We start from the raw sequence: 54096 nt of genomic DNA, 5'->3' as shown, positions 1-54096 counted from the left end.
TCGGGCAGCGCGGCAATCACCGCCTCGCCGTCTGCCATCTGCGGCACGCGGGCCGGGTTGACGAAGCTCGCCACCTCCAGCCGCCGGACGCCGGCCGCCATCAGCCGGTTCAGCATCTCCACCTTGTCGGCCGTGCCGATCACTTCCTTTTCGTTCTGCAGGCCGTCGCGCGCGCCGACCTCCACCACCTGCACGGCGCGAATTCCTGCGGTTTCGACTGTCTGGCCCATCCTTCGTCCTTCCCCGACACGTTCTGACATACCCTCACAGGCTGCCGGATTTCCAATATTGTATACAATTGCGTTCAGCGCCTATATGGCCTCAACCGGTTTCAAGGCAAGCACGCCTTAAGGCAAAACGAGGACAGAATCACCCATGGCACAAGGCGCGCTGGACGGATTGCGGCTGATAGAAATGGGCCAACTGATCGCCGGCCCCTTCTGCGGGCAGCTGATGGCCGATCATGGCTGCGAGGTGATCAAGATCGAGGCCCCCGCGCGCCCCGGTGACAGCACTGTCGGCGATCCGATGCGCGCATGGGGGCAGGGCCAGCCGCTGTGGTTCCCTGTTGTCGGCCGCAACAAGAAGACGATCACGCTGAACCTGCGCGATCCGCGCGGCGCCGAGCTGTTGAAGAAGCTGGTGAAGAAGTCGGATTTCCTGCTGGAGAATTTCCGCCCCGGCACGATGGAGAAGTGGGGGCTCGGCTATGAGCTGCTCTCGGCCGACAATCCCGGCCTCATCATGATCCGCGTTTCCGGCTATGGCCAGACCGGCCCCTATGCGCCGCGCGCCGGTTATGGCTCCATCGGCGAGGCGATGGGCGGCATCCGCAACCTCGCCGGAGATCCCTCCACGCCGCCCAGCCGCGTCGGCCTCTCCATCGGCGACTCGCTCGCCGCCACCTATGCCTGCCTTGGCGCGATGATGGCGCTGCAGCACCGCAATCGTACCGGCGAGGGCCAGGTGGTGGACAGCGCCATCTATGAAGCGGTTCTGGCGATGATGGAATCGACGGTGCCCGAATATAGCGTCGGCGGCATCACGCGGGAGCGTACCGGGTCCATCCTGCCCGGAGTCGCGCCCTCCAACGTCTATCCCTGCTCCGACGGGGATATCCTGATCGGCGCCAACCAGAACAGCGTCTTTGCGCGCCTTGCCGAAGCGATGGGGCGGCCCGAGCTGGCGGCCGACGTGCGCTATGCCACACACGGCGCCCGCGGCACGCACCAGCAGGAGCTGGACGATCTGATCGGCGACTGGACCCGGACGCAGACCTCGGAAAAGGTGCTGGCGACGATGGAAGCGCATGGCGTTCCCGCCGGCAAGATCTACAAGGCGCCCGACATGCTGGCCGATCCGCACTTCCAGGCGCGCGAGGCGCTGGTGCATGTTCCGCATCCGGATTTCGACAATCTGGTAATGCAGAACGTGGCGCCCAAGCTGTCGGCCACGCCGGGGAAGGTGAACTGGCCGGGGAAGCCGATGGGCGCCTTCAACCACGCCATCTATCACGATCTGCTGGGGCTTTCCGACGACGACATCGCCGGCCTGAAGAGCGAGGGCGTCATCTGACGCCCCGAAGCAGAAGTTGATCTGACCCGAACCGCCGCCCCGCCAAACGGGGCGGCATCGGGACGGACGCCTTCAGATCGCGGCGGCCACCTGCCGGCGCATCTGTTCCACATGGGCTTCGCGGCCCTGCGCATCCAGCATCAGCTGGATTTCGTCGCGATCAAATTCCTGCGCGCGCAGCTGCATCCAGCTGCGGGCGCCGATCGCCAGCCAGCCCAGCGCCAGCAGATAGAGATCGATTCCGCCGACGTCGGCGCGTGCAAACGGCAGCAGGCTGACAACCAGCCACCCACCTGCCAGCACCGAGCTATTCGGCCGCTCGGTCTGCAGCACAAGGCGGAACAGGCCCAACACCATGCCGCCGACCAGCATCAGCATCACCTGGTTTTCCAGCGTGACGCCCAGCACAGCCATGGCGACCGCGGCCCCGACAACGGCGAGCGCGCCGGCCGCAGAAATGATGTTGCCCTGCTTCACCAGGATGCTGCGATCCTGCGAGATTTTGGCGCGCCGACGGGCGAAGGCCGGGCTTGCGGCTGCCTCGGCGGCAATCACCTGCTTCATCCGGGCCCTGTCGAAGCCACGGCGCTGATCGAGAATATGATCCAGAGCATCCCGCTCAAACCGGGAGCGACGTTCAATGGTTAGGCTGTTCACGCGACCTGTCCCTCTTTGTACACTGGTTCTTGCCGACCTTGGACCGTTGGTTAACGCGGATTGACCACCCAGCGCCAGCCCCCTGAATGTAAAGCAGGATTACATCGTTTCCGCCCTGCTTGCTGCCGCAAACACGTGCAGCGCGCGCTGGATATGCCCCATCATCATCGCCTTCGCCCACTGCGGGTCGCGCGCACGGAAGGCGTCGAGGATCGCGGCATGTTCGGCATGGCTGCGCAGGAACTCTTCCGCGCCATAGCGGCGCGCGGTGCGGCGGATGACCGGCTGCTCCACCAACGCTCCCAGCATGGCGGCCAGCCGCGGCGATTGTGCCGCTTCGACCACCACCGCATGAAAGCCGCGATTGCCTGCAAGGAAGCGTTCGGTATCCACCGTTTCCACCGACAGCCGCACTTCCTCGTTCATGGCCTCCAGCGCCGTCAGCTGCTCCGCCGTGATGCGGCTGGCGGCCCGCTCGGCCGCATGCCCCTCCAGAATCGCCCGGAGCGTGAACAGCTCGGCCACATCGTCTGCGGACCAGTCCGCCACGAAGCTGCGCGCACCCTCGGTGCGGCGAACCAGATACTCGGCTTCCAGCCGGCGCAAGGCCTCGCGCACCGGCGTGCGTGAAACACCGCACAGCGTGGCCAGCTCTTCCTCGCGGAGGGGCGTGCCCGGCCCCCATTCGCCGCCGGTGATCCCCGCCCGGATACGGGAATAGGCACGTTCCGAAGCCTTCGACATGCGCGCTGCGCCTGACCTTTCCATCCATCCACTGGTGCCGACCTACTGTTGCCGACATGCCACGCTGTCGCAGCCCTCGAATCCGGCGCGATAGCCATTGGCCCTGAAACATTGTATACAATAACCATAACAAAACAACTTTTCAGGGAGTTACAACATGGTCCGTCCAGTCCTCCTGTTGCTTGCCACCACCATGCTGTCGCAACCGCTTCTGGCGCAGGAGGCAACACAGGAGGAAGACATCCTCGTCACGGCGCTGCGCTCCTCGCAGCGTGCGGTCGATGTCCCGGCCTCGGTTACCGTGCTCACTGCCGACACCATCGCCCAGGCCCGGCTCGCCACGGCCGAGGATTTCGCCCAGCTCGCCCCAGGTGTCACCATCGTCACCGGCACTGCTGAGGCCGGCGATACCCAGATCAACATCCGCGGCATCAACGGCGCCCGCGATGCTATATAGCCTCTGCGCTGGGTACGCCGGCAAACCCCACCAACCTCGCCGTCTCCAACACATGTTTCGAGACCACAGCCGCCCTCACCGGCTTCCCCACCAATTCGCCGACCTTCATCGGCAATAATCCGATCCCCTTCATCTACGATCCGGTGAATGGCTCCACCTTCGGCGCCTATAGCCCCACCATCTGCGACGGCACCCAGCTGCAGACCCGCGACCAGGAGGACTTCTCTGCCGAGGCGCGCTTCACCGGCACCTTCGGCAACGTCGACTGGCAGGCCGGCATCAAGGGCAGCCTCTTCGACAACCGCGTGCAGTTCGACCTTGCCGGCTTCTACACCAAGGTCAGCGACATGCAGTTCTTCGAGTTCTTCGTCGGCTCGTTCGGCCTGCTGCGGGTTGTCTCCAACATCGACAAGGTCGATCTGTGGGGTGGCGAGCTGAACGTCACTGCCTCGATCCTGGATGGCTGGACGGTGTTCGGCTCGGCCAACATCACCGACAGCAAGATCAAGAAGAACAGCTCGCGCCCCAGCACGGTCGGCAACAAGAGCCCCTATACCGCGGACTATACGATCAACCTCGGCACCCAGCTGGCGCTGCCGGTAACCGAGAACCTGACCGTGCTCGCCCGCGCGGACTGGCGCCGCACCGGCCCCACCTGGTTCCATACCGTGCAGGACCAGACCGCGCCGACGCTGTTTTCCGGCCTGCTGCCCGGCTCGGCGCTGGCGCTTCCGGCCTTTGTTGGCGACGCCCGCTATGATGTCGCCCAACGCCGTGCCTTCGACGTGGTGAACCTGCGGCTGGGGCTGAATTTCGAGACGTTCGAAGTCGCCGCCTTCGTCGACAATGTGTTCGACGAAAAATATATCAACGAAGCCATTCCCGCGATCGAGTTCGGCGGCAGCTTCATCAGCCCCGGCGCCCGGCGCATGATCGGCGTGGAGGCGAGCGTGAAGTTCTGACGACTGCAAGGCGGTGCTCTCGGATCAGGCGAAGGCCGAGCTTTGCGCCGCCGCCGCACAGGCCGAAGGCACCAGCAACGCCCTTCTTCTGGTGGTCGGCTACACAGATTCCACCGGCGACGAAGATTTCAACCAGACGCTCAGCGAAAAGCGCGCCACGCGTGTAGTGAACTTCCTGCAGCAGCGTTGCGGCTGGAAGCCCTATCGCATGCTGACGCCGACCGGCATGGCCGAGGCAGACCCGACGGCCAGCAACGACACCGAAGAGGGCAAGGCGCAGAACCGCCGTGTTGCGGTGAACGTGCTCGTCAGCAAGGGGCTGGACGGCATCTGAGGAGCGGGCCGGGGTGGGTTTCCCCTCCCCGGCCGTCACGCAGCCGCGATGCGGGCGTCGATCTGCTGCTCCGGCACCGTCATCGGCACCGCGCCCGTCTTCACCACGGCATCGCTGTAGCGCCGCCGGAGGTCATGGCGGGCGCCCAGCGCTCCTTGCGTCGTTTTCCGAAGGCGGTTGATCTCGTTGTGCACGGCCTTGCAGCCGCAGGCCTGCCCCTGTCAGGCGCAGTACCGGTCAGAGCGCCCCTTCACTGGCGTAGAAGCTGGTAAACTCATTGTCCCAGACGAAGTTGGTGAAGCTCATGCCGATGGTCATCGTCAGCCCGGTCACATGGTGCCACCAGCCCACCGGCAGGAAGAGGATGTCACCGGGGCCGATTTCCACCGTCAGCACCCGCGGTCGCACCGCCGCCGGCACGCCTTGCAACTCCGCATCGGCGCCAAAGCAACTGAAGCAATGCCGGTGGTTGCGCATCCGGTGGGTCTCCGCAGGCGAGACCAGCGCCACACGCTTGCGCCCCACCATGTTCACCAGCAGATTCTGCGTCAGATCATGGTGCCAGGGTGTCACCGTGCCACGCGGGCCCATCCAGAAGAAGCCGTCGCCCAGATGGCTCTTGCCCAGATAGCCTGGCAGGTCGCCGACATCCGCCCACAGCGCTGCAAGTGCCTTGCGGTTCACGCCGCTGTTGTTGGCGGTCACATAAAAATCATTGGTTTCCGGGTCGCCGCGCAGCAGTTCCAACACCTCGTGCCAGCGCATCTTCCGCTTGTGGGCGATGCTGTTCAGCTCGAAGTCGACGTCCGCCTCGCGCCCGCCCTGCACCTCGACTTCGGGATTGCCGAGCCCGGCGAGGCTGTCCAAAGACCATTGGCGCCCGGCCCAATCTTCGGTCATCCCGGTCAGCACCACCGGGGTCAGCGTCGTATAGTGTTCGGCAAAGAAGGTTTCCGGCGCCAGCCGCTCGCGCCGGGGCACCTCGGCCACCTGCATCCGCTCCAGCTTGGCGCGGGCTTCCAGCAGCCAGTCACGCTTCGCCAGCCGCGCCTGCAGCTGCGTCGCCGCCTTCAGATAGGGATGCCCGGCGGCGGCGGCGATTTCCGCCTTTGCCTCCGCTGCCGCAACGCCGCGCCGCATCAGCACGGCCAGCACCGCCTCCGCCGTCTCGCCGGCAAGCAGCTGCTCGGCCACCAACTGGCGCAAGCTGTCGTCCAGCGGCGTCCCGCCCGGGCCGCTCGGCACGGCACGGATTCCCAGAGCGCGCAGCGGGTCGTCGGGGCGGAAACTCTTGCGGGCATCAAGCATGGTCGTCGCTTTACGACAGCTTTGTGACACCCCCAAGTCTGCCGGCCTAAAGCCCGCCCGCCGCAGATGGCAACCGGTCGCGATAGCGCCGGCTTGCCATCACCGCCGTACCGTCGCTGAGGTCCAACAGCACGTCGCCGGATGCTTGCGGCTTTTCCGCCCGGATCATGTCGCGGTTCACAAGCCGGGAGCGGTGAACCTGCACGAAGCCCGGCCCCAGTTCCGATGCAGCGGCCGCCAGCGTCATGCGCACCAGATGCCGCCGCTCGCCCGCCTCGATCTCCACATAATTGCCCGCCGCCTCCACCAGCCGGATTTCCGACGGGCGCAAATGCACCGTCCCGCCGCCAGTGCGGAAGCTGAGCAGAGCTTCCTGCGAAACTGCCGGCACGGCAGGCTGCCGCCAGCGCTGCTCGATCCAGAACAGCATCAGGATCAGGCAATAGCTCAGCACATCGTTGCGCCATTCGAACAGGAATTCGAAGCCGAACCCGTCACCGCCCCAGGCGTAGTTGCCGCCCATCAGTCCATAAGCCAGCGATCGCAGCGACCAGAGAAGCGCTACATGGCCGATGGCAAACACCACGGTCGTGCCGAGATGCGCCGCCGCCTTCCGCCAGCTGGGCGGAACCGGCGGCCAGCGGCGATAGGCCCAGTAGATCAGCGGCACCAGCGTCAGCACGGCAATGCCGCTGCTGGTCTCCCATACCAGCGGCTCCCAAGCCTCGAAATCCCGCTTTCCTTCGGGCGCCTGCATCAGGATGGATGTCGTGTTCACAATCGTCACCACGGTCACGATCAGCGCAAGCGTCAACCATGCCCCACGCGACGGCCAGATTCGCCGCTCACCGCTCGTCCCAGCCCGCTCACCGCTCGTCACAGGCACCTCACCGCTCGTCACAGGCACCTCACCGCTCGTCCCAGCCTTCCGGCCTGTCGCGTCTTTCCGCGAGATTTCCGCCGACCGGCTGTCATGTCAAGGGCAAGACCAAAGCCTCCTCTCGCCGCCTCGACCATGACTGGCTGCGCATCGCCGCCTTCGGCCTGCTGATCCTATACCATAGCGGCATGTTCTATGTGTCGTGGGACTGGCATGTGAAATCGCCGCACGCCAGGCCGTTACCACTCGAAGCGACGCTGCTGATCGCCGTCACTGCCACCAGCTGCATGATCGCGGCGCTTGCCGCCATGCGCTGGCGGCCACTCGGTATCGTCCTCGGCGCGACGCCGGAAACACCGCTCAGACCAGCTCCGGCATGATCCGCCGCATGAACTCGTCGAACATCGGCACGGTGAAGGCGGTATCGCCATGCGCTGGCGAATACAGCATCCCCTTCTTGATCAGGCTGTTGCGGATGGGCGCCAGCTGCGTCACCTGCTTCCCCAGCAGCTCGGCGATATCGCCCGAACGATGCGGCCCCGCCCCCAGCTCCGCCATCGCCCGCACATAGCGCTTTTCCGTCGGCGTCAGCCGATCGAAGCGCACGCGGAAAAAGCTCGCATCCAGCTCGGCGACCGCCGTTACCGTCGCGTTCTCGACATCCTGCAAGGTGATCGGCGAACCGAACGCCAGGTCCCAGGCATGTTTTCCCCATTCCTGCAGGAAATAGGGATAGCCCTGCGTCGCCTTTAGGATGGCCTCGACTGCGTCGCGTTCGATCTCCTCATCCTCGCGTTCGATCGGCAGCACGATGGCATTGCGCGCAGCGCCGGCATCCAGCCGCGCCACCTCCACATATTCGAACAGCCGCTCGGCATAGCTTTTCGCCCGCCCCATCTGCCCCAGCAGCTGCGGCAGCCCGGCCGCCACCATCGTAACCGGCAGCTGCGCCTGCGCCACGGCATGCAGCGCCGCGATCAGCGCCGCCATCTCGCTTTCCTTCACATACTGGATCTCGTCGATGGCCAGGATCGCCGCCGTGTCGCGTTCCTTCGCAGCCTCGCCCACCGCCAGCAGCAGTTCGGTGAGGTCGACTTCCAGATCGCCGGAATCCGCCACGCCCTTCTCTGGCTCGACATCCAGCGTAACCTCGATGTCGGAGTAGCTCACCTTCAGCTTGGCAAAACTTGCGAGCGCCCTGAGCGCCCTCTGCGCCCCCTTCTTGGTCGCCTCCAGCCGGTCCAGTTTCAGCAGTAGCGCCCTGAGCGGCGCAGCCAGCATAGCCGGCAGCGAGCGTCCTTCCGGCGCCTCGATCCTGACCGCGTGCAACCCGCGTGCCTCGGCATCCTGCCGAATCTTCCCCAGCAGAACGGTCTTCCCGGTGCCGCGCAAGCCATAGAGAATGAAGCTGCGCGCCTGCCGCCCGCGGGCGATGCGATCTAGCGCAATCTCCGCCCGCTCGATCAGGTCGTCGCGTCCGGCAAGCTCGGGCGGGCGCGTACCCGCGCCGGGCGCAAAGGGGTTTCTGACAGGATCCATACGGAGATTACCTCAAATTATCTCCTACAAGTAAACCCTGTAAATGCCCTATGCCTCGGCATAGCCCTCCGGCACGGTCAACGGCAGTGCCATCCGCCGCGCCCCATCCCCGGCTGCCGGCGGCAACCGTCCACCCTCCACATTCACCTGCAGCGAAGGCAGCAACAGCTTCGGCACCGCCAGCGCGGCATCGCGCGCGGTGCGCATGGCCACAAACTCCTCGGCGCTCACCCCGTCATGCACATGCACATTGGTCGCGCGCTGCGCCGCCACCGTCGTCTCCCAGCGATACGCCTCGCGCCCGGGGGCCTTGTAATCGTGGCACATGAACAACCGCGTCTCGGGCGGCAGCGCCAGCAACCGCTGAATCGAGGCATAGAGCGTCGCTGCATCGCCGCCGGGAAAATCCGCCCGCGCTGTCCCATAGTCGGGCATGAACAGCGTATCCCCCACGAACACCGCGTCGCCGATGCGATAACTGACACAGGCCGGCGTATGCCCCGGCGTCGCCAGCACCTCCACCTCCAGCGCACCCAGATGAAAGCGCTCGCCATCGGCAAACAGATGGTCAAACCCGTCGGTCCCGCCTTCGATGCCAAAGCGCGGTCGAAAGATCGCCTGCACCTCGCCGATGCGCGCACCAATGCCCAGCTTCGCGCCAGACTTCGCCTTCAGATAACCCGCCGCAGACAGATGGTCGGCATGTGCATGCGTCTCCAATATCCACTCCAGCCGCAGTCCACCCTCAGCCACCGCCGCCAACAGCGCATCGGCGGACCGCGTCGAAATCCGCCCCGAAGGCTGATCGAAATCCAGCACGGGGTCGATGATCGCGGCCGCCTGCATCGAGGGGTCGGAAACAAGATAGGAAACGGTGTTGGTGGGCTCGTCGAAGAAGGCCCGGATGATGGCGGTCATGGCAGATCCTTGACATTATATTCAATAATACTAATTTAGTTTTATCTAATATAAAGGTCAAGCCGTGCCAAATGCCCCCCTCGATCCAGTCCAGTTCGCAGCCCAGGCAGGGCGGCTTGCGGAAACGCTCGCGCTGCTCGCCAGCGCCCCGCGCCTGATGATCCTTTGCCGCCTGTCAGAGGCAGGCGAAATGCCGGTCGGCGCGCTCGCGGACTCGGTCGGCCTCTCCCAGTCCGCCCTGTCGCAACACCTCGCCCGTCTCCGCGCAGACGGCCTCGTCGCCACCACGCGCGAGCGCCAGTCCATCCGCTATCGCATCGCAGACCCGCGCGTGCTGCAGCTGATGGAAACCCTCCATACCCTCTATTGCACCCAGGAAGCCTGAGCCCATGCGCATCACCGCCACCGAAGCCCGCCAACGCGTCGCCGCAGGCGCCACCCTTATCGACATCCGCGGGGCAGATGAGTTCGCCCGCGAACATGTCCCCGGCAGCCTCAACATCCCGCAAGAGCAGCTCGAAACCGCACGTCTCCCCGCAGGCCCGCTCGTCTTCACCTGCCGCTCCGGCGCCCGCACCGGCGGCTGCGCCACCCGGATCGCCGCTGCTGCAGGCCCCCGCGCCCGGATACTCGAAGGCGGCCTCTCCGCATGGGCAGCCGCAGGCGGCCCAGTCGTCGCGGATCGCAGCCAGCCCATCCCGATCATGCGGCAGGTACAGATTGCCGCCGGCGCCCTAATCCTCGCCGGCGTAATTCTCAGCGTCACGGTAAACCCGGCGTTCCTCGGCCTCTCCGCCTTCGTCGGCGCGGGCCTCACCTTCGCCGGCGTTACCGGCTGGTGCGGCATGGCGCATCTCCTTGCCCTGATGCCGTGGAACAAGGCTGCATGATCCCCGCAGCCCTCGCCGCCGGCGTCGCCATCGGCCTCATCCTCGGCCTCATCGGCGCGGGCGGCTCCATCATCGCCGTGCCGCTGCTGGTCTATTTCGTCGGCGTAAAGGATGCGCACGCCGCCATCGGCACCGCCGCAGTCGCCGTCTCGCTCAGCGCCCTCCTCAGCCTCTCGGGCCACGCCCGCACCGGAAACGTGAAGTGGAACTGCGCGCTGGTCTTCGCAGGCGCCGGCAGCATCGGCGCATGGATCGGCTCACGGGCCGGCAAGGCCACAGACCCCGACCTCCTCCTCGCCCTCTTCGGCCTGCTGATGCTCGGCGTCGGCCTGTCCATGCTCCGCCCCCGCCAATCGGAGCCAGACCCAAGCGTCCGCCTCACCCGCGCCAGCGCCGCCCGCCTGCTCCCGCGCCTCGTACCGCTCGGCCTCGGCACCGGCCTCCTTGCCGGCTATTTCGGAATAGGTGGCGGCTTCCTCATCGTACCCGCGCTCCTGCTCGCCACGGCGATGCCCATCACCTCTGCGGTCGGCACCTCGCTCGTCGTCGTCTTCGCGCTGGGCGCAACCACCGCCACCAGCTACGCGCTGGCCGGCCGCGTCGACTGGCCCCTCACTGCAATCATGGTCGCCGGGGGCGCAGCAGGAGCCGCCGCGGGCATAGCAGTGGGCAAGCGCCTCGCCAGCCGCCGCAATCTGCTCGCACGGCTGTTCGCCATCCTCGTCATCGCGACCGGAATCGCTGTCGCCGCAAAGGGCTGGCCGGCGCTCGCCGCAGCCCTCAGCCCGCTGGTTTCAGCCGGATGATCCGCCCCTCGTCCTCGTCCGTCAGCACATAGATCAGCCCGTCAGGACCCGCTACGACATCGCGCACCCGCGCGCCGATCTCGATCCGCCGTTCGGGCCGCGCCGCGCCATCAGCCCCCATGCGCAGCACGCGCACATCGCTGCTCATCAGCCCGCCCGCCAGGATCGCCCCGTTCAGCCCCGGCAGCACCGTCCCGCGATAGACTGCCAGCCCGGATGGCGCGATAGACGGCACCCACACCGAAACCGGATCGCGGAAACCGGGCCGCGAGCGTTCTTCGGTGATCACCTTGCCGGAATATTCCAGGCTGTAGGTCACTATCGGCCAGCCATGATTGCCGCCCGCGACGATCCGGTTCAGCTCATCCCCGCCCCTGGCGCCATGCTCGGTGGCCCACACCACGCCGGTCGAGCCGTCGCGCGCCAGCCCCTGGATATTGCGGTGGCCGATGCTCCACACTCGCCGGTCCCAGCCCAGCCTGGGGTTCAGCACGCCGGGATTGTTCTTCACCGGCAGGCCATCGGCTGTAACCCGCAGAACCTTGCCGAACCAGGTGGCGCCATTCTGCGCCTGCTTGCGGCTCAGGTCGCCCAGCACCGACGCCGGCGGGTTTCCGCCATCGCCCACGCTCATCAGCAGCGAGCCATCGGGCAGCCACAGCAGCCGCGAGCCGAAATGCTGGCCACCGCCTTTCGACACCGGATTTCGGATCAGCTCCTGCACCTCGGTCAGCATGTTGCCGGTCAGCTTGCCCCGTGAAAGCGCCGTGGCATTGGCCGCATCCGTCCCCGTCGCGTGCGTGAAGTAAACCAGCCCATTGGTCGCAAAGTCCGGATGCACCGCCACGTCCAGCAGGCCGCCCTGCCCGATCACCGGTATCTTCGGCATGCCCGCCACCGGCGGCCCCACCCGGCCGTCCTTCGAAACGATCCGCATACGCCCGGCCTTCTCGGTCACGATGGCGCGCCCGTCCGGCAGGAAGGCCATGCCCCATGGTTTCACCAGGCCGGTCGCCCACACCTCCTGCGCGACCCCCGGCTCGGCCGGCACGTCAAAGGCAACCACGGGCGGCCGCACCTGCGCGACCGCCGGAATTGCAACCAGAACCGCACCCAGAACCGCCGCTGCAATCACGCGCATTCCCATCTCCTCTTGTCACTCGACGTAATGCCTCTGCCGCCCGTCTCCAAGCCCGGCGCGACATCCCGTTCCATGGGCAGCCTGTTTTGCTCGCAACCTCCGGCGCTTTCCCCTATCCTCGCCGCGAACGGGGCATAGCGAGAGGGTAGGACATGAGGCTCGACGACCAGCGCGAAAGCAGCAACGTGGAGGACCGGCGCGGCGAAGGCGGCATCGGCTTCGGCGGCGGCGGCGGCCAGCAGGCCGGCGGCTTTGGCGGCATGGGCGGCTTGCTGGGCCTGCTGATCCCGCTCATTGGCTCCAAGTTCGGCATCGTGGGCATCATCGTCGCCTTTGGCGCCGTCTTCCTGCTGTCGAACATGGGTGGTGGCGGCAGCCCTGCAGTTGCACCGCACGCCAGCGCCCCCACGCAAAGCGCGCCCGCGCCGCAGATGGCCCCCGGCTCCACCGACCAGTTTGTCGCCAAGGTGCTTGCCACCACCGAAGATACCTGGAGCAAGCTGTTCGCCGCATCGGGCGAGAAATATCCCGCCCCGAAACTCGTGCTGTTCGATGGCAGCATCCGCTCCGCCTGCGGCTCGGCGTCGGCCGCGTCCGGCCCCTTCTATTGCCCGGGCGACCAGAAGGTCTATCTGGACACAAGCTTCTTCGACGAGCTGCACAGCCGCTTTGGCGCCCCCGGCGATTTTGCCGCCGCCTATGTGATCGCGCATGAAGTCGGCCACCATATCCAGACCATCACCGGCATTTCCGATGAAGTCACCAAGCGGCAGAAATCCGCTCGCAGCCAGGCGGAAGCGAACCAGTGGCTGATGCGGCTGGAACTGCAGGCCGATTGCTATGCCGGCGTCTGGGCCGCCAACAACCGCAACCTGCTCGATTCCGGCGATTTCGCGGAGGGCGTACGGGCGGCGCAGGCGATCGGCGACGACACCCTGCAGAAGCAGGCGCAAGGCCGCGTCGTGCCAGACAGCTTCACCCACGGCAGCGCCGCACAGCGCGTCCGCTGGCTGACCAGGGGTTTTGAAAGCGGCAATCCCAACGCCTGCGACACGTTCAATATTCCCGCCGCCCAGCTTTGAACAAACCTGTCGCCGCCATAGTCGCCGATATCCAGACAGCGCTCCGTCGCGGAGACGTGGCGGGAGCCCGCGCACAGTTGGCGACGCTTGCCGACGCGCCACCGCTCCTTGCCGCGCAGGTCGCGCGGATGAGCGGCGATCCGCATGGCGAGGAGCAGGCGCTCGCCCGGGCGCTGGAGCTGAGCCCGGGCCAGATGTTGCCCATGCTGGCCATGGGTAATCTGAAGGCGGAGCGCGGCGACGACCGTGCCGCCACGGCTTTCTATCAGGCCGCCCTGAAGCGGGCCGCCGCCGGACCGGTTCCGCCGGAACTGCACCCGCTGTTGCAGCGCGCGCAGACCTGGCTCGCTGAAGCCGGCGCCCGCTTCGAGGGCCATATGCGCGCTGCGCTGGGCGACATTGCCCACGTTCCCCGCGTCGCGCTGGCCATCGACATGCTGAGCGGCAAGGTGCCGCTCTATCTGCAGCAGCCCAGCATGTTCTATTTCCCCGGCCTGCCCCAGCGCCCTTTCTATGAACGCCATGAATTTCCCTGGCTGGCCGAGTTGGAGGCCGCCATTCCGGCGATGCAGGCCGAACTCGCCTTCCGCCTTGCCGGTGGCGAGGATTTCCGACCCTATGTGGAAACCCAACCGGGCCGGCCGGCGCCCAACAATCCGCTGAAGAACGACCCTTCGTGGGGCGCCCATTATTTCTGGCAGAACGGCGAGATCGTTGCCGAACATGCCGCCGCCGCGCCCGCGACCATGGCGGCGCTGGCGGCTGCTCCGATCCCGGTGATCAAGGGGCGCTCGCCGATGGCGCTCTGGTCGCTGCTGAAGCCCGGCACCCACATCCAGCCGCACCATGGCATGCTGAACACCCGCCTCATCTGCCATGTCCCGCTGGTGGTGAACGCCGATTGCGCGCTCCGTGTCGGCCCGGAAACGCGGCGGTGGGAGCCGGGCAAGGCGCTGATTTTCGACGACAGCTTCGAGCATGAGGCCTGGAACCGGGGCACTGAAACACGCGTCATCCTCCTCTTCGAAATCTGGCGGCCGGAAATCGGCGCCGAGGAACGGGCGGCGCTTACCCGGCTGTTCGAAGGCATCGACCTGTTGGGATCGGCGCAGGGCGGGAACGGCTTTTAGCGAGCGGCGGCACTGCGCAGACGAGCATCGATGGTACGTCGGAGGCGCCCTGTGGAGTCGCCTGGAATGATCGATAGACGCTGGTTCGCTAGCTGCCGGTCCGGAAGGCGTTGGTGATCGGGTAGCGGCGGTCGCGGCCGAAATTGCGCGGGCCGATCTTCACGCCCGGCGGCGCCTGCCGGCGCTTGTATTCGGCTATATAGAGCAGCCGTTCGATGCGCTTCACCGTTTCCATGTCGGAAATGCCCTGCTCCACGATCTGGGCGGCGGAAAGCTCCTCTTCCACCAGCCCGTTCAGGATCGGGTCGAGCACGTCGTAGGGGGGCAGTGAATCGTCGTCGCGCTGATTCTCGCGCAGCTCGGCGGTGGGCGGCTTGGAGATCACCCGTTCGGGCATAACCGGGCCGTCGGGCCCCAGCCCCAGCCGCGGGCGCTGGGCGTTGCGCCAGCGGGAAAGCCGGAACACCGTCGTCTTGTAGGCGTCCTTCAGCACATTATAGCCGCCTGCCATGTCGCCATAGAGGGTGGCATAGCCGACCGACATCTCGCTCTTGTTGCCCGTCGTCAGCAGCATGTGGCCGAACTGGTTCGACAGGCCCATCAGGGTCACCATGCGCAGGCGGGACTGCAGATTTTCCTCCGGCAGACCGCGCGGGCGGCCGGCGAACTGGCCGGCCAGCATCATCTCCATCGAGCTGACGGCGGGCTCGATCGGGATATTGTCCAGCCGGACGCCCAACATCCGCGCGCAGCCGGCGGCATCGTCCAGGCTCTCGCGGCCGGTGAAACGGCTGGGCAGCATCACGCACCAGACCCGATCCGCGCCCAGCGCATCGACGGCGACTGCCGCCGACAGCGCGCTGTCTATCCCGCCGGACAGCCCGAGCACCACGCCCGGAAAGCGGTTGCGCCCGACATAATCGCGCAGCCCCACCAGCATCGCGTGGTAGATCTCCTCCTCGTAGGTATCCGGCATCTGCTTCGTGCCGGCGGCGAAACCCTTGCCGCGCGACCACTCCAGCGGCACCACCGCTTCGTCCCAATCGGGCAGGCGGGCCATCATTTCGCCGCCGGCGTTGACGGCGAAGCTGCCGCCATCGAACACCAGCTCGTCCTGCCCGCCGGTACGGTTCACATAGAGCAGCGAAAGGCCGGTTTCGGCGGCGCGGGCCTGCGCCAGCAGCAGGCGGCGATCCTCCTTGCCCAGCTCGTAGGGGGAGCCGTTGGGGACGATCAGCAGGTCCGCGCCGCGCGATTTCAGATGCGCGGAGACCGTCGGGGTCCACATGTCCTCGCAGACGGGGATGCCGAGTCGAAGCCCCATGAACTCCAGCGGTTCCGGCAGCGGCCCGGCGGAAAACACCCGCTTTTCGTCGAAGACGCCATAGTTGGGAAGATCATGCTTCAGCGTGAGTCCGGCCACCCTGCCGTCGCGCAGCAGGGCATAGCCGTTGTGCAGGCCCTGCTCGTCGCGGTGGGTGGTGCCCACCAGCATGGCCGGGCCGCCATCCGCCGTCGCCTCTGCCAGGCGCTGCAGCTGCACCTCGGCGGCGGCCACCAGTGCCGGCTTCAGCACCAGATCCTCGGGCGGATAGCCGATCAGCGACAGCTCTGGCGTGACCAGGATATCGCAATCGCTGGAAGCGCGGGCGCGCAGCATGGCGGTGGCATTTCCAGCGAGATCCCCCATCGAAGGATTGAGCTGAGCGGCGGCGATGCGAAGCGGTTCGGCCATGCCCAAGGCCTAGTCCCGCCACGATGCAAAGGAAACCGCCAGGATGGAGAAAATGGGCGGGATCGGCGCGTCGGGCATGGGATGGCTCCTGTGGCTGCAACGGGAAGCCTGTTGGAGGATTGCCGCCGGAGACCTTCCAAACTTCCCAAACTTCCCACCTGCACGTGCGTACGGGCGCGCACGTAGGTGACAAGCTGCGTGTAGGACAGCGAAATTCTGGCGCCCTCGCGTGCATTGCATGGGGCGGGTGTGGCATGGATCGGGGGGTGTAGGACAGGTGGGGAGGCGGGTTTCGTGCAATTCTTCTATAAGAACGAAAGATTTCAACACCTGAAAGCGGACATTCTTTGATCGGTTGCCACGGAAATGGCTGACAGCCACTTGCAAATCACTTGCAGAGACAACCAACAAGGAACCGCAGTGTTCGAGGCTTTGGAGAATGAAATCTGATCGTCGCCCCAATTCGCTTGCGATCGCCGATGCCATCGTCGAAAGGGGCTATGGATGAAACGGGGGCACGCAGCATAGGAACTATGGATGACTAGAGCTGCCATCCAGCCAGAAATGTTTACTTGGGCACGGGAGCGTGCGGCTAAGGAGCCAGCGGATTTGGAGCACCGCTTTCCCAAGCTTGCGCTTTGGGAAAGCGGTGAGGCGCGTCCGACCCTCAAACAACTGCAGGCCTTCGCGACAGCCGTCCATGTCCCTATCGGATATCTGTTTCTGCCGGCACCTCCGGTTGAGCAACTACCTATCCCTGATTTCAGAACTATGGACGGGCGCGGTGTCGGTCGACCGAGTCCCGACCTGCTCGACATGCTCTATGCCTGTCAGGAACGACAGGGCTGGTTCAAAGACTATGCTCGCTCCGTTCGATTACCGGTGATCGAACAGGTCGGAAGCGCGCGGCTCGGCGATTCTCCAACGGCCGTGGCGGCCGCTATGTCCGAAGCTTTGGGGTTCGATCTCGCTGCGCGAGCCGCATGCCGCACTTGGGAAGAAGCCCTGCGCCTGTTCATTGGCGGGGCCGACAATCTGGGCATTCTTGTGATGGTCAGTGGGGTGGTGCTCAGCAATAATAATCGCCGGCTTGATCCCGAGGAGTTCCGCGGATTCGCGCTCGCCGATCCGCAAGCCCCACTCGTTTTCATCAATGGTGCCGACAGCAAGTCGGCGCAGATGTTCACTTTGGCGCATGAACTTGCCCATCTCTGGCTTGGCGCTACGGCCGTTTCCAACGCTGGGGCGGGGCCGATTCATGGCCATCGTCGCGAGGAGGTTTGGTGCAATGCGGTGGCGGCCGAATTGCTCGTTCCACTAGAAGCCCTGCAAGCTGACTTGCGTGAGAATGAGAAACTCGAGGATGCAGTCGCCAGGCTAACCCGGCGATACAAAGTCAGCAGTCTCGTGATCTTGCGCCGCCTGTTAGATGCCGGTTGGCTGACCCAAGTACAGTTCGATGTTGCTTGGGCAATTGAGCGCGCACGTCTGCGCGCTCTAGCCGAGCAAGGGAATGGAGGGGGCGACTTCTATCGTACCACCTTGGCGAGGGTTAGTCGACGGTTTGCACGCGCTCTTGTGGAAAGCACCTTGGAGGGCCAGACGCTCTATCGGGACGCTTTCCGGATGTTAGGCGTCGCCAAGACCGAAACCTTCAATCACATCGGGCAGGAAGTGGGAGTACTTGTTTGATGCGCTACCTGCTTGATGCCAACATTTTCATTCAAGCGAAAAATCTTCATTACGGCTTCGATTTCTGCCCGGCATTTTGGCAATGGCTTATCGATCAGAATGCCGCGCAAAACGTGGGGAGTATCGAGAAAGTCAGTGACGAACTTGTCGGCGGAGGTGATGATCTCGCCGATTGGGTGGCCGCGAGAGGCAGGGGATTTTTTCTCTCGCCAGATGACGCCGTGCTCCCCGCGCTCGGCGAAGTTTCAGCGTGGGCCACCGGTCAGAATTACGAACCGGCGGCGATAGCCACGTTTCTCCAAGTTGCGGACTATTGGCTCGTTGCCCATGCAAAGGCAACCGAATGCATTCTCGTGACGCATGAAGTGCCATCGGAATCTGTCCGGAAGATCAAAATCCCTAACGCCTGTATAGGCCTCGGCGTCAGCTGTATAACACCATATGAGATGCTGCGCCGCGAGCGAGCGAGGTTCGTGTTGGGACAAGCTGCGTAGCGCGACTTAGTTTTTGCGTCCGTTAACGACCCAAAGCTGCCGTCGATGAACCAAGCGCCGACCTGATCATCGAGGGTGCAGGGCAGAGTCCTGCCCGCCGGAGGCACACCCCCAGCTCGGGGCCATCTGGTGGTTGGGGTCTGCCCGATTGTTGATGGTGGCGAGACGGGCTTAGGGTTGTGGGGTTGCTGCTTTTGCTTGCTCGACCTGTGCGGCGACGCTGTTCAGCAGGGCGGGGGCGTCGTAGACGATGCCGTTGACGATGGTCCAGCGGACGCCGCCCACCCGTTTCTGGCGGTTGGTGGCGTCGTCCAAACGTTCGTGGCCGGTGCCGTAGAGCGTTTTCAGGTTTTGCAGCGGGTTTTCGGGGACGATCACCAGATCGGCGCGCATCCCGGTGCGGACGAGGCCGAAATCCGGTTCGCGGCCCTTGGGTTCGGAGAGCGTCTTCGCGCCGTTGATGGTGGCGGCTTCGATCACCTCGATGGGGGAGAAGCCAGCCTCCTGCAGCATCTCCAGCTCCAGTATGTAGCTGAAGCCCCAGATCTGCCAGATGAAGCCCGGATCGCTGCCGGTGGTGACGCGGCCGCCCATATTCTTGTAGTCGTTCACCAGCCGCATGTAGCGCTGGTAGAAGTTGCGCCAGGTGACTTCGTTGGTGGTGGTCCAGTCGAAGAAATAGCTGCCGTGGTTGTCGCGGTTGGATTCGAAGAAGCGGGTCATCGAGGGCGGCGTGTAGCGCTGGTGCCAATCGGCGTTGCGGGCGCGCATCAGGTCGCGGCTGGCGGAGTAGATGTTGAAGGTGGGGTCGAAGACGACTCCGGTTTTTTTCTGCTCCTCGAGGTAGGCGACCCATTCCGGGCCGCCGGGTTCGTGGATCTGGTTCCAGATTTCGGCGATGCCGCCGAAGCGGGCCTGCTCGTCGTTGAAATTATAGCCTGGCGGCATGTCCTGGGCGCGGCGGCCCTTCAGCATGGATTCGAAATGCCCATAGAAATGGGTGATGGTGCCGAGGCCGGCAGCGGCGGCATCGCGGGCATCGAACTCCACGATGTTGGGCTGGGCGAGGTGGGCGACGGTGCCCATGCCGTATTTCTTTGCTTCGTCGATGGCGGCGCGGTCGATTTCAGGGGTTTCGACGCCCCGGTTGAAGAATTTGATGCCGTCGACGCCCTGTCTGGCGGCCCAGCGCACCCAGGCGCGGGCTTTCTGGGGCGTATCGGTGGGGCCGTTGGCCCAGCCGCTGCCGAGGGTTTGATAGACATAGATGTGCGGGGCGGCGATCTCGCCGGCTTCGGCGCGGCGCTTGTCGCTGAGGGCGTGGGCGACATCGCCGCCGAACAGCGGGACGCCGCGGATGGTGGTGACGCCGTGGGCGAGCCAGAGGCGGTAGGCATAGCTGGGGTCGGCGACCTTGTCCGGATCGCCGTTGTGGCCGTGCATGTCGACGAAGCCGGGCAGCACATACATGCCGGTCGCGTCGATTTCGCGGCTGGCGCTCTGCGGATTACGGTTGGGCTGCATCGGCAGGCCGGGGGTGCCGGCGCTGCGGATTTCGGCGATGCGGCCGTTGCGGACGACGATGTCGGCCGGGCCGACGGGCGGTCCGCCGTTGCCGGGGATGAGGGTGGCGCCACGGATCACCAGCGTGGGGTATGGGCCTTCGCCGAAGCTGCGCGCCGGGGTGGGGTGCATGTCCTGCGAGAGCAGCGGTTTGGCGATCAGGAGGGCGAGCGCACAGGCGAGGAGCTTCAAGGTTCGTCTCTTTCGACCAGCGGCAGCCGCCATTCGCCCGACCTGATCGGTGCCTGCGGGCGATAGCCGCGGAAGATCAGGGTGAATTGCGCCTTGGGCGGGGTGGGCAGCCAGTTGGCTTCCGGGCCGGGGTCGGTGGGAGACATGACGAGGGTGAGGCTGCCGTCCGCCGCCTTCTTCAGGCCCGGCGTGCGGTTGCCGACCGCGTAGCGGTTGATCGGGTTCTCCACATAGAACAGGCGCCCGTCGGGCAGGCGCTCGTACATGGAAATGCTCCAGAAGGCGTCTACGGGAACATGTGCCGGGATGGTCAGCGCATAGCTTTTCGCGCCGTCCAGTTCCTGCCGGCTGCTGTCCTGCGTGGCGGACCAATAGACGGCTTCGGTTACCGGCAGCGCCGCAAGGCCGCCAAGCGCCACGCCGGCGCGCACGGCGTCGCTTGCCTCGGCCGTGCCGATGCCGGCCGGGCTTTTCGACCAGCCGTCGCCGGTGATGCGGCTGCCGGCGCTGATGCCCTCCTTCATCCGTTCGTAGATGCGCGGGAGGAGCGCTCGCCACAGCCATTGGCGCCATAGCGGGAGATTGTCGAAGGCGTCAGGGCCGAGGCCGTAGCCCGTGCTTGCGAGCGACTTGTCCTGCAGGTGCGGGTTTTCGGCGACCACCGGGTTTGTCCGCCGGAGCAGCATGTCCGGGCCGGGAAGCACCGGCAGGACCACCGCTTCGCGCGGGGGGCGGACGCTGGCGGGGGGCACGCCCAGCACGAAGCCCTGCTGCACGGCGCGGGCGGCGGGGAGGTCTTCGGCGCCATCCACCAATGTGCGGATCAGCAGCCAGGCCTCGTTGGTGGAAACGGCATATCGGCGGGTGCCGTCTGCTGCCGGCGGCAGCGCGCCTGTCTTGCCGTCGCCGAACTCCAGGCGGATCTTGCCGTCGCCGTCCGTCTCGCGCAGGACGAAGTTGTTGTCGCTGCGGAAATCCATCACCGCGACGCTGAAATAGCGGCCGTCGCCCTTGGGGATCGTCAGCTCCACGGGGCCGGAGGCGAGATCGAGGAAGGCGCTGGAATAGAGCGTGTCGTTGTTGGGGGTGGTCACCCAGCGGTCGCGCGGGCCGGCGAGGTCGGTGCGGTGGATCAGCCGGTTGGAGCCGCTGACACCGGCATGGGCCGACCGCAGGATCGATTCGTTTCGCGTCCGCACGACGCTGTAGATGGGATAGGCGCGGAGCGCTGCCGTGGTCGTTTCCGCGATGGGCCCGCGTATCCAGAGCCAGCCCCCCACCAGGAACAGGGCCAGCAGCAACAGGCCTATCAGCAGCTTTCTCATGGCGCAGAGCATGCCGCATTTTCCGTGTCGCTCAAAGTCCTCCTGCCTTCCCAATCCTAAGAGGTCACAAGCCCGTCCGCCGGGCGCAAGGAGGGGGAGACAGTTTGAAACAGGAGAGTGAAGATGGGTGAAGCCTATATCGTGAAGGCGCGTCGCACGGCCGGTGGCCGCAAGGGCGGACGGCTGCGGGACTGGCACCCGGCTGATCTGGCCGCGCATGTGCTGAACGACCTGGTGGGCGATCACGACCCGGCGCTGTTCGAGGATGTCATCATGGGCTGCGTCAACCAGTTTGCGCAGCAATCGACCAATGTGGCCCGCAATGCGGTGCTGGCGTCGAAGCTTCCGGAGTCGGTGCCCGGCACCTCGGTCGACCGGCAGTGCGGCAGCTCGCAGCAGGCGCTGCATTTCGCCGCCGCGACGGTGATGTCGGGCGTGATGGACGTGGTGATTGCGGCCGGCGTCGAGAGCATGACGCGCGTGCCGATGGCGCTGCCCTTCAAGGCGGCGATGGATGCGGGGGCGGGCACCTATATGAGCCCCGCCATCCAGGCGCGCTATCCGGGGATCCAGTTCAGCCAGTTTGCCGGCGCCGAGATGATCGCGAAGAAATATGACCTTTCGCGCGACCAGCTGGACGCGTTCGGCTTCGGCTCGCAGCAGAAGGGCGCCGCCGCTGCCAGGGCCAATGCCTTTGCGCAGGAAATCGTCCCCATCACCGGGCTGGATGCGGAGAACAACGCCGTCGAGCATATAGTCGATGAAGGCATCCGCTTTGAAGCGACGCTGGAAGCGACGAAGGCGGTGAAGCTGCTGAGCGAGGACGGCCGGCTGACGGCTGCCACCTCGTCGCAGATCTGCGACGGGGCTTCGGGCGTTCTGGTCGTCAATGAGGCGGGCCTGAAGAAGCTGGGCGTCGAGCCGATCGCCCGCATCCACAGCCTGACGGTGATCGGCGAGGACCCGGTGGTGATGCTGGAGGCGCCGATCAACGCCACCCGCGCGGCGCTGAAGAAGGCCGGCATGAAGATCGACGAGATCGACCTGTTCGAAGTCAACGAAGCCTTTGCCTCGGTGCCGATGGCCTGGCTGAAGGAGCTGGGCGTCGATCCGGCGAAGCTGAACGTCAACGGCGGCGCGATTGCGCTGGGCCACCCGCTGGGCGCTTCGGGCACCAAGCTGATGGCGACGCTGGTGCATGCGCTGCACAATCGCGGCAAGCGCTATGGCCTGCAGACGATGTGCGAGGGCGGCGGCCTTGCCAACGTCTCCATCATCGAGCGGCTGTAAGGGAGAACCGGAGATGACGGACCGGCAGGAAACCATCCTCGAGATCGCCGATGGAGTCGCCACGCTTACGCTGAACCGCCCGGACAAGCTCAATGCGTTCACCGGGCGGATGATGCACGAGATCATCTCTGCCTTTGACGAGACGGACGCGCGCGACGATGTGCGCGCCGTCATCGTGACGGGCGCGGGCCGGGCCTTCTGCGCCGGGGCGGATCTGTCTGCCGGAGCCAAGACCTTCGACTATGACGCCCGGGCCGAGGACGCCGCCGGCGACCGGCTGACATCCTCGCCCGTGCGCGCCGACGGCAGCATCGACTATGCGCATGAAGCGGTCCGCGACGGCGGCGGCCGCTGCACCCTGCGCATCTTCGAGAGCCTGAAGCCGGTGATCGGCGCCATCAACGGCCCCGCCGTCGGCATCGGCGTGACGATGCAGCTGCCGATGGATATTCGCATCGCCAGCACCAACGCCCGATTCGGCTTTGTGTTTGCCCGTCGCGGCATCGTGCCGGAGGCCTGCTCCAGCTGGTTCCTGCCGCGCCTTGTCGGCATCAGCCGGGCGATGGAGTGGTGCTCGACCGGGCGGGTCTTTGGCGCCGACGAAGCCTTTGAGGGCGGACTTGTCCGATCGGTGGCGCCGCCGGAGGAGCTGCTGCCGGCAGCGCTGGCGCTGGCGCGCGAGATCGCCGACAATACGGCGCCTGTTTCGGTGGCGCTCACCCGGCAGATGCTGTGGCGGATGCTGGGCGCCGATCACCCGATGGAAGCGCACAAGATCGACAGCCGCGCCATCTATGCCCGTGGGCGGCAGGCGGATGCCAAGGAAGGGGTGACGAGCTTCCTGGAGAAGCGCCCGGCCGCCTACCCGGACAATGTTTCCGACAATATGCCCGATTTCTACCCGTGGTGGCAGCCGCGCAGCTATGGCTGAAATGAGCGCGGCGGCAGAGCGGAGGGCGGCAGAGCGGAGGGAGGTGAAACCCTTCGCCAAGGACACCGACGATCCGCACCTGCTGTCGCCGCTGGCGCCGTTTGCCGGAGAGAAGCCGGCCGCACCGGCCTGGTTCCGGGCGGCGATCGATGCGCCGCACGAACGCCATAAGGTGCAGGTGGAGGGCGCCGATGTGGAGTGGCTCGGCTGGGGCGAGCGCGGCAAACCCGGCCTGCTGCTGCTGCACGGCAATGGCGCCAATGCCGACTGGTGGCGCTTCGTCGCGCCGTTCCTTGCCGACACGCATCGTGTCGCGGCGCTGAGCTGGTCCGGCATGGGCGGCAGCGACCACCGCCCGGCCTATACCGGCGACCAGTTCGTCCGCGAGGCGCTGGCGGTGGCCGAGGCCGCCGGGCTTGGCGAGCGCTTCGCCGTTGCCGGCCACAGCTTTGGCGGGATGCCGACCGTGCTGCTGGCCGCCGGGCACCCGGATCGGGTCGCGCAGGCGATCATCATCGATACCCCCCTGGGCGATAACCGTCGCCCGCCGCACGCCGACGATCCGAAGCCGCACCGCATCTATCCGACGCTGGCGGAGGCGCTCGCCCGCTTCCGCTGGTCGCCGATGCAGCCCAGCCCCAATCCGTGGATCACCGATTTCATCGCCCGTTCCTCGCTACGGCAGGCGGAAGGGGGCTGGACCTGGAAGTTCGATCCGATGCTGTGGAAGAATTTCAGCGTCGGCGACGTTGACGGTGTGGCCGGCCGCATATCGGTTCCGGTCGCCTATCTGTGGGGCGAGCAATCGGTGCTGGCAGAGCATGGGGTGGTCAGGCTGATCCGCACCTTGCTGCCTGCCGGAACGCGTTTTGTGGGCCTGCCGGATGCGCATCATCATGTGATGGCGGATCAGCCGCTCGCTCTCGTCTCGGCGCTTCGCGCGCTGCTGGCGTGAAGGCCTCAGAGAGCGTTCGGGAGTTGCGCGGGTCGGTCCTGCGCGTCTTGTTCGCACCTGCTTCGTCGCGCAAAAGTGCCCCGATGTCCTTGCATCGCGGCATTTTCCGCGCCTCGCGGGGACAACAAACCCGCCGCAGGCCCTCAACCGCGCACTACCCAAACGGTCTCTCAGCCGCAGCGGGCGATCACGCCTTCGCCGGTGACTTCTTCGGTGAGGATGTCGAAGCGTGCCAGCTTCACCTGACCAAAGGAGGTGATCATCGCCACGTCAGCGGCATCGCGCCCGGCGGCGATCAGGATCCGGCCGATGCGCGGCTTGTTGTGGCGGGCATCGAAGGTCCACCAGCGACCGCCGAGCCAGACCTGGAACCAGGCGCTGAAATCCATCGGATCGGGGACGGCGGGCACGCCGATATCGCCCAGATAGCCATTCACATAGCGGGCGGGAATGTTCAGGCAGCGGCAGAGGGCGACCGCCAGATGCGCATAGTCGCGGCAGACACCGACGCCCTCCTCGTGCGCTTCGAACGCCGTCCGGGTGTTGCGCGCATGCTGGTAGCCGAAGCGGATGCGCTGGTGGACATAGTCGACCACCGCCTGCACCCGCGCATGCCCCTCGGGCACGCTGCCGAACTTCTCCCACGCCAGCGGCATCAGCCGCTCCGTCTCGCAGTAGCGGCTCGCCAGCAGGAACTGCAGCACGTCGTCTGGCAGTTCGTTGACCGGGTGCTGCCGCGCGCCGTGCGGCACGCGGTCGGGAAGTCCGTCGTCCTCGACCACAAAGTCCGCGCGCAGGCTGAGCCGGCCCGGCTGCGCCGTCAGCCGGTGGCAGATGTTGCCGAAGCCGTCGCGATAGGGGCGCAGGATCGTTTGCGGCGCGCTGCGGATCCGGTCCGGCGTCACCAGCCGGTCTGCTTCGATCGGGTGCACGCTCAGCATCAGCACCATCGGCGTGATGTCGGTGCAATCCACTTCAAGATGATAGCCGGCGCGGATCTGCATCCCGATAATCCCGTTCTGGAAAAGGTTAACTGGAAGTCCAACGGCGCCGGCCCCCCGCAGTTCCGCCCGATGGTCCGTATGGAGAAAAAATGATGGCAGACGGCCCCGAATTCCAGCGCATCGGCGATCTGATTGCCCGTCACGCCGCCGAACGGCCCGACGCCCCCGCCGTGACCGTGGGCGACAGCCGCTACACATGGGCCGAACTCGCCGACCGCGCCGGGCGGGTTGCCGCCAGCCTGCAGCGCGACGGGGTGAAGCCGGGGCAGGCGATTGCCATCATCAGCCATACCAACGCCGACTATGTCGCGCTCTATCTGGGGGCGCTGGTGGCCGGCATCGCCGTGGCGCCGATGCCGCCCAGCGCCACGCCGGAACAGCTGGAGGCGATGGTTTCCGACAGCGCCGCGCCGATCCTGTTCCTGGATGCCGCCAATGCCGAAGCGGTGGCAGGGCGCGCCTTTGCTGCCCGCAGGATCGCCATCGAGGCGCTGGACGACTGGCTGGCGGATGGCCCGCCGGCACCGGTGACGCTGAGCGATGCGGAGCTGATCTCGCTGCCGTTCAACATCATCTATTCCTCGGGCACGACCGGCACGCCCAAGGGCATCGTGCATTCGTGGAACATGCGCTGGGCGCATCTGGTGGGGGGTGCGGCGGTCGGCTATGGGCCGGACAGCGTCTGCCTGCTGGCGACTCCGCTCTATTCCAACACCACGCTGGTGGCGGCGCTGCCGGCGCTGGCCTGGGGCGGGCATCTGGTGCTGCAGCCGAAGTTCGATGCGCGCGGCTTTCTGGAGCTGGCGCAGAAGTTCGGCGCGACGCACTCGATGCTGGTGCCGGTGCAGTATCGGCGGATCATGGACCTTGCCGATTTCGAGGCGTTCGACCTTGGCTCCTACCGGATGAAATTCTGCACCTCGGCGCCGTTTGCCGCCGACCTGAAGGCCGACATCCTGGCCCGCTGGCCGGGCGGGCTGATCGAATATTGGGGGATGACCGAGGGCGGCGGCGGCACCGCGCTGGTGGCGCACGAGCATCCGACCAAGCTGCACACCATTGGACGACCGTTTCCGAACGTGGAACTGAAGATCGTGAAGGAGGACGGCACCGAGGCGGCACCGGGCGAAGTGGGCGAGATGATCGGTTTCTCTCCGGCGACGATGTCGGGCTATGCCAACCGGCCGGAAGCGACGCGGGCGACGCAGTGGCAGCATCCCGACGGCCGCATCTTCATCCGCACCGGCGACCTGGCACGGCGGGACGAGGACGGTTTCATCGAGCTGATGGGACGGGCCAAGGACATGATCATTTCCGGCGGCTTCAATATCTATCCGATCGATATCGAGCAGGTGCTGGCCGAGCATCCGCACGTGCTGGATGTGGCAGTGGTCGGCATTCCCAGCCGCGCCTGGGGGGAAAGCCCGGTGGCGTTCGTGGTGGCGCCCGGGGCCGATCCGCAGGAGCTGAAGGAATTCACCAATGCGCGGGTGGGCAAGGTGCAGCGGCTGGCCGCCGTGCAGCTGGTGGACGAGCTGCCGCGCAGCGCCATCGGCAAGATTCTGAAACGCGAGATCCGCGACCAGTGGCAGGGAGAGATTCCATGAGTTTCGAAGCACTGGTTGCAGATGCCGAACAGGTGGCCGCGCTGCTGAAGGCCCGCCACCAAAGCATCGCGGTCGCCGAAAGCTCGACCGGCGGGCTGATCTCTGCCGCGCTGCTCGCGGTGCCGGGGGCGTCGAGCTATTATTATGGCGGCGGGGTGGTCTATACGCCGCGCGCCCGCCATCGCCTGCTGGACCTGAAGCGCGAGGAGGTGCGCGGCCTGCGCAGCGCCTCTGAACCCTATGCGCTGGCGCTGGCCGAGCGCACCAGGACCCGTTTCAAGACCAGCTGGGCGATTGGCGAAACCGGCGCGTCCGGCCCCTCCGGCAACCCCTATGGCGATGCCGCCGGCCATTGCTGTCTCGCCGTGCACGGCCCCGGCGGGGCCGTCGCCCGCACATTGGAGACCGGGCGGACGGACAGGCTTGGCAACATGTATGCCTTTGCCGCCGCTGCCTTTGAGCTGCTTCGCCGGCAGATCGAGGGTCAGCCCTGAGAAATCCGGCGTTCGGCCGGTCGCCCGATGCGCTGGACGGCGCTGTCCAGCAGCCAGACGATCAGCAGCGAGGCACCCAGCAGCGGCATCAGCAGCCCGGCCACCAGCAGGATCAGCAGCATCCCGTCCAGCCGTGCTTCGGGCACGCGCGGCGGTGCGGCGAAGGCGCCTTCGGGCCGCCGTTTCCACCACATCGCCACGCCGCTTCCCGCCAGCAGCAGGATGGCGATGCAGGGCAACAGCATCAGCAGCTGATTGGCCAGCCCGAAATAGCGGCCCATGTGGATCTGCACGCCCAGCTCCACCGCCTTGGCGCCGGTGCCATATTGCGACCAGCGATAGTCGCGCAGCAGCTCGTGGCTCCAGCGGTCGAAGTGCAGCGTGCGCTGACCCTGCGGCCGGCCGGGGTACGTCAGCGCGGTATAGATGCCCCGCTCGCCGCGCGGCAGATACAGGCGGTAGTCGCGCATGCCCATGGCCGTCGCGCGGGCGGCGATGCTGTCGGCCCCGTCGATGGCGGCTTCGTCGATGGCGACTTTGTCGGTGCCTGCGGCCTGCGGGGGCATCTGGTGATCGGCATGGTCGGCGTGCGCTGGGTCTGACACCGGCATCGGGGCCTGTTCCTGGGTCCAGCTGACGCGCCCCAGCGCCTCGCCCATGGGGCGGCTTTCGGGCGGGGTGTGGCCCCAGGCCTGTTGCGGGGCACCGGTGCCCAGCGCCTCGAACCCGCCGCGGATCAGCGGCCCCTGCACCACCGCCCATGGCAAGCCGGTGAGCAGCAGGAAGGCGATGAGGGCGAGCATCCACACCCCCGTCGTTGCGTGCAGGTCGCGCCAGAACAGCCGGCCTTTCGCGCGGAGCCGCGGGTAGAGCAGGCCGGCCGCCTTCCAGCGTCCGCGCGGCCACCAGAGGTAAAGCCCGCTCGCGATCAGCACCAGCGCCCAGCAGGCCGCCAGTTCCACGATGGCATCGCCCCGTTCGCCCAGCAGCAGGGAGCCGTGCATCAGGTCGGCAAAGCCCACCAGCGTGCGCGCATAGACGAAGCTGCCCAGCACCCTGGCGTTGCCGGGGTTCACCATCACCTGCCGGGGTTCGCCGGCGGCGGTCTTCACATAGACTTTCGCCGGGCGATCCGGCTCGGTCGGCAGATCGATCCGCGTTGGCGTGCCGGGATATTCGGCGATCGCCGCGCGGATCAGGGCCGAGGGCGGCAGCTGCCGATGCACCGGCTCCACGAAGTGGAGCTCGGGCATCAACAGGTCGTTCAGTTCGTCGTTGAACAGGTAGATGGCGCCCGTGATCGACAGGATCACCAGGAACGGGGCCACGATCAGCCCGGCCCAGAAATGCCAGCGCCAGATCGCCCGATAGCTGCGGGAGGTTTCGGCCGCGGTCGCCATCCTGTGCTCCCTCAGAACCGGTAGCCGACGCGAACGCTCAGCATCCGGGGATCGCCCGGATAGACGAAGTTCGCGCCGCCATTGGCGGTATAATAGGTCTTGTCGAAGAGGTTGGTAAGCGCCGCGTCGATACTGACCTTGCCGAAGCGCGCACCCGCCCCGAGATCGAACAGCAGATAGTCATCCAGGATGATCCTGCTGCCGTTCACCAGCGCGCGCTCGCCCACATAATAGGCGCCGCCGCGCAGCTCCACCGGCCCCACCGTCACGCGGGTGGAGAAAGTGGCGGTGTTTTTCGGTGTATCCCCCATCCAGGCGTTCTGCAGGCCGGGCGTGTTGTTACGGGTGATCCGTCCGTCGATGTGCGCATAGCCGCCCTGCAGCCACCAGCCCGGCAACGGCGTCCATTCGCCCTCCAGCTCGACACCCTGCGTGCGCAGCTGCCCTTCCTGCACCTGATAATTGGGGTCGTTGGGGTCTGTCGTCGCCACATTGTTGCGGCGGATGCGGAAGGCCGAGACGCTGCCCCGGAAATTCTCGCGCACCAGCCTCAGGCCCGCCTCCACCTGATCGGAGGTCTCCGGCTTGAACGGCGTTCCGTCCTTCGAGCGCGAGCCGACCACCGGCTCCAGATCGAAGCCGCTGTTGTAGCCGCCATAGAGCGAAAATCCGCCGCCCAGCACATAGTTGGTCCCCAGCTGCCAGCTGGTGTTGGAGATGCTGTCGGCGTTCCGAACGCCGTTGCGACGGTTGTCATAGTCGAACAGGGAATGGCGGACGCCGGCCACCACGCTCCAGTTTTCGGTGAGCGCGATCTGGTCCTGCCCATAGAAGGCGAAGCCGTTCACATTCCCCTGACTGTAGAAGGTGAAGGCAAGCGGCGGCTGGCTGTTGGTGAAGGCGTAGACCGGGTTCATCGAATCGATCGGCGGCACCCCGCCGGGCACGATGTCGGACTGCCGGAAGGTCGGGTTTTCCGAGCTGTACTCCACCCCCAGCAGCAGCTTGTGTTCGATGCCGCCGGTGCGGAAGCGGCCGGAAACATCCACCTGGCCGATATAGTAGGCGTCGTCCTCGCGGCCGCGGCGGCCGTTGCGCTGGATCTTCGTGGGTGCGCCCGCCACCGGGGCGAGCAGGCGGATCTGATCCAGCGAGGTGTTGAACTGGTTTACCTGGAAGCGCGGAGTCAGCGTCCAGTCGTCGCTCATCCGGATATCCGCCCAGGCCTGCAGCAGCAGGCCGTCGGCGACGAGATCGGTGAAGTTGGGCTCGCCCAGAAACTGCCCGCGCGGAACCGTGCCGACCCCGTTGGAGACGAGGGTGCCCACAACCGGCAGGCCGGGATTGTTGGCTGTCGTGCGGCGGAGATATTCCGCCACGAGATGTGCAGAGATCGCTTCGCTTGGCCGCCAGGCCAGCGAGAGGCCGACATTCTCGCGGTCCATGTCCTGATAGTCGACGAAGGTGCCGGAACGCTCGATCTCGCCGGTGAGGCGGATCCCCAGCGTCTGGCTGACGGGGCCGCCGATGTCGATGCTGGCCATTTTCTGGTCGTAGCTGCCGCCCGTCAGGGCGCCCGAGGCCTGGAAGCTGTCTGTCGGCTGCTTGGTGATGACCGAAATCAGGCCACCCACCGCCGATTGCCCGAACAGAACGGCCGACGGCCCCTTCAGAATCTCGATGCGCTCCACGTTCGACAGCGCCGAGGCGTCGATATCCTCGAAATAGCGCTGGCGGATGCCATTGCGCATCTGATCCGCCAGGAAACCGCGGATCTTCAGGCTGAAGCTCTGGTAGCGTGACACGCGCGAGCCGCCCACGTTGGCCGACGGCACGGCGCGCAGGGCATCGCCGACGCTGCGCACGCCGCGGTCGATCAGCTCCTGCTCGTCCAGCAGCTGCACGCTTTGCGGCACGCGTTCCAGCGGGATGCCGGATTTCACGCCGAAATCGCCGGTGCGTGCACCGGTGACGATGATGGTTTCGTCGGCATTCTCTTCGGCCAGCGCCGGGGAATGGAGGGAGCAGAGGAGAAGAGGCAGAGCGACAAGACGCGTGGGGCCTGCGCTGCGGAAAATCGAATTCATCGGTGGAACCTCGGAGAAGCCGGACCGTGGCTGTGCCACGGCCGCAAGGCACGGCGGGCGCCGTGCTTCAGGTCAGCAGCGAACGAGGATCGTCCGTCGCCGCGCGATAGATCAGCTGCGCGGTGGCGGCCCCAGGGCGGGCGGGGGAGGCGCCGCGAGGCGATGCGGCGTGAGATCCGCGATGGCGCGCTGGAGGAGATGGTTTGCGGCCGGCAGGGAAGCCGCCGCGAAGATCCACGGCGCAGGCGGCAAAAGCCCGCCGCCGAGCCCTGAGGCAAAGATGCAATCGGAGCCGCCAGTCTGCTTCTGGCCCTTGTCGGCGTCGCCAAAATCGACGGCCATTTCGCGGCTGCCCGAGGCGGAGCAGACGATCAGCGTTGCCCGTCCCTCGCTGAAACCGGGCATATAGCCTGCCGGCACGGCGAGCCGCAGGGCAATGGCGCAGAAGAGCAGCAGGCCAAGAAGCCCCTGGCCTGTGCGCAGATCCTGAAGCCGGCCGTTCATGCCGGGGCGCCTAACGGGTTCCGGCTGGCTTGTCACCCGGCATAATCTCTATTGCGGGATGGGTCCGTTCTCGCGGAGTGCCTCGCCGGCCAGGTGCAGGGAGCCACCGATCAGCACGCGTGAGGGGCTGTCGACCTGTTGCATGGCCGCCAGCAGGCTGTCTGCCGCATCGGCCTTCATGCCGCCGGCATTGGCCTGTGCCGCCAGTTCATCGGGCGACACGCAGCTGTGGCCGGGGATCGGCACCATCGTCATCCGCGTGCCGCGCGGGAAGGAGCGCACGAAGCCGGCATGGTCCTTGGTGACCAGCATTCCCAGCACAAGGTGCAGCGGCAGCGGCGGTTGCGCCGACGCCGCATAGGTCGCCAGCGCCTTGCCGGCTGCCGGATTGTGGCCGCCATCGAGCACCAGCTCTGATCCGGCTGGCAGGGCGTCCACGAACGGGCCGCTGGTCAGCCGCTGCAACCGGGCCGGCCATTGCGCCCAGCCCATCGCCGATCTCAGCGCACTGTCGGGAACCTTCAGCGCCTCCTGCGCGCGAAGCATGGCGATCGCCAGCGCGGCATTGTCGGCCTGATGGCTGCCGGGCAGCTTCGGCAGAGGCAGTTTCAGCGCTTCCTCGTCGTCCTTCGCCTTCCAGACGAGCTGGCCTTCATAGACGGCGGAATCCCACGCCTCGCCGCGGACCAGCATTTTCGCGCCCTTCGGAACCGCGATTTCCGCCACTGCGGCTGCGATCTGGGCCGGGTATTTCTGCGTCACCAGCGGCACGCCCTTCTTGGCGATGCCGGCCTTTTCGCCAGCTATATGGCGCAGCGTCGGCCCCAGGATCTGCACATGGTCGAGCGCGAGCTGGGCGATCCCCGTCACCGCCGGCTTCGGCACGACGTTGGTGGAATCCAGCCGTCCACCGAGGCCGACCTCCAGGATCACCGCATCGGCGGGGGTGGCTGCAAACAGCAGGAAGGCGGCCGCCGTCAGCACCTCGAAGAAGGAGATCGGCTGCCCCGCGTTGAAGCGCAGAACCTCGGCCAACGCCTCGGCAAATTCCTCGTCGGATACCAGCGTGCCGGCAAGCCGGATGCGCTCGTTCGGGCGGACGAGATGCGGCGAGGTGAACAGGTGCACGCGGTGCCCGGACGCCTCCAGTGCAGCGCGCAGGAACGCGCAGGTGCTGCCCTTGCCGTTGGTGCCGGCCACATGGAACACGGGCGGCAGCTTCAGGTGCGGGCTCGCCATCCGCGTCAGCAGACGCTCGACGCGCTTCAGCGTGAGATCGACGCCCGACACCTGCTGCTGGCCGGCGGCACGCAACAGACGATCGAGGACGGGGTTGTCGGAGCGGGCGAAATCCACCGGCTGAGCGCTCACGCGGACGTTTTACCTTCTTTTTCCGGATGCGGGCGCATCCTCAGGCTTTCTGCATCAGCAGGCCGATCAACCGGCCCAGCGTTGCCGCGAGGTCGCGCCGGTGGACGACCATGTCCACCATGCCATGTTCCAGCAGATATTCCGCCCGCTGGAAGCCTTCGGGCAGCTTTTCGCGGATGGTCGATTCGATCACCCGGGCGCCTGCGAAACCGATCAGCGCGTTCGGTTCGGAGATATGGACGTCGCCCAGCATGGCATAGCTGGCGGTGACGCCGCCGGTCGTAGGATCGGTGAGCAGCACGATGTAGGGAAGCCGGGCTTCCTTCAGCTCCTCGATGGCGACCGTCGTCGCCGGCATCTGCATCAGCGACAGGATGCCTTCCTGCATCCGTGCGCCGCCGGCGGCGGTTACCATCACGAACGGGCAATGCGCGGCGATGGCGGCGCGGGCGCCGGTGACGAAGGCGGCGCCGACGGCGATGCCCATCGAGCCACCCATGAAGGCGAAATCCTGCACGCCGACGACGGCGGTGTTGCCGCCGATCTCGCCCTTTGCCAGCAGCATGGCATCCTGCTCGCCGGTGGCGGCGCGGGCGGCCTTCAGACGATCGGGATAGCGCTTCTGGTCACGGAACTTCAGCGGATCTTCCGGCGGCGGCGACACGGCGATGCGCGCATACTGGCCATGGTCGAACAACAGCTCGAAGCGGCGGGTGGCGCGGATGCGCTCGTGGTGGCCGCATTCGGGGCAGACCGAGAGATTGGCCTCGAACTCCTTGGTGTAGAGCATGGCGCCGCAGCTCTTGCACTTGGTCCACAGATTGTCGGGTGTCTCGCGTCGCTGGATGAAGCCCGTCAGCCGCTGGCGGGATCTTGTGAGCCAGCTCATGCGCCAATCTCCGTCAAGACAGCCTCCGGTCTTGCTGTCCGGACGGCCTGCGAAAGCGTCGAGACGAACTGCTCCACTTCGCCCGGGATATCGTTGGATTTGCGGCCATGCGCGTTGCCGATGAGGTCGACGATGGCCGAGCCCACCACCACGGCATCGGCGTGGCGGGCGATGTCGGCGGCCTGTGCGGGGGTTTTCACGCCGAAGCCGACGGCGACCGGCAGCGTGGTCGCCGCCTTCAGCCGCCTGACCGCCGCCTCTATGTCGGCGGCGGCGGCGCTGTTCTGTCCGGTGATGCCCGCCACTGCGACATAATAGAGGAAGCCGGAGGCGCCATCGAGCACGGCGGGAAGGCGCCTGTCGTCGGTGGTGGGCGTTGCCAGCCGGATGAGGTGCAGGCCGCCCAGCTCGAGTTCGCCGGCTTCTTCCGGTGGCAGGTCGACGATGATAAGGCCGTCGAGGCCGGCGGCTGTCGCGTCGCGGCCGAAATCGGCGCCGTGGGCCAGCAGCGGGTTCAGATAGCCCATCAGCACCAGCGGCGTGGCACTGTCTTGCGTGCGGAAGTCGCGGACGATCTCCAGCAGTTTCTTCAGTGAGATGCCCGCCTCCAGAGCCCGGATATTGCCCTGCTGGATGGCGGGGCCGTCGGCCATCGGATCGGTGAACGGCATGCCGATCTCGATCAGGTCGGCGCCGCCCCTTACCAGCGCGTGCAGGATGGGAGCCGTGAGTTCCGGGTTCGGATCGCCGCCGCAGACGAAGGTGACGAGCGCTGAACGGTCGAGCGAGGCGAAGCGATCGGCGATGCGGTCCGTCACAGTTCCGCCCCCAGTTCCCTGGCGACGGCGAAGATGTCCTTGTCGCCGCGTCCGGAGAGGTTGACGAGAATGATCCTGTCGGCGGCCATCGTCGGCGCTGCCTTCGTCACCCAGGCCAGCGCGTGCGCGGTTTCGAGCGCCGGGATGATGCCCTCCACCTTTGCCAGCAGCTGGAACGCCTCCAGCGCCTCGGCGTCGGTGATGCCTTCATAGCGGACGCGGCCGATGGAATGCAGCCAGGCGTGCTCGGGGCCGATGCCGGGGTAATCGAGGCCGGCGGAAATCGAGTGGGCCTCGGTGATCTGGCCATCGGCATCCTGCAGCAGAAAGGTCTTGTTGCCGTGCAGGACGCCGGAGCGGCCGCCGGCGAGGCTTGCGGCGTGGGCTTCGGTGTCCAGCCCGTGGCCGGCCGCCTCGATACCGACCAGTTCGACGGGATCGTCGAGGAAGGGGTGGAACAGGCCGATGGCGTTGGAGCCGCCGCCGACAGCCGCGACAGCGACGTCGGGCAGGCGGCCCTCGGCCTCGAACAGCTGCGCCTTTGCCTCTTCGCCGATCACGTTCTGGAAATCGCGCACCAGCTCCGGATAGGGGTGCGGTCCGGCCACCGTGCCGATGATATAGAAGGTATCGTGCACGTTGGTGACCCAGTCGCGCAGCGCCTCGTTCATCGCGTCCTTCAGCGTCTGCGAGCCGGAGGTGACGCTGCGCACTTCGGCGCCCAGCAGCCGCATGCGGAAGACGTTCGGCATTTGCCGCTCTATGTCGCGGGCGCCCATGAAGATGGTGCAGGGCAGGCCAAAGCGCGCCGCCACCGTCGCCGTCGCCACGCCATGCTGGCCGGCGCCGGTTTCGGCGATGATCCGCGTCTTGCCCATCCGCTTTGCCAGCAGGATCTGGCCGATGCAGTTGTTGATCTTGTGCGCGCCGGTGTGGTTGAGCTCTTCGCGCTTCAGGTAGATTTTGGCGCCGCCCAGATGCCTCGTCAGCGGCTCCGCGAAATAGAGCGGGCTGGGCCGGCCGACATAATGTTTCAGCAGATAGTCCAGCTCGGCGCGGAAGGCCGGATCGGCCTTTGCGGCGATATACTCCCGCTCCAGATCGAGAATCAGCGGCATCAGCGTTTCGGCGACATAGCGGCCGCCGAAGGCGCCGAAATGGCCCCTGGCGTCGGGACCGACGCGCAGACTTGTCGCCGTTGCGTCGGGGTCGGTCCGCAGGCTGGACGGTTTGGTCAGGTGTTCAGGCACGCCGCGCGGCTTCCACGAAAGCGGCGATCTTTGCAAGGTTCTTGACGCCCGGCGCGTCCTCCACGCCGGATGAGACATCGACGAGCGGTGCGCCGGTGCGCGCGATCGCTTCGGCCACCGTCTCTGCCGTCAGCCCGCCGGCCAGACCCCACGCCATCGCCGGCCTGGCCTCCAGCAGAATCCGCCAGTCGAAGCGCAGGCCATTGCCACCCGGCAGGGAGGAGCCCTCAGGCGGCTTTGCATCCAGCAGCAGCAGGTCTGCGCCGCCGAACGCACGCTCTGCGGCGCGGATATCCGCGGCGGCCTTCACGCCGACCGCCTTCCAGACCGGAAGCCCGAAGCGGGCCTTCAGTTCGGCCACCCGTGCCGGGCCTTCCGAACCCTGCAGCTGAAGGGCGCCGAGCTGTCCGGCCGCCACGGCATCCTCCAGCAGCGCGTCGTCGGCATCGACGAACAGCCCGACCTTGAGCAGGTGCGGCGCGCGCGCTGCCAGCCCTTGCGCCTGGTCGGGCAGCAGTGCCCGCGGGCTGGGGGGGAAAAATACGAATCCTGCCGCATCGGCGCCTGCCGAAAGCGCCGCCACCAGCGCCTCGGGCGTGGTGATGCCGCAGATTTTCACCTTCGAACGCATCTCAGGCCGCCTCAGAGGGTGGCGGCAATCGCCGCCGCCGCTTCCGCCGGATTTTCCGCTGCGGTGATGGGGCGGCCTATCACCAGCACGCCGGCACCCGCCATCAGGGCGCTGTGCGGCGTCATCACCCGCTTCTGGTCGCCAAGATCGGAGCCGGCCGGGCGGATGCCGGGGATGACGAACAACCCGTCGGTCCATTCCTTTTTCACGCCTGCCACTTCATGCGCGGAGCAGACGACTCCATCCAGCCCCGCCTCTCGCGTCAGCGCCGCCAGCCGAAGCACCTGATCCGACGGGTTGCCGAACACGCCGATGCCGCAGAGATCGGCCTCGTCCATGCTGGTGAGCACCGTCACCGCGACCAGCCTGGCGCCCGGTGGCCGCACGCCGGCGGCGGCCTGCATCATCGTCAGCCCGCCGCCGGCGTGGACGTTGACGATGGCAAGATCGAGCACCGACAGCGATTTCAGCGCGCCGGCGACCGTGTTGGGAATGTCGTGCAGCTTCAGGTCCAGGAAGATCGGCAGCCCCACGCGCCCCATGCGGCGGACGCCATCCGGACCGTTGCGCATGAAGAATTCCAGCCCGAGCTTCAGCCCGCCGACATGCGGCTTCACCGCCCGGGCGAGTGCCTCGGCATGGTCGAGGTCCGGCGTGTCCAGACCGACATAGATGGGGTTGGCGGCCATGTCAGGCGCCGGGTGGTGCCGGCTGCGGCACGACTTGCGGCTGCGGCGCGGGCGGGCGCAGCAGCTCTACTTTGGCCTGCTCCAGGTCGGTTTCGGTGCGGCCCAGCGTGGCCTCCAGCTTCGCGACCTTGCGGCGGAGCATCAGCCGGTCTGTCGAGAGCCATGCCCACACCGGGATGAAGCCGAGCGCGAACGACACCAGCACCAGCAGCGGCAGCCAGACGTTGAACAGCTGGAAGCCCATGTTCACCGGCACGAAACTGTTGTTGCTGACGCAGAACAGCGTCAGCACCGTCGCCAGCACGACCAGCAATACGGTCTTGAACATGTTCATATTTCCCCCTCCTGTGCGGTTATCCCGTCTGCTTCAAGTCCCGCCTTCAAGGCGGCGACCGCCTCGGCCAGCCGCGCTTCATCCACGGACCTCAGCACGAAGTTGGCGCCGCCCTTCCCTTCCCGCCAGAACGGGTAGGAGCCGACCTGCACACCTTCATGGCTGTCCTGGACGCGTGCCAGCAGATCGGCGACGGCGCTTTCCTGCGCCCAGGCGCCCACCGCGCGCGACATCACCGGCCGGCCGCCGGCGAGCTTGCCGTCCAGCCCGCGCAGCATGCCCTGGGTGATCTTCGGAACGCCGGCCATGATGAAAAGGCGGCCGATGCGGATGCCCGGGGCGCCGGTTTCCGGATTTTCGATCAGCTCGGCGCCTTCGGGCACGCGCGCCATGCGCAGCCGTGCCTCGGTGATGCGGTCGCCATAATAGCGGGTCAGCAGCGCCACGGCATCCGGATGGTGCACGACGCCGACGCCCAGCGCCGCCGCCACCGCGTCGACGGTGATATCGTCGTGCGTGGGGCCGATGCCGCCGGTGGTGAAGACATAGTCGTGGGCGTCGAGGCAGGCGTTCACCGCTTCGCCGATCCTGTCCATCTCGTCGGGGACGACGCGGGCCTCTTTCAGGCGGATACCCTGCACGTTCAGCCAGCGGGCGAGATAGGCGAGGTTTGCATCCTGCGTACGCCCGGACAGGATCTCGTCGCCGATGACGATCAGCGCGGCGGTCCAGATCTTCTCGGGCCCATTCTTCTCGGAAGACGACATGCCATTGCCCTAACGCACGCGGGCTCCTAAATCCATAAGGCTTGAGGAATCCCTGCCATGACCGATCTTGATCTGGACGACCGCACCATCGTGCTGAACGACGCCGCCGGCTTTGAAGGCATGCGCGCGGCCGGCCGCCTTGCGGCACAAGTGCTCGACATGCTTGCGGCGCATGTGAAGCCGGGCGTTTCCACGCTGGCGCTGGACAGGCTGGCCTATGATTTCGTCGTCGCTGCCGGCGGCGTTTCCGCCACCATCTTCTATCGCGGCTATTCCCATGCGCTGTGCACCAGCATCAACCATGTGATCTGCCACGGCATCCCCAGCCACAAGCCCTTGCAGGAGGGCGACATCGTCAACATCGACGTGACCGTGGTGCTGAACGGCTGGCATGGCGACACCAGCCGCATGTATTTCGCCGGCGAACCGCCGCTGAAGGCGCGCCGGCTGGTCGACCTCACCTATGAGGCGATGATGCTGGGGATCGAGCAGGCGAAGCCCGGCAACACGGTGGGCGACATCGGCCATGCCATCCAGAAGCTGGCCGAGAAGAACCGCCTTTCCGTGGTGCGCGATTTCTGCGGCCATGGGCTGGGCCGGCGCTTCCACATGGCGCCCAACATCGTGCACGCCGGTCGGCCCGGCGAAGGGCCGGAGCTGAAGCCCGGCATGTTCTTTACCATCGAGCCGATGCTGAACCTGGGCCGCGCGGATGCCCGCATCCTCGACGACGGCTGGACGGCAGTGACGCGCGACCGCTCGCTGTCGGCGCAGTTCGAACATTCGATCGGGATCACCGAGACCGGCTGCGAGATCTTCACCCTGTCGCCGCAGGGCCTCAACCAGCCGCCCTATGCCGCCTAGGCAGGTTCGCGAACCTACGCTTGCCTATGACGCCGATCCCGCCCGCAAGAGCGGGCATCGCGACCGCATGCGCCAGCGATTGCTGGAAGGCGGGGCGGACGGTTTCCACGATTATGAGCTGCTGGAATATTGCCTGGCGCTTGCCATTCCCCGGCAGGATGTGAAGCCGCTGGCGAAGGAGCTGCTGGCGCAGTTCGGCGATCTGCCGACCGTTGTCGCCGCGTCTCCGGGCGAGCTGATGCGGGTGAAGGGCGTGGGCGAAACGGTTGCCGCGGCGCTGAAGTTCGTGGAGGCGTTGTCCGTCCGCCAGCTGCAGCGCAAGGCGCTGGACCGGCCCGTGCTCGCCAGCTTTGACGCGGTCACCGACTATCTGCACGCCCGCCTCGCCCATGAGCTGACCGAGGAGTTTCGCGTCCTGTTCCTGGACAACAGGAACCATCTGATCCGCGACGAAAAGTTCGGCGAGGGCACGGTGAACCAGGCACCCGCCTATCCGCGCGAGATCGTGAAGCGGGCGATGGAGCTGCAGGCAAGCGCGGTGATCCTGGTGCACAACCATCCCGCGGGCGACCCGACCCCCAGCCGCGACGATGTGCAGCTGACCCGCCTGATCGCCGATGCGGCAAGGCCGCTTGGCATCGCGCTGCACGACCATCTGGTGATTGCGCGCACCGGCCACAAAAGCCTGCGTGCCGAGGGGCTTATCTAGGACGTGAACGTCCTGGCGCGATGTAACCAAGGTTTACGGTTGCGAAGCCAAACATGGTTTATGGGTTAAGGACGTTCCGGCTCCCTCGCCGGATCGGACAGTAAAAATACCAACGATAACCATATTTGGGGACGGCAACATGGCTTCGATATTTCAGGCCCCGGTGGCAGACCCGGCAGTTCCACACGATATCTTGCGCGCCTGGCACCGGGCGAAGGTCTCGCTCGGCGTGCTCGGCGGCACGCTTGTCCATTGGGCGGCGCTTGGCGTGATGCTGGCGGCGACCGCCATTCTGGGCGCGGAGCCTGCGCCGGAAGACAGCCGGGACATGTGGGACTATTGAGCAGGACGTGAACCCCTAAACGGAAGGCATTTTGACGCGGTTTTCAGCCCCGAGACGAGCGAGCAAGCGCAGACCGGCTACCTGCAGGTAGCTGGCAAGCGCAGCGAGCGCTGGATCGGGTCTGAAAACCGCGCCTCCGGTGGGTCAGGCAGGCGAAATCAACGCCGTCGCCGTCCTCACCGGGGGGCAAAGCCCCGCTTTCGGCCGTCGCCAACGCCGATTTCGCCTGCCTGACCCATCAAAACGCCTTCCGTTTAGGGGTTCACGTCCTAGGCTTTTCCCCGGCTGAGAACAGCTTCTTCAGGAACACCGTCTCCACCTCGCGGCGGAGATCGTTGTTGGGCTTCTTCTGGAAGCCATGGCCCTCGTCGGCGAAGAGGACATACCAGGTCTCGACCCCGTTGGCGCGCAGCTTGGCGACGACCTGATCGGATTCCGATTGCGGCACGCGCGGATCATTGGCGCCCTGCATCACCAGCATCGGCTTGGAGATCTTCGCAATGTTGGCCATCGGCGAAATCCGCGCAAACACCTTCTGCATCTGAGGATCGCGCTCGTCGCCATATTCGGCCCGGCGGTTGTCGCGGCGATAGGCTTCGGTGTTGTTGAGGAAGGAGGCGAAGTCGCTGATCCCGTAGCGCTCGACGCCGCCGACCAGCCGGTCGGAATAGTGTGTCATCACCGCGAGCGACATGTAGCCGCCGTAGCTCTGGCCATAGACGGCGACGCGGGCGGCATCGAGGTCGGGCTGCGCCTTCACCCAATCGAGCAGGGCGCCGATATCCTTTACCGAATCCTCGCGCTTCGCGGCGTTGTCGAGGTTCAGGTAGCGTTTGCCATAGCCGTCCGAGCCGCGGACGTTGGGCAGGATCACGGTCGCCTGCAGCGTATCGGCGAAATATTGCGCGCCATAGTTCCAGATGGGTCGGGTCTGTGCTTCGGGGCCGCCGTGGATGTCGATGATGACGGGCGTGCGGACGCCGGGCGCGATGCCGGCGGGGCGATAGACGAAGGCGGGCACCGAGAGGCCGTCGAACGATTTGAAGCGGATGAGCCTGGGTTCGGCCAGCTTCGCAGCATCCAGCTCGCCCAGTTCGGAGCTGGTCCAGCGCGTCACCTTGTCGTCGGCGAGGGTGAGCGACCAGATGTCGCCGGCCGATCGGGCGCTGGTGAAGGCGGCCGCCAGCTTGCTGCCGTCGGGCGAGAATTTGAGGCCGGTCAGCACGCCCTTCGGAAAGGCGGGCGCGCCAAGCGCCTTGCCCGTGCCGACGTCGAACAGGTGGATGCTGGAATAGCCGTCCTCGTTCACTGCATAGGCGAGCGTGCGGCCATCGGGGGAGATGGTGAATTCCTCCACATCCCAGTTCAGCGCCGGCAGCAGCGGCGTGAGCTTGCCGCTGGCCGGATCGATGCGGACCAGACGGCGGGTGTCGCTGCCCTGATCCGAGATGGCGAGGATGCTGTCGCCCAGAAGGCGCGGCGATTCATAGCGGGCGGGCGGTGCGTCGGGGGCGATGCGGGTCGATTGGCCGCTGGCGATGTCCAGCCGGAAGATCTGGTTCTCGCGGTTGGAGATGTTGCGGACATAGAGCAGCGACTTGCCGTCGGCGGCGATATCGGCCGGGCCGACGGCGCCGTCCGCCTGCAGGAGCAGGCGCGGTTCTGCCGGCGCCGACGGATCGATCGCCAGCAGCGCATAGCTGCCCGAGCCCTTCACCGCCTGCGACCAGACCAGCAGCCTGCCGTCCTTGCTGACCACCGGGGACTGGTTGCGGGTGCCGGGCCGGGTCAGCAATCTTGCCGGGCCGGTGAGGCCCTTCAGATAGAGCTGGAACCATTCGTCGCCGCCGGTGTCGCGGCCCAGGATGAAGCTGTTGGTGCCGGGAATGGCGGTGGCCGACGAGATCGGCTCGCGGCCGAAGGTGAGCTGGGTGCGGGCGGCGCCGGGGGCAGCGACATGGTGCAGCTGCCGCGTTTCGCCGAAGCGGGTGGCGACCAGCATCGAGCCGTCGGCCAGCCAGTCCTCCAGCTCGGCGGCGCGGCTGTTCTGGTAGAGCTGCACCGCGGCCGACACATCCGCCGGGATTGCCGGCACATTTTCCAGCCGGGCGCTGCCCTGCTGGCGAATGGTGGGGGCCTGCGCAAGGGCTGCGGAGGCGAGACAAAGGGCGATGGCCGGGGCAAGGATGCGCATCGTCTGTTGGTGGCAGGCCGGGCCTGTCCCGGTCAAGCCTGGGAATCAGGCCGCGCGCTGCGCCGGCACCCGCCTGGCGCCTGCCGCGATCTCTGCCTTCAGGTCGTGGCAATAGAGATCGAAGTCCACCTGGATCGTGTGCCGCTGCGAGGCATAGTAATGCCCCTTGTGCGTTGCTTCGTCGGCTTCGAGGATCCGCTGCATCTCTGCGGGTTCGGGCAGCGCGTAGCGCCCCGTCAGCAGGGCCGCGAACAGCTTCGATTGCTGCTCGGCGAAATTCACCAGCGTCGGCAGCGGCTGCGCCAGCCCCATGAACCACAGGCCCTGCAGGCGCGGATCGGGCTGCACCATGCGCTTGAACAGTGGCAGGTGATTGGCGGTGACCGGCGCGTCCTCCGGCGAGAGGAAGGGGAAGCTGAGCCGGTAGCCGGTGGCGTAGATCAGCGCGTCGACCTTCTCGCGGCTGCCGTCGGCGAAGAGCAGCTGATCGCCCTCTTTCCCGGTGACGTTCGGCTTCACCTCGATGTCGCCGTTGCCGCAGCGGAGGAGGAATTCGGAGCTGACGGTCGGGTGCGCCTCCAGCGGCTTGTGGTCGGGCCGGGGCAGGCCATAGTCTTCCATGTTGCCGACCGCGCGGCGCACCGCGCCCTGCGCCAGCCGCCGCTTCAGCCAGCCGGGCATCCAGGCGGGCAGCGGCGTCTTGTCCGAAGGCTTGCCGTTGAAATATTTGGGCAGCACCCAGACGCCGCGCCGGGCCGAGACAATCAGCCGCGTGCCCAGCGAGCGCTGGCCGAGCTCGGAAGCGATATCGACCGCCGTGTTGCCGAGGCCGACGACCACCACCGTCTTGCCGCGCAGGTCGACCGGATCGAAGGGCGTGCGATAGTCGCGCGCGTGCATTTCCACGCCGGAAAAGCTGCCGGGTATCTCGGGGACGTTCGGCGACCAGTGGTGGCCGTTGGCGATGACGACATGGCTGTAGGGGCCGTGCCTTTGCGTGGTTCCGGCGGCCTCCACCTCCGCGAACCAGTCGGTGCCCTCCTGCCACACCCGCTTCACCTCGCTGTGGAAGCGAATCAGCGGGCGCAGGCCAAAATGATCCACATAGGCGTTGAAATAGCCATCGATCAGGCTGTGGTGCGGGAAGTCCGGCCAGTCGGTCGGGCAGGGAAAATCCTCGAACTGGAGGCGAAACTTGGACGTGTCGATGTGCAGCGAGGCATAGGCGGCCGAGCGGCCGTTGGGGTTGCCATAGGCCCAGTTGCCGCCGATCCGGTCCGACATCTCGAACCAGTCGAAGGCGATGCCTTCCTCTTTCAGACGCTTGGCGGTGGTAAAGCCGGAGCAGCCGGCGCCGATGATGAGGACATTGGTCATGCCCGGAAGGTCGGGCGCGACGACACAGGGGTCAACTGCCGACCTTGGGGGGTGCCGGCACGAGAAAGGTGCTGAGCGCCGCAAGCAGCAGGGCAAGGCCGGCGGCGATCCACAGGCTGACGATGCCGAGATTCAGCCAGAGCAGCGCCCCGGCGACACCGCCGGCCACCAGCGCGCACCAGAGCAGGAGCCAGGGCACCCAGGCCCAACGCGGTCCGCCGGAAAGTGCGTCGGCGAGCCGGTTGCCGATCTTCACCAGCGTTCCCGTCATGTAGGTGAGGCCGAATCTCACTTCGCCGTTGCGCTGGAAGACCATGTTTTCCGCCCCCATCGCGAAGGCGACGAGCAGGAACGAGCCGGGAACCGCGCCCGGCTGGTGAAGCGGGGCAGCCAGCGCCAGCGCCAGCCCCACCAGCGCAAGAACGGCCGGCTGATTCCAGCGCCCCGCCATGCGGGCGAGCAGGGATCCGGTCGTCACGCCGGCAACGAAGGTCAGCACCAGCAGCCCGGCGATTGCCGCGGCCGCGGCTTCCGTGGCCACCCCGGCGGCGATCCGCGTGGAATTTCCGCTCATGAAGGAGACGAAGAAGCCGCCCAGCGCGAGGAAGCCTACGACATCGACATAGCCGGCAAGTGCAGCCAGCGCGGCGGCGAGGAGTTGCGAGCGTCGGTCGAGCAGGGTCACCTGCCGGAGTCTAGGACGTGAAGCCATAAACGGAAGGGTTTTTGATGGCGACGGCGTTGATTTCGCCTGCCTGACCCACGGAAGGCGCGGTTCCCGTTCGGGCGCGGAACCTGTCTGACGCAATCGGGCCGCCCGCGTGCGGACGGCCCTCTCGCGACCCTGAATATTCTTATCGTTGGTATTTTCTTTGCAAGATTCAGTCGGCGACACGACCGTTCGTACGATTCCGCCCGGATGCCGCTAGCCCGACCATGGAGAAGCCGGCAGCGAGCATCACCCAGGTGCTGGGATCCGGCGCGATTCCGGTTGCGGCAAAGGCGGGGGTTGCAATGCCGGCTGCGACAAGACCGGCGATGAGCATCGAACGCATGACAAGACCCTTTTTATGTTTTGGTTGGGTTCTTCTTTTCCAGCTTCGCCGGTTGGCCCGGTCTTGGCTGGTGAGTCTTGTTTAACGCCGATTCGTGATGCGTGCTGTTAAAGTTTGTGACGTGAAATCTACGGGATGCAGAAGTTACTCTGCAGCGAGTGGGAAGTGTGTCGGCCCGGCAAGACGGGCAAGCGCCGGGCGCAGGCTGCCCAGCACATCGGCAATCATCGCCGACAGCGCCATGAATCCGCGATGCGGCTTCAGCGTGGAGACATCCATGTAGAGCGCGCGATCGAACTCGATCTGCACGGCGTGCAGGCCCTCTGCCGGGCGGCCGTGCCGTTCGGTGGTGAAGCCGCCGGCATAGGGGCTGTTGCGGGCGACTTTCAGCCCGGCGGCGCGGAACTGTGCCTCCAGCCAGTCGACGATGGGGGGAGCCGCACTGCGGCCGTGCAGGTCGCCCAGCACCAGCTGGGCGGGCGGATTGCCCTCCAGGCTGGGCATCGAATGGATATCCAGCAGCAGGGCATGGCCGTGCACCTCGCGCGCGGCCTCCAGCCCCTGTGCGAGCGCCTGATGCCAGGGCCGGTGCAGGGCCAGGATGCGGTCGCCGGCAATCCGGGCGGGGATGCGCTGGGCGTGGATGGGCTGGTTTGCCGCCACCACGCGCGGGATCAGGCCATGGCCGCGGCGAACCCGATCGGTGTGGCGTGGCGCGATGCCCAGCGGCCCGGCGAACATCTGCGGGTCCAGTTCATCCTCGGCCCGGTTCAGGTCCAGCACGGCGCGACTGACGGTGGCCTCGATCAGCGGCACACCGAGCGCCGCGGCGGGCTGCAGCAGGCTGCCGACATGGGCATCCTCCATGCGGCGCAGCGCCGGGATCGGCAGCCGCACGGTACTGAGAAAGTCCGGCGGGAGGACGGTGCCGCTGTGTGGCGAGGCAAGCAGGATCGGCGATTGCCCGTTCAGCGATCCCGTCAGCGAGTAGGGGCGCATTCCTGCGGCTAGACCGTGAAGCTCTCGCCGCAGCCGCAGCTGCCCTTGGCATTCGGATTGTTGAAGACGAAGCCGGCGGTGAAATCATCCTCCACCCAGTCCATCACCGAGCCGATCAGATAGAGGAGCGAGGCGCCATCGACATAGAGCGTGCCGGCGGGGGTGGCGATCGGTTCATCGCCCGGCTTCGGCGTTTCCACATAGTCGATGGAATAGGCAAGGCCGGAGCAGCCGCGCCTGGGCGTGGAGAGACGGACGCCTGCCACCGGGCCGGTGGCCTTTGCCATCAGTTCGGCGATGCGCCCTTCGGCATTGGCGGTCAGGGTGATCGGCGCCGGGCGGGTCCGCGCTGGGCGTTCTGCGGTGGTCGTGCTCATAGCATTCCAAGCTCCAGGCGTGCCTCGTCCGACATGGAGGCGGGGTTCCACGGCGGATCCCATACAAGATTGACGTCGCAGGTGGCGATGCCGGGCACCGACATGACGCGGAGTTCGACTTCGGCGGGCATCGATTCGGCGACCGGGCAGTGCGGCGTGGTCAGCGTCATGGTGACGATGGCGTGGCCGTCGACGATCTCCACACCATAGATAAGGCCGAGATCGTAGATGTTCACCGGGATTTCCGGATCGAAGATGTCGCGAAGCGCTGCGATGACCGCGTCCTTCAGCTCGTCTTCGCCTTCGTTTGCGGTGGCCGCCGCCTGCGGCTGCGACAGGAAACCATCCAGATAGTCGCGCTTGCGCTCGCCGCTTCCAGCATCAGGGGCGCCGACCGGAGGCGCCTTGGGCGGCGCCTCGACTGCGTCGACGATTTCGACGTCGAAGCGGCGGATCGGGGTTTCCTTCACGCTCATCCGAAAATCCTCATCGTGCGTTCAATGCCTTTCACCAGCCGGGCCACATCGGCCTCGCTGCTGTGTGCGGAGAAGCTGGCGCGCGCCGTTGCCTGCACGCCCAGATGCCGCATCAGCGGCTGGGCGCAATGGTGGCCGGCGCGGATCGCGACCCCGCCTTCGTCCAATATGGTGGCGACATCGTGCGGATGCACGTCAGCTACGGCGAAACTCAGGATTCCGGCGGAGTCTTCCGGGCCGAAAAGGCGGACGCTGTTCAGATGACCAAGCTCGGCGCGGGTGATGGCCAGCAGCGCGCGTTCGTGCGCGTCGATGGCCTCGATGCCGATGTCCTCCACCCAGCGGATGGCGGCGTGCAGGCCGACGGCGCCGACGATGTGCGGGGTGCCCGCCTCGAAGCGTTGCGGCGCTGCGGCGTAGGTCACCTTCTCGAAGCGCACGTCGTCGATCATCGAGCCGCCGCCCTGCCAGGGCGGCATGGCGGCGAGGATCTCGCGCCGCGCCCAGAGCAGGCCGATGCCGGTGGGGCCGTAGAGCTTGTGGCCGGACCAGACGTAGAAGTCGGCGCCGAGCGCCCGCACATCCACCTTCACGCGCGGGGCGGCCTGGCAGCCGTCTACCAGCAGCAGCGCGCCTTTGGCGTGGGCGGCGTCTGCGATCCGGCGGATGTCGGCGACGCCGCCCAGCACGTTGGAGACATGGGCGACGGCGACCAGTTTTGTGCGGGGGCCGATCAGCGCTGTCAGCGCTGCTTCATCGATGCGGCCATCGGCTGTGAGGGGGGCGACGTCGATTTCGGCGCCCTTGCGATCGGCCAGCATCCGCCAGGGCACGATGTTGCTGTGATGCTCCAGTTGGCTCAGCAGGATCCGGTCGCCCTCGCCGATGGTCTGCTCGCCCCAGGTGTCGGCGACGAGGTTGATGCCCTCGGTTGCGCCCCGCACGAAGACTGCTTCGTCTGCCGCGCCGCCGATGAAGCCGGCGGCGGCTTCGCGGGCGGCTTCATAGGCCTCGGTCATGTGCGCCGAGCGGGCGTAAACGCCGCGGTGCACGGTGGCATAGTCCTGCGCGTAGGCACGGTTGATGGCCTCGATCACCGCGCGCGGCTTTTGCGACGTGGCGGCGGCGTCGAGATAGGCCCAGTCTGCCGGAACGCCGGGAAATTCGCCGCGCACATCCAGCAGGCGCGGCGGCAAGACATGATGCGCGGCGAGCGGCAGCGTGCTCATGTCCTTTGCTCCAGCCAGAGCCGGGTTTCGGTGTCCAGCGCCTCGCGCAGGGCGGGATCGGCGATGGCGGACAGCGCATCGGCGACGAAGGCGCGGGTCAGCAGCGCCTCGGCCTCGTGCGGCGGGATGCCGCGGGATTGCAGGTAGAAGAGGCCTGCCCGGTCCAGCTCGCCCACGGTGCAGCCGTGCGCGCACTTCACATCGTCGGCGAAGATCTCCAGCTCCGGCTTCAGGTTTGCAGAAGCCGTGCGTTTCAGCACCAGGGCCTTCAGCGACTGTTCGGCGTCGGTTTTCTGCGCGTGGCGGGCGACATTGACTCCGCCGGAGACCGACAGCTGCGATTTGCCGGCCGCAACCAGCCGCCACACCTGCCCCGAGGTCGTGTCCGGCACGCGATGCTCCAGCCGGGTGAGGGCATCGAGCGCCGCTGCTCCATCGCCGAGCAGGATTCCGTTCACATCGGCGTGCGCGCCTGCGCCGTCGTGGCGAACCAGCACTTCGCTGCGGGCAGAGCCGTTGGCGCTCGCCACCGCCAGCTGGGTGAAACGGGCATCCGGGCCGAGCGTCACATAGGCTCGTTCGGAGACGAGGCCGTGGCTGGTGCGCAGACGGACGATGCGGGTGAGCGAAGCGCCTGCGCCAAGCTCTGCGTCCAGACGGTGATTCAGCCAATGGTCGTGGTCGTCGTCGGCGAAGGATTCGATCAGCGTCAGCCTGGCGCCCGCGCCCAGCATCAGCCGGGTGACGCCGTGCGCCGAGCCGGTGGTACCGATGTGCAGGATCTGCACGGTGCCGCCGTCTTCGCCGTCGGCCAGCGCGATGCGCGTGCCGGCGGTCGCCGCAACGCGGGCAAGGTCCGCCAGCGGATGCTGGGGCGCCTGCGGATCGGCTTCGGGCGTTTCGGTCGCGCGATCGATGGCGTGGCCGGCGGCGAACAGGCGGCGCTCACCGGGCAGGTCCAGCCAGTGCGGTTCGGCATCGGGCAGGCTGTCGTTCGCGGGCGCCGGCGTTCCGGCGAAGGCATCCGCGTGGCGCAGATCGGCCCAGCGCCATTCCTCATCGTGCCGTGTGGGCAGCCTGGTCACGCCGCGATGCCTTCATAGCCCTCGGCTTCGAGCGCGTGGGCGAGTTCGGGGCCGCCGGATTTCACGATTCGGCCGCCGGCCAGCACGTGGACGAAATCGGGGCGCACATGATCGAGCAGCCGCTGATAATGGGTGATGAGCAGCACGGCGCGTTCCGGCGAGCGGAAGCGGTTGATGCCTTCGGAAACGATGCGCAGGGCGTCGATGTCGAGGCCGGAATCGGTTTCGTCCAGCAGGGCAAATTTCGGCGCCAGCATGCCCAGCTGGAAGGCCTCGTTGCGCTTCTTCTCGCCGCCGGAAAAGCCGACGTTCACGCCGCGCTTCAGCATTTCCATGTCGAGGCCCAGCACGGCGGATTCCTCGCGCACGCGCTTCATGAACTCGGCGCCGGAGATTTCGCCTTCGCCGCGCAGCTTGCGCTGGGCGTTCATGGCGGTCCGCAGGAACAGCAGGTTGGAGACGCCGGGGATTTCAACCGGATACTGGAAGCCCAGGAACAGGCCGGCCGCCGCGCGTTCATAAGGGGCGAGTTCTAGCAGTTCCTTGCCGTCGAAGGTCACCGAGCCGCTGGTGACTTCATAGCCCTCGCGGCCGGCCAGCACATGCGCCAGCGTCGATTTTCCCGCGCCGTTCGGCCCCATGATCGCATGCACTTCGCCTGCGTTCACCGAGAGGGTGAGGCCCTTCAGGATCTCGCGCGTGCCGACGGTGGCGTGGAGGTTTTCAATTTTCAACATTGGCATTCCGCTGGCGTTGCAAATAGATGGCGATCTGGTCGACGAGGCCCGGCTTGCGCGCCTCGATGCAGCTGTTCACCTGCTCGGGCGTTGCCTTGCGCGGCTGCAGGCAGATTGAAAGATCGCGGCAGGCCAGCTCGTCGACAAAGGGGTCGCCGCTGGAAACCTGAATACCGCATTGCCCCCGGCCCCTCGAATCCCGTCCAAGGGTGACGCGCACCTCGGCCATCCGCCGCGCGGCCACGATGATATCCTCGTCGGCCGCAGGCGCGGGCGCGACAACGGCGGGAACGTCCGGCATCATCATCATCCGACCGACCCTTCAAGGCTGATCCCCAGCAGCTTCTGCGCCTCCACCGCGAATTCCATCGGGAGTTGTTGCAGCACTTCCTTGCAGAAGCCGTTGACGATCAGGGCCACCGCCTCTTCGTCGGACAGGCCGCGCTGCATGGCGTAGAATTTCTGGTCCTCGCTGATCTTGCTGGTCGTCGCCTCGTGCTCGATCTGCGCGCTGGGGTTCTTCACCTCTATGTAGGGAATGGTGTGGGCGCCGGACTGGTCGCCGATCAGCAGGCTGTCGCACTGGGTGAAGTTGCGCGCGCCCTCGGCGGATGGCCCCACGCGGACGAGGCCGCGATAGCTGTTGTCGGACTTGCCCGCCGAAATGCCCTTGGAGATGATGGTGGACTTCGTGCCCTTCCCCAAATGGATCATCTTGGTGCCGGTGTCGGCCTGCTGGTAGTTGTTGGTGACGGCGACGGAATAGAATTCGCCGACGCTGTCCTCTCCCGCCAGAACGCAGCTGGGGTATTTCCAGGTGATGGCGGAACCGGTTTCCACCTGCGTCCAGCTCACCTTGCTCCGCGCCCCACGGCACAGGGCGCGCTTGGTCACGAAATTATAGATGCCGCCCTTGCCGTCCTTGTCGCCGGGATACCAGTTCTGGACGGTGGAATATTTGATCTCGGCGTCTGCCTCCGCGACCAGTTCCACCACGGCTGCGTGCAGCTGGTTTTCGTCGCGCATCGGCGCGGTGCAGCCTTCGAGGTAGCTCACATAGGCCCCCTCTTCGGCGACGATCAGCGTGCGCTCGAACTGGCCGGTGTTTTCGGCGTTGATGCGGAAATAGGTGGAAAGCTCCATCGGGCAGCGCACGCCCTTCGGCACCAGCACGAAGGTGCCGTCGGAGAAGACCGCCGCGTTCAGACAGGCAAAATAATTGTCGCGCACCGGCACCACGGAGCCGAGATGCTTGCGGATCAGGTCCGGATATTCGCGGATCGCCTCACTGATGGAGAGGAAGATCACGCCTGCCCGCTTCAGCTCCTCGCGGAAGGTGGTCGCCACGGAAACGCTGTCGAACACGGCGTCCACGGCCACCTTGCGGGCGCCCTCCACACCGGCGAGCACCTTCTGCTCCTCGATGGGGATGCCCAGTTTTTCGTAGGTGCGGCGGATTTCGGGGTCGAGCTCGTCCAGTGAGGCCAGGGTCGGCTTCGTCCTGGGCGCGGCGTAATAATAGGCGTCCTGATAGTCGATCGGCGGGATGCGCAGCTTTGCCCAGTCCGGCATCGGCATGGTCAGCCACAGCCGATAGGCCTTCAGCCGCCATTCCAGCATCCACTCCGGCTCGTTCTTCTTCGCCGAAATGAAGCGCACCGTATCTTCGGAAAGGCCCTTGGGCGCAAAATCCTGCTCGATATCGGTCGCAAAGCCCCACTTGTAGGTGGAAAGCTCGTCGACGGCCGCAGAGGCCTCCGCGTTCCGGACTTCCGGCAACGTCGCGCTCATGCCGGCTCCGCCTGCTTGACCTGCGCAAGTTCGGCGAGGGACACATCCGCCAGCGCTGCCTTCACGGCGCGGTTCACCGGCGCCCAGTGCGGCTTCACATGGCAGGAGGTGGAAAGGCCGCAGCAATCGCCGCCGGGCTGGCCGCAATGCGTCAGCGCGATCGGGCCGTCGATGGCCTCGACGATGTCGGCGAGGCTGATGTCCTGCGCATAACGCGACAAGCTGAAGCCGCCGGCGACGCCGCGCTGCGACGACAGCAGGCCGGCGCGGCCCAGTTGGCCCATCAGCTTGGCGACCGTGGGGGCGGGAATACCCGTCAGCCCGGCGATCTGCGCGGCAGACGTCAGCCGCCCGTCAGCGGCCGAGCGCGCGGCCGCCGTCATCACCACGACGCCATAGTCGGCAAGGTTGGAAAGACGCAGCATCGACTCCGTTTCGGCAATTCGGACTAAACAAGTCCTATTTAGGCACAGAGGCTGCAGGGTCAAGCCGGATTGCGGCGGTGCAGCGCATTTGGCAGGGTGCGGGCCATGGCTCACGCGCATGCACATGTCCACACCCACGGCGGTCATTCGACCGGTTTGCACGATGACCATGGACACCATCATGGCGATGCCAGCGGCTGGCGCTATGCGCTTGCGATCCTCCTGAACCTTGGCGTGGTCGCCGTGCAATTTGTCATGGGGCTGTCGCTTGGGTCGTCGGCGCTGCTGGCGGATGCCGGGCACAATGCCTCGGATGTGCTGGGGCTGGTGCTGGCGGGATGGGCCGCCTGGCTGATGACGCGCGCCGGGTCGCCGCGGCGCACCTATGGCTTTGGCAAGGCGGGCGTGCTGGCGGCGCTGGTGAATTCGCTGTTGCTGGTGTTCGCCTGCGGGGCGCTGGTGTTCGAGGCGGTTGGCCGGCTGATGACCCCGGAGATCGAGGCGCCGCCGGGCGGCATGGTGATGCTGATCGCCGGGATTGCCGTGGTGCTGAACCTGTTTTCCGGCTGGCTGTTGATGGGCGGCCATCCGGACGATGTGAACCGGCGGGCGGCGGTGGTGCATCTGTTTGCCGACGCCGGCGTTTCCGTAGGGGTGATGGTGGCGGGCGCGCTGATCCTGTGGACGGGCGCGCGCTGGATCGACCCGGTTGCCAGCCTGCTGATCGTGGCGGTGATCCTGGTTTCCACCTGGAAGATCCTGGTGCAGTCGCTGGACATGGCGATGGACGCCGCGCCGAGCGGAATCGATGTGGTCGCGGTGAAGCAGTGGCTGTCCGAGAGGTCTGGCGTGGAGGCCGTGCACGACCTGCATATCTGGCCGATCAGCGCCACCGAAACGGCGCTGACCGCGCATCTGGTGGTGCCGGCCGACCGGGCGGACGGCCTGATCGAACAGGTGAGTGGCGGGCTGAAATCCCGGTTCGGCATCGCCCACACCACCATCCAGATCGAACGCAGCGATTGCGACCAGTGCGGTGAACAGACGATCTGATGGCGCAGCTCTATTTCTATTATGGCGCGATGAACGCCGGCAAATCGACGACGCTGTTGCAGGCGAGCTTCAACTATCGCGAGCGCGGGATGAAGACGATGCTGTGGACAGCCGCAGTCGACGACCGGGCGGGCGCGGGGCGCATCGGTTCCCGCATCGGTCTGGAGGCGGAGGCGCATGTGTTCAGCCCGGCGACCGACCTGTTTGAGGCGGTTGCTGCAAATCCGCCGGATTGCGTGCTGGTGGACGAGGCGCAGTTTCTGTCTGCCGGGCAGGTGGATCAGCTGGCCGCCGTCGTGGACCGGCTGCATGTGCCGGTGCTGGCCTATGGCCTGCGCACGGATTTTCAGGGGCGCCTGTTTCCCGGATCCGAGCGATTGCTGGCCGTGGGGGACAAGCTGGTGGAGCTGAAGGCGGTATGTTTCTGCGGCCGAAAGGCGACGATGAATCTGCGGGTGGATTCGTCAGGCCGCGCCGTGCGCGAAGGCGCGCAAACGGAAATCGGCGGCAACGACCGTTATGTGGCCGTGTGCCGCCGACATTTTTCCGAGGCGTTCGCGGGCTGAGCCCGCGAAGACTCAGATCAGTTCCAAGTTCACCGCAGCCTGCTTGCCGCGACGATCCAGTTCCAGCTCGAAGGTGCACCGCTGGTTTTCCGCAAGATCGGAAAGACCGGCGCGCTCCACGGCCGAGATGTGGACGAACGCGTCTGCGCCGCCGTCATCACGGGCGATGAAGCCGAAGCCCTTTTGGCCGTTGAAGAACTTGACCGTGCCTTCATAGCGGGTGCCGTCCGTCACCGGAGGCGGACGGTTGCCGAAGCCACCACCGGCACCGGCCGGGCGCGGACCGCGCTCGAAGCCGCCTTCGCGCGGAGGACGCGGAGCGCGCGCTTCCACGGCGAGCGGTTCGCCGACGATGGTCACTTCGGTCGCGG

59 protein-coding genes and 1 pseudogene (2 of these 60 only partly in view) are annotated in these 54096 nt (G+C 66.4%); 22 read left to right on the top strand and 38 right to left on the bottom strand.

The features are described 5' to 3' along the window. Positions 1–230: the start of a hydroxymethylglutaryl-CoA lyase gene (locus IM784_RS06580; RefSeq protein ID WP_199554491.1), read on the bottom strand. The gene continues 724 nt to the left of window position 1, outside the view; the window shows 230 of its 954 coding nt (coding positions 1–230); its start codon is at positions 228–230; the stop codon falls past the left edge of the window. A gap of 145 nt (positions 231–375) precedes the next feature. Here IM784_RS06580 and IM784_RS06575 point away from each other — a divergent pair, with 145 nt between their 5' ends. Then, positions 376–1575, top strand: a complete 1200-nt coding sequence (locus tag IM784_RS06575; RefSeq protein WP_199554490.1) for a CaiB/BaiF CoA transferase family protein — start codon at positions 376–378, stop codon at positions 1573–1575. Between the two features lie 72 nt (positions 1576–1647). Here the strand turns inward: IM784_RS06575 and IM784_RS06570 are convergent, their stop codons facing one another. Both IM784_RS06570 and IM784_RS06565 read right to left on the bottom strand, forming a co-directional pair. Further along, positions 1648–2232 carry a hypothetical protein gene (locus tag IM784_RS06570; protein ID WP_199554489.1) on the bottom strand — a complete coding sequence of 195 codons (585 nt, stop codon included), beginning with the start codon at positions 2230–2232 and terminating at the stop codon, positions 1648–1650. Positions 2233–2331: 99 nt separating this feature from the next. Then, entirely contained in the window at positions 2332–2976 is a 645-nt protein-coding gene (locus IM784_RS06565) for a GntR family transcriptional regulator (RefSeq protein WP_199554488.1), read from the bottom strand. Between the two features lie 157 nt (positions 2977–3133). Here IM784_RS06565 and IM784_RS17120 point away from each other — a divergent pair, with 157 nt between their 5' ends. The 3 genes and pseudogenes from IM784_RS17120 to IM784_RS06555 form a co-directional block, all read left to right on the top strand. Further along, positions 3134–3433, top strand: coding sequence for a TonB-dependent receptor plug domain-containing protein (locus tag IM784_RS17120; protein ID WP_235976609.1), 300 nt, complete (start codon positions 3134–3136; stop codon positions 3431–3433). 143 nt (positions 3434–3576) lie between these two features. Next, positions 3577–4395, top strand: a complete 819-nt coding sequence (locus IM784_RS17115) for a TonB-dependent receptor domain-containing protein (protein WP_328799472.1) — start codon at positions 3577–3579, stop codon at positions 4393–4395. Further along, a pseudogene (locus tag IM784_RS06555) lies at positions 4394–4729 on the top strand (OmpA family protein); the annotation flags it as partial. The gene IM784_RS17115 and the pseudogene IM784_RS06555, both read left to right, overlap by 2 nt. A 35-nt stretch (positions 4730–4764) precedes the next feature. Here IM784_RS06555 and IM784_RS06550 read toward each other — a convergent pair. From IM784_RS06550 to IM784_RS06540, 3 genes are read right to left on the bottom strand one after another with little or no spacing between them, the layout of a single operon-like run. Beyond that, on the bottom strand, positions 4765–4923 hold the full coding sequence (locus IM784_RS06550; RefSeq protein WP_199554487.1) for a hypothetical protein: 159 nt from the start codon (positions 4921–4923) through the stop codon (positions 4765–4767). A 43-nt stretch (positions 4924–4966) separates the two neighbouring features. Continuing rightward, positions 4967–6037 carry a cupin-like domain-containing protein gene (locus tag IM784_RS06545; protein WP_199554486.1) on the bottom strand — a complete coding sequence of 357 codons (1071 nt, stop codon included), beginning with the start codon at positions 6035–6037 and terminating at the stop codon, positions 4967–4969. Positions 6038–6083: 46 nt separating this feature from the next. Next, positions 6084–6851, bottom strand: a complete 768-nt coding sequence (locus tag IM784_RS06540; RefSeq protein WP_199554485.1) for a LytTR family DNA-binding domain-containing protein — start codon at positions 6849–6851, stop codon at positions 6084–6086. A gap of 2 nt (positions 6852–6853) precedes the next feature. On the opposite strand from IM784_RS06540, the gene IM784_RS06535 reads away from it, so the two are divergent. Beyond that, positions 6854–7297, top strand: coding sequence for a hypothetical protein (locus tag IM784_RS06535; protein WP_199554667.1), 444 nt, complete (start codon positions 6854–6856; stop codon positions 7295–7297). Here IM784_RS06535 and IM784_RS06530 read toward each other — a convergent pair. Together IM784_RS06530 and IM784_RS06525 are read right to left on the bottom strand one after the other, a co-directional pair. Beyond that, positions 7278–8456, bottom strand: a complete 1179-nt coding sequence (locus IM784_RS06530; protein ID WP_199554484.1) for an ATP-binding protein — start codon at positions 8454–8456, stop codon at positions 7278–7280. The genes IM784_RS06535 and IM784_RS06530 overlap by 20 nt on opposite strands. A gap of 48 nt (positions 8457–8504) precedes the next feature. Beyond that, positions 8505–9374, bottom strand: coding sequence for an MBL fold metallo-hydrolase (locus IM784_RS06525; RefSeq protein WP_199554483.1), 870 nt, complete (start codon positions 9372–9374; stop codon positions 8505–8507). Positions 9375–9438: 64 nt separating this feature from the next. On the opposite strand from IM784_RS06525, the gene IM784_RS06520 reads away from it, so the two are divergent. The 3 genes from IM784_RS06520 to IM784_RS06510 are packed head-to-tail and all read left to right on the top strand — an operon-like array spanning position 9439 to position 11070. Continuing rightward, positions 9439–9759 carry an ArsR/SmtB family transcription factor gene (locus tag IM784_RS06520; protein ID WP_328799471.1) on the top strand — a complete coding sequence of 107 codons (321 nt, stop codon included), beginning with the start codon at positions 9439–9441 and terminating at the stop codon, positions 9757–9759. A 4-nt stretch (positions 9760–9763) separates the two neighbouring features. Next, complete coding sequence (locus tag IM784_RS06515; RefSeq protein ID WP_199554482.1) at positions 9764–10264, top strand: rhodanese family protein; 501 nt, start codon at positions 9764–9766, stop codon at positions 10262–10264. Then, the gene (locus IM784_RS06510; RefSeq protein WP_199554481.1) at positions 10261–11070 is read left to right on the top strand and encodes a sulfite exporter TauE/SafE family protein; all 810 of its coding nucleotides are present in this window, start codon (positions 10261–10263) and stop codon (positions 11068–11070) included. The genes IM784_RS06515 and IM784_RS06510 overlap by 4 nt, the downstream gene beginning before the upstream one ends. Here the strand turns inward: IM784_RS06510 and IM784_RS06505 are convergent. Beyond that, positions 11045–12211, bottom strand: coding sequence for a PQQ-dependent sugar dehydrogenase (locus IM784_RS06505; RefSeq protein WP_199554480.1), 1167 nt, complete (start codon positions 12209–12211; stop codon positions 11045–11047). The genes IM784_RS06510 and IM784_RS06505 overlap by 26 nt on opposite strands. Before the next feature lie 152 nt (positions 12212–12363). Here IM784_RS06505 and ypfJ point away from each other — a divergent pair, with 152 nt between their 5' ends. Both ypfJ and IM784_RS06495 read left to right on the top strand, forming a co-directional pair. Continuing rightward, entirely contained in the window at positions 12364–13293 is a 930-nt protein-coding gene (ypfJ, locus tag IM784_RS06500; RefSeq protein ID WP_199554479.1) for a KPN_02809 family neutral zinc metallopeptidase, read from the top strand. Continuing rightward, the gene (locus IM784_RS06495) at positions 13290–14423 is read left to right on the top strand and encodes an aspartyl/asparaginyl beta-hydroxylase domain-containing protein (RefSeq protein ID WP_235976608.1); all 1134 of its coding nucleotides are present in this window, start codon (positions 13290–13292) and stop codon (positions 14421–14423) included. Before ypfJ ends, IM784_RS06495 begins: the two co-directional genes overlap by 4 nt. Before the next feature lie 88 nt (positions 14424–14511). Here IM784_RS06495 and IM784_RS06490 read toward each other — a convergent pair whose 3' ends face one another. Further along, entirely contained in the window at positions 14512–16158 is a 1647-nt protein-coding gene (locus IM784_RS06490; RefSeq protein ID WP_199554478.1) for an NAD+ synthase, read from the bottom strand. A gap of 609 nt (positions 16159–16767) precedes the next feature. Here IM784_RS06490 and IM784_RS06485 point away from each other — a divergent pair. Next, entirely contained in the window at positions 16768–17850 is a 1083-nt protein-coding gene (locus IM784_RS06485) for an ImmA/IrrE family metallo-endopeptidase (RefSeq protein ID WP_235976607.1), read from the top strand. Next, the gene (locus IM784_RS06480) at positions 17850–18344 is read left to right on the top strand and encodes a DUF4411 family protein (protein WP_235976606.1); all 495 of its coding nucleotides are present in this window, start codon (positions 17850–17852) and stop codon (positions 18342–18344) included. Before IM784_RS06485 ends, IM784_RS06480 begins: the two co-directional genes overlap by 1 nt. A gap of 171 nt (positions 18345–18515) precedes the next feature. Here IM784_RS06480 and IM784_RS06475 read toward each other — a convergent pair whose 3' ends face one another. Both IM784_RS06475 and IM784_RS06470 read right to left on the bottom strand, forming a co-directional pair. After that, entirely contained in the window at positions 18516–20039 is a 1524-nt protein-coding gene (locus IM784_RS06475; RefSeq protein WP_408015284.1) for an amidohydrolase family protein, read from the bottom strand. A 56-nt stretch (positions 20040–20095) separates the two neighbouring features. Continuing rightward, on the bottom strand, positions 20096–21424 hold the full coding sequence (locus IM784_RS06470) for a DUF1254 domain-containing protein (RefSeq protein ID WP_199554474.1): 1329 nt from the start codon (positions 21422–21424) through the stop codon (positions 20096–20098). Positions 21425–21547: 123 nt separating this feature from the next. Here IM784_RS06470 and IM784_RS06465 point away from each other — a divergent pair, with 123 nt between their 5' ends. From IM784_RS06465 to IM784_RS06455, 3 genes are read left to right on the top strand one after another with little or no spacing between them, the layout of a single operon-like run. Then, complete coding sequence (locus IM784_RS06465; protein WP_199554473.1) at positions 21548–22714, top strand: acetyl-CoA C-acetyltransferase; 1167 nt, start codon at positions 21548–21550, stop codon at positions 22712–22714. Between the two features lie 13 nt (positions 22715–22727). Beyond that, a complete protein-coding gene (locus tag IM784_RS06460) occupies positions 22728–23645 on the top strand; it encodes a crotonase/enoyl-CoA hydratase family protein (RefSeq protein ID WP_199554472.1) in 918 nt (305 codons plus the stop codon). Further along, positions 23638–24600 (top strand): alpha/beta fold hydrolase, encoded by a 963-nt coding sequence (locus tag IM784_RS06455; protein WP_199554471.1) that lies wholly within the window; start codon positions 23638–23640, stop codon positions 24598–24600. The genes IM784_RS06460 and IM784_RS06455 overlap by 8 nt, the downstream gene beginning before the upstream one ends. A 170-nt stretch (positions 24601–24770) precedes the next feature. On the opposite strand, the gene IM784_RS06450 is transcribed toward IM784_RS06455, so the two are convergent. Further along, positions 24771–25604, bottom strand: a complete 834-nt coding sequence (locus IM784_RS06450) for a transglutaminase-like domain-containing protein (RefSeq protein ID WP_199554470.1) — start codon at positions 25602–25604, stop codon at positions 24771–24773. An 89-nt stretch (positions 25605–25693) separates the two neighbouring features. Between IM784_RS06450 and IM784_RS06445 the strand changes: the two genes are divergently transcribed. Both IM784_RS06445 and IM784_RS06440 read left to right on the top strand, forming a co-directional pair. Then, positions 25694–27211 (top strand): class I adenylate-forming enzyme family protein, encoded by a 1518-nt coding sequence (locus IM784_RS06445; protein ID WP_199554469.1) that lies wholly within the window; start codon positions 25694–25696, stop codon positions 27209–27211. Next, entirely contained in the window at positions 27208–27705 is a 498-nt protein-coding gene (locus IM784_RS06440) for a CinA family protein (protein ID WP_199554468.1), read from the top strand. Before IM784_RS06445 ends, IM784_RS06440 begins: the two co-directional genes overlap by 4 nt. Here the strand turns inward: IM784_RS06440 and IM784_RS06435 are convergent. From IM784_RS06435 to IM784_RS06385, 11 genes are all read right to left on the bottom strand, one after another. Then, a complete protein-coding gene (locus tag IM784_RS06435; RefSeq protein WP_199554467.1) occupies positions 27696–29105 on the bottom strand; it encodes a PepSY-associated TM helix domain-containing protein in 1410 nt (469 codons plus the stop codon). The genes IM784_RS06440 and IM784_RS06435 overlap by 10 nt on opposite strands. Positions 29106–29116: 11 nt before the next feature. Continuing rightward, on the bottom strand, positions 29117–31192 hold the full coding sequence (locus IM784_RS06430) for a TonB-dependent receptor (protein ID WP_199554466.1): 2076 nt from the start codon (positions 31190–31192) through the stop codon (positions 29117–29119). Positions 31193–31303: 111 nt separating this feature from the next. After that, on the bottom strand, positions 31304–31696 hold the full coding sequence (locus IM784_RS06425) for a DUF2946 family protein (protein ID WP_199554465.1): 393 nt from the start codon (positions 31694–31696) through the stop codon (positions 31304–31306). Between the two features lie 48 nt (positions 31697–31744). Beyond that, a complete protein-coding gene (locus IM784_RS06420) occupies positions 31745–33067 on the bottom strand; it encodes a bifunctional folylpolyglutamate synthase/dihydrofolate synthase (protein ID WP_199554464.1) in 1323 nt (440 codons plus the stop codon). A gap of 40 nt (positions 33068–33107) precedes the next feature. Beyond that, positions 33108–33956 carry an acetyl-CoA carboxylase, carboxyltransferase subunit beta gene (gene accD, locus IM784_RS06415; protein ID WP_199554463.1) on the bottom strand — a complete coding sequence of 283 codons (849 nt, stop codon included), beginning with the start codon at positions 33954–33956 and terminating at the stop codon, positions 33108–33110. Next, positions 33953–34774 carry a tryptophan synthase subunit alpha gene (gene trpA / locus IM784_RS06410; RefSeq protein ID WP_199554462.1) on the bottom strand — a complete coding sequence of 274 codons (822 nt, stop codon included), beginning with the start codon at positions 34772–34774 and terminating at the stop codon, positions 33953–33955. The genes accD and trpA overlap by 4 nt, the downstream gene beginning before the upstream one ends. After that, positions 34771–36024 (bottom strand): tryptophan synthase subunit beta, encoded by a 1254-nt coding sequence (gene trpB, locus IM784_RS06405; protein ID WP_328799468.1) that lies wholly within the window; start codon positions 36022–36024, stop codon positions 34771–34773. The genes trpA and trpB overlap by 4 nt, the downstream gene beginning before the upstream one ends. Further along, on the bottom strand, positions 36017–36655 hold the full coding sequence (locus IM784_RS06400) for a phosphoribosylanthranilate isomerase (RefSeq protein WP_199554460.1): 639 nt from the start codon (positions 36653–36655) through the stop codon (positions 36017–36019). The genes trpB and IM784_RS06400 overlap by 8 nt, the downstream gene beginning before the upstream one ends. Positions 36656–36666: 11 nt before the next feature. Next, the gene (gene pyrF / locus IM784_RS06395; protein ID WP_199554459.1) at positions 36667–37344 is read right to left on the bottom strand and encodes an orotidine-5'-phosphate decarboxylase; all 678 of its coding nucleotides are present in this window, start codon (positions 37342–37344) and stop codon (positions 36667–36669) included. A gap of 1 nt (position 37345) precedes the next feature. After that, positions 37346–37678 (bottom strand): LapA family protein, encoded by a 333-nt coding sequence (locus IM784_RS06390; RefSeq protein ID WP_199554458.1) that lies wholly within the window; start codon positions 37676–37678, stop codon positions 37346–37348. Further along, positions 37675–38445, bottom strand: a complete 771-nt coding sequence (locus tag IM784_RS06385; RefSeq protein ID WP_199554457.1) for a competence/damage-inducible protein A — start codon at positions 38443–38445, stop codon at positions 37675–37677. Before IM784_RS06385 ends, IM784_RS06390 begins: the two co-directional genes overlap by 4 nt. A gap of 57 nt (positions 38446–38502) precedes the next feature. Here IM784_RS06385 and map point away from each other — a divergent pair, with 57 nt between their 5' ends. The 3 genes from map to IM784_RS06370 all read left to right on the top strand — a co-directional run bounded on the left by map (position 38503) and on the right by IM784_RS06370 (position 40361). Next, positions 38503–39309 (top strand): type I methionyl aminopeptidase, encoded by an 807-nt coding sequence (map, locus tag IM784_RS06380; RefSeq protein ID WP_199554456.1) that lies wholly within the window; start codon positions 38503–38505, stop codon positions 39307–39309. After that, entirely contained in the window at positions 39299–40018 is a 720-nt protein-coding gene (gene radC / locus IM784_RS06375; protein ID WP_199554455.1) for a RadC family protein, read from the top strand. The genes map and radC overlap by 11 nt, the downstream gene beginning before the upstream one ends. Before the next feature lie 139 nt (positions 40019–40157). Beyond that, positions 40158–40361, top strand: coding sequence for a hypothetical protein (locus tag IM784_RS06370; RefSeq protein WP_199554454.1), 204 nt, complete (start codon positions 40158–40160; stop codon positions 40359–40361). 262 nt (positions 40362–40623) lie between these two features. Here the strand turns inward: IM784_RS06370 and IM784_RS06365 are convergent, their stop codons facing one another. The 13 genes from IM784_RS06365 to IM784_RS06305 form a co-directional block, all read right to left on the bottom strand. Beyond that, the gene (locus IM784_RS06365) at positions 40624–42555 is read right to left on the bottom strand and encodes a S9 family peptidase (RefSeq protein WP_199554453.1); all 1932 of its coding nucleotides are present in this window, start codon (positions 42553–42555) and stop codon (positions 40624–40626) included. Between the two features lie 45 nt (positions 42556–42600). Continuing rightward, complete coding sequence (locus tag IM784_RS06360) at positions 42601–43932, bottom strand: flavin-containing monooxygenase (RefSeq protein WP_199554452.1); 1332 nt, start codon at positions 43930–43932, stop codon at positions 42601–42603. 31 nt (positions 43933–43963) lie between these two features. Further along, on the bottom strand, positions 43964–44617 hold the full coding sequence (locus IM784_RS06355; protein WP_328799467.1) for a YoaK family protein: 654 nt from the start codon (positions 44615–44617) through the stop codon (positions 43964–43966). Positions 44618–44813: 196 nt separating this feature from the next. Further along, positions 44814–44987 (bottom strand): PEP-CTERM sorting domain-containing protein, encoded by a 174-nt coding sequence (locus IM784_RS06350; RefSeq protein WP_199554450.1) that lies wholly within the window; start codon positions 44985–44987, stop codon positions 44814–44816. A gap of 144 nt (positions 44988–45131) precedes the next feature. Then, on the bottom strand, positions 45132–45986 hold the full coding sequence (locus tag IM784_RS06345; RefSeq protein WP_199554449.1) for an N-formylglutamate amidohydrolase: 855 nt from the start codon (positions 45984–45986) through the stop codon (positions 45132–45134). An 8-nt stretch (positions 45987–45994) separates the two neighbouring features. Then, a complete protein-coding gene (locus tag IM784_RS06340; RefSeq protein ID WP_199554448.1) occupies positions 45995–46363 on the bottom strand; it encodes a HesB/IscA family protein in 369 nt (122 codons plus the stop codon). Next, a complete protein-coding gene (locus IM784_RS06335) occupies positions 46360–46839 on the bottom strand; it encodes an SUF system Fe-S cluster assembly protein (RefSeq protein ID WP_199554447.1) in 480 nt (159 codons plus the stop codon). Before IM784_RS06335 ends, IM784_RS06340 begins: the two co-directional genes overlap by 4 nt. Next, positions 46836–48068, bottom strand: a complete 1233-nt coding sequence (locus tag IM784_RS06330) for a cysteine desulfurase (RefSeq protein WP_199554446.1) — start codon at positions 48066–48068, stop codon at positions 46836–46838. Before IM784_RS06330 ends, IM784_RS06335 begins: the two co-directional genes overlap by 4 nt. Beyond that, complete coding sequence (locus IM784_RS06325; RefSeq protein WP_199554445.1) at positions 48065–49153, bottom strand: SufB/SufD family protein; 1089 nt, start codon at positions 49151–49153, stop codon at positions 48065–48067. Before IM784_RS06325 ends, IM784_RS06330 begins: the two co-directional genes overlap by 4 nt. Next, entirely contained in the window at positions 49150–49890 is a 741-nt protein-coding gene (sufC, locus tag IM784_RS06320) for a Fe-S cluster assembly ATPase SufC (RefSeq protein WP_199554444.1), read from the bottom strand. The genes IM784_RS06325 and sufC overlap by 4 nt, the downstream gene beginning before the upstream one ends. Continuing rightward, positions 49877–50200, bottom strand: coding sequence for a hypothetical protein (locus tag IM784_RS06315; protein ID WP_199554443.1), 324 nt, complete (start codon positions 50198–50200; stop codon positions 49877–49879). The genes sufC and IM784_RS06315 overlap by 14 nt, the downstream gene beginning before the upstream one ends. Then, on the bottom strand, positions 50197–51681 hold the full coding sequence (gene sufB / locus IM784_RS06310) for a Fe-S cluster assembly protein SufB (RefSeq protein WP_199554442.1): 1485 nt from the start codon (positions 51679–51681) through the stop codon (positions 50197–50199). Before sufB ends, IM784_RS06315 begins: the two co-directional genes overlap by 4 nt. Next, positions 51678–52106 (bottom strand): SUF system Fe-S cluster assembly regulator, encoded by a 429-nt coding sequence (locus IM784_RS06305; protein WP_328799466.1) that lies wholly within the window; start codon positions 52104–52106, stop codon positions 51678–51680. Before IM784_RS06305 ends, sufB begins: the two co-directional genes overlap by 4 nt. Positions 52107–52211: 105 nt before the next feature. Between IM784_RS06305 and IM784_RS06300 the strand changes: the two genes are divergently transcribed. Next, a complete protein-coding gene (locus IM784_RS06300) occupies positions 52212–53159 on the top strand; it encodes a cation diffusion facilitator family transporter (RefSeq protein ID WP_199554441.1) in 948 nt (315 codons plus the stop codon). Continuing rightward, positions 53159–53725, top strand: coding sequence for a thymidine kinase (locus IM784_RS06295; RefSeq protein ID WP_199554440.1), 567 nt, complete (start codon positions 53159–53161; stop codon positions 53723–53725). The genes IM784_RS06300 and IM784_RS06295 overlap by 1 nt, the downstream gene beginning before the upstream one ends. A 12-nt stretch (positions 53726–53737) precedes the next feature. Here the strand turns inward: IM784_RS06295 and IM784_RS06290 are convergent, their stop codons facing one another. Further along, positions 53738–54096, bottom strand: the 3' portion of a protein-coding gene (locus tag IM784_RS06290; protein ID WP_199554439.1) for a cold-shock protein. 469 nt of this gene lie beyond the right edge of the window; 359 of the gene's 828 nt are visible here — the last part of the coding sequence; the start codon falls outside the window, past its right edge; its stop codon occupies positions 53738–53740.

It is taken from the genome of Sandaracinobacteroides hominis (genome assembly GCF_016464365.1).
Taxonomy (GTDB): Bacteria; Pseudomonadota; Alphaproteobacteria; order Sphingomonadales; family Sphingomonadaceae; genus Sandaracinobacteroides; species Sandaracinobacteroides hominis.
This window is presented reverse-complemented; position numbering and strand designations above follow the sequence as displayed.

Excerpts from the sequence above, each read along its gene's own strand:
- IM784_RS06575 (WP_199554490.1), top strand. The coding sequence starts at position 376 with ATGGCACAAGGCGCGCTGGACGGATTGCGGCTGATAGAAATGGGCCAA.
- IM784_RS06565 (WP_199554488.1), bottom strand. The coding sequence starts at position 2,976 with ATGTCGAAGGCTTCGGAACGTGCCTATTCCCGTATCCGGGCGGGGATC.
- IM784_RS17120 (WP_235976609.1), top strand. The coding sequence starts at position 3,134 with ATGGTCCGTCCAGTCCTCCTGTTGCTTGCCACCACCATGCTGTCGCAA.
- IM784_RS06545 (WP_199554486.1), bottom strand. The coding sequence starts at position 6,037 with ATGCTTGATGCCCGCAAGAGTTTCCGCCCCGACGACCCGCTGCGCGCT.
- IM784_RS06535 (WP_199554667.1), top strand. The coding sequence starts at position 6,854 with ATGCCCCACGCGACGGCCAGATTCGCCGCTCACCGCTCGTCCCAGCCC.
- IM784_RS06530 (WP_199554484.1), bottom strand. The coding sequence starts at position 8,456 with ATGGATCCTGTCAGAAACCCCTTTGCGCCCGGCGCGGGTACGCGCCCG.
- IM784_RS06525 (WP_199554483.1), bottom strand. The coding sequence starts at position 9,374 with ATGACCGCCATCATCCGGGCCTTCTTCGACGAGCCCACCAACACCGTT.
- IM784_RS06515 (WP_199554482.1), top strand. The coding sequence starts at position 9,764 with ATGCGCATCACCGCCACCGAAGCCCGCCAACGCGTCGCCGCAGGCGCC.
- IM784_RS06510 (WP_199554481.1), top strand. The coding sequence starts at position 10,261 with ATGATCCCCGCAGCCCTCGCCGCCGGCGTCGCCATCGGCCTCATCCTC.
- IM784_RS06505 (WP_199554480.1), bottom strand. The coding sequence starts at position 12,211 with ATGCGCGTGATTGCAGCGGCGGTTCTGGGTGCGGTTCTGGTTGCAATT.
- ypfJ (WP_199554479.1), top strand. The coding sequence starts at position 12,364 with ATGAGGCTCGACGACCAGCGCGAAAGCAGCAACGTGGAGGACCGGCGC.
- IM784_RS06490 (WP_199554478.1), bottom strand. The coding sequence starts at position 16,158 with ATGGCCGAACCGCTTCGCATCGCCGCCGCTCAGCTCAATCCTTCGATG.
- IM784_RS06480 (WP_235976606.1), top strand. The coding sequence starts at position 17,850 with ATGCGCTACCTGCTTGATGCCAACATTTTCATTCAAGCGAAAAATCTT.
- IM784_RS06475 (WP_408015284.1), bottom strand. The coding sequence starts at position 20,039 with ATGCACCCCACCCCGGCGCGCAGCTTCGGCGAAGGCCCATACCCCACG.
- IM784_RS06470 (WP_199554474.1), bottom strand. The coding sequence starts at position 21,424 with ATGAGAAAGCTGCTGATAGGCCTGTTGCTGCTGGCCCTGTTCCTGGTG.
- IM784_RS06465 (WP_199554473.1), top strand. The coding sequence starts at position 21,548 with ATGGGTGAAGCCTATATCGTGAAGGCGCGTCGCACGGCCGGTGGCCGC.
- IM784_RS06460 (WP_199554472.1), top strand. The coding sequence starts at position 22,728 with ATGACGGACCGGCAGGAAACCATCCTCGAGATCGCCGATGGAGTCGCC.
- IM784_RS06455 (WP_199554471.1), top strand. The coding sequence starts at position 23,638 with ATGGCTGAAATGAGCGCGGCGGCAGAGCGGAGGGCGGCAGAGCGGAGG.
- IM784_RS06450 (WP_199554470.1), bottom strand. The coding sequence starts at position 25,604 with ATGCAGATCCGCGCCGGCTATCATCTTGAAGTGGATTGCACCGACATC.
- IM784_RS06445 (WP_199554469.1), top strand. The coding sequence starts at position 25,694 with ATGATGGCAGACGGCCCCGAATTCCAGCGCATCGGCGATCTGATTGCC.
- IM784_RS06440 (WP_199554468.1), top strand. The coding sequence starts at position 27,208 with ATGAGTTTCGAAGCACTGGTTGCAGATGCCGAACAGGTGGCCGCGCTG.
- IM784_RS06435 (WP_199554467.1), bottom strand. The coding sequence starts at position 29,105 with ATGGCGACCGCGGCCGAAACCTCCCGCAGCTATCGGGCGATCTGGCGC.
- IM784_RS06430 (WP_199554466.1), bottom strand. The coding sequence starts at position 31,192 with ATGAATTCGATTTTCCGCAGCGCAGGCCCCACGCGTCTTGTCGCTCTG.
- IM784_RS06425 (WP_199554465.1), bottom strand. The coding sequence starts at position 31,696 with ATGAACGGCCGGCTTCAGGATCTGCGCACAGGCCAGGGGCTTCTTGGC.
- accD (WP_199554463.1), bottom strand. The coding sequence starts at position 33,956 with ATGAGCTGGCTCACAAGATCCCGCCAGCGGCTGACGGGCTTCATCCAG.
- IM784_RS06400 (WP_199554460.1), bottom strand. The coding sequence starts at position 36,655 with ATGCGTTCGAAGGTGAAAATCTGCGGCATCACCACGCCCGAGGCGCTG.
- pyrF (WP_199554459.1), bottom strand. The coding sequence starts at position 37,344 with ATGGCCGCCAACCCCATCTATGTCGGTCTGGACACGCCGGACCTCGAC.
- IM784_RS06390 (WP_199554458.1), bottom strand. The coding sequence starts at position 37,678 with ATGAACATGTTCAAGACCGTATTGCTGGTCGTGCTGGCGACGGTGCTG.
- IM784_RS06385 (WP_199554457.1), bottom strand. The coding sequence starts at position 38,445 with ATGTCGTCTTCCGAGAAGAATGGGCCCGAGAAGATCTGGACCGCCGCG.
- map (WP_199554456.1), top strand. The coding sequence starts at position 38,503 with ATGACCGATCTTGATCTGGACGACCGCACCATCGTGCTGAACGACGCC.
- radC (WP_199554455.1), top strand. The coding sequence starts at position 39,299 with ATGCCGCCTAGGCAGGTTCGCGAACCTACGCTTGCCTATGACGCCGAT.
- IM784_RS06370 (WP_199554454.1), top strand. The coding sequence starts at position 40,158 with ATGGCTTCGATATTTCAGGCCCCGGTGGCAGACCCGGCAGTTCCACAC.
- IM784_RS06365 (WP_199554453.1), bottom strand. The coding sequence starts at position 42,555 with ATGCGCATCCTTGCCCCGGCCATCGCCCTTTGTCTCGCCTCCGCAGCC.
- IM784_RS06360 (WP_199554452.1), bottom strand. The coding sequence starts at position 43,932 with ATGACCAATGTCCTCATCATCGGCGCCGGCTGCTCCGGCTTTACCACC.
- IM784_RS06350 (WP_199554450.1), bottom strand. The coding sequence starts at position 44,987 with ATGCGTTCGATGCTCATCGCCGGTCTTGTCGCAGCCGGCATTGCAACC.
- IM784_RS06345 (WP_199554449.1), bottom strand. The coding sequence starts at position 45,986 with ATGCGCCCCTACTCGCTGACGGGATCGCTGAACGGGCAATCGCCGATC.
- IM784_RS06340 (WP_199554448.1), bottom strand. The coding sequence starts at position 46,363 with ATGAGCACGACCACCGCAGAACGCCCAGCGCGGACCCGCCCGGCGCCG.
- IM784_RS06335 (WP_199554447.1), bottom strand. The coding sequence starts at position 46,839 with ATGAGCGTGAAGGAAACCCCGATCCGCCGCTTCGACGTCGAAATCGTC.
- IM784_RS06330 (WP_199554446.1), bottom strand. The coding sequence starts at position 48,068 with ATGAGCACGCTGCCGCTCGCCGCGCATCATGTCTTGCCGCCGCGCCTG.
- sufC (WP_199554444.1), bottom strand. The coding sequence starts at position 49,890 with ATGTTGAAAATTGAAAACCTCCACGCCACCGTCGGCACGCGCGAGATC.
- IM784_RS06315 (WP_199554443.1), bottom strand. The coding sequence starts at position 50,200 with ATGATGATGATGCCGGACGTTCCCGCCGTTGTCGCGCCCGCGCCTGCG.
- sufB (WP_199554442.1), bottom strand. The coding sequence starts at position 51,681 with ATGAGCGCGACGTTGCCGGAAGTCCGGAACGCGGAGGCCTCTGCGGCC.
- IM784_RS06305 (WP_328799466.1), bottom strand. The coding sequence starts at position 52,106 with ATGCTGCGTCTTTCCAACCTTGCCGACTATGGCGTCGTGGTGATGACG.
- IM784_RS06300 (WP_199554441.1), top strand. The coding sequence starts at position 52,212 with ATGGCTCACGCGCATGCACATGTCCACACCCACGGCGGTCATTCGACC.
- IM784_RS06295 (WP_199554440.1), top strand. The coding sequence starts at position 53,159 with ATGGCGCAGCTCTATTTCTATTATGGCGCGATGAACGCCGGCAAATCG.